Source organism: Clostridium sp. Marseille-P299 (assembly GCF_900078195.1).
In the GTDB taxonomy this organism is placed as follows: domain Bacteria; phylum Bacillota; class Clostridia; order Lachnospirales; family Lachnospiraceae; genus Lachnoclostridium.
The window spans coordinates 1903156-1960826 of record NZ_FJVE01000007.1 but is presented as its reverse complement, the minus strand read 5'-3'; the positions used below and the strand labels follow the sequence as shown (position 1 = coordinate 1960826).

43 protein-coding genes and 1 pseudogene (2 of these 44 only partly in view) are annotated in these 57671 nt (G+C 34.8%); 39 read left to right on the top strand and 5 right to left on the bottom strand.

Going from position 1 to position 57671, the window contains the following annotated elements:
• From BN4220_RS16425 to BN4220_RS16365, 14 genes and pseudogenes are all read left to right on the top strand, one after another.
• Positions 1 to 171 (top strand): annotated as a pseudogene (locus BN4220_RS16425) (N-6 DNA methylase) (its annotated part extends 759 nt beyond the left edge of the window); the annotation flags it as partial.
• Positions 172 to 249: 78 nt separating this feature from the next.
• Complete coding sequence (locus BN4220_RS16420) at positions 250 to 711, top strand: hypothetical protein (protein ID WP_066718935.1); 462 nt, start codon at positions 250 to 252, stop codon at positions 709 to 711.
• 231 nt (positions 712 to 942) lie between these two features.
• Positions 943 to 2118, top strand: a complete 1176-nt coding sequence (locus BN4220_RS20550) for a restriction endonuclease subunit S (protein WP_066718932.1) — start codon at positions 943 to 945, stop codon at positions 2116 to 2118.
• Between the two features lie 25 nt (positions 2119 to 2143).
• Positions 2144 to 2311: a hypothetical protein gene (locus tag BN4220_RS20145; RefSeq protein WP_156476425.1), complete on the top strand. Its 168-nt coding sequence runs from the start codon at positions 2144 to 2146 to the stop codon at positions 2309 to 2311.
• A 356-nt stretch (positions 2312 to 2667) separates the two neighbouring features.
• Complete coding sequence (xerA, locus tag BN4220_RS16410; protein WP_066718930.1) at positions 2668 to 3669, top strand: site-specific tyrosine recombinase/integron integrase; 1002 nt, start codon at positions 2668 to 2670, stop codon at positions 3667 to 3669.
• 66 nt (positions 3670 to 3735) lie between these two features.
• Complete coding sequence (locus tag BN4220_RS16405) at positions 3736 to 3930, top strand: hypothetical protein (RefSeq protein ID WP_066718928.1); 195 nt, start codon at positions 3736 to 3738, stop codon at positions 3928 to 3930.
• Between the two features lie 267 nt (positions 3931 to 4197).
• Positions 4198 to 4791 carry a restriction endonuclease subunit S gene (locus BN4220_RS16400; RefSeq protein ID WP_148401757.1) on the top strand — a complete coding sequence of 198 codons (594 nt, stop codon included), beginning with the start codon at positions 4198 to 4200 and terminating at the stop codon, positions 4789 to 4791.
• 155 nt (positions 4792 to 4946) lie between these two features.
• A complete protein-coding gene (locus BN4220_RS16395) occupies positions 4947 to 5180 on the top strand; it encodes an HTH-like domain-containing protein (protein ID WP_066718924.1) in 234 nt (77 codons plus the stop codon).
• 92 nt (positions 5181 to 5272) lie between these two features.
• A complete protein-coding gene (locus tag BN4220_RS16390) occupies positions 5273 to 5605 on the top strand; it encodes a hypothetical protein (protein WP_066718921.1) in 333 nt (110 codons plus the stop codon).
• A 29-nt stretch (positions 5606 to 5634) separates the two neighbouring features.
• A complete protein-coding gene (locus BN4220_RS16385) occupies positions 5635 to 8667 on the top strand; it encodes a type I restriction endonuclease subunit R (RefSeq protein ID WP_066718918.1) in 3033 nt (1010 codons plus the stop codon).
• 96 nt (positions 8668 to 8763) lie between these two features.
• A complete protein-coding gene (locus BN4220_RS16380; protein WP_066718915.1) occupies positions 8764 to 9816 on the top strand; it encodes a hypothetical protein in 1053 nt (350 codons plus the stop codon).
• A gap of 523 nt (positions 9817 to 10339) precedes the next feature.
• Positions 10340 to 10699, top strand: coding sequence for an NUDIX hydrolase (locus BN4220_RS16375; RefSeq protein ID WP_066718913.1), 360 nt, complete (start codon positions 10340 to 10342; stop codon positions 10697 to 10699).
• A gap of 387 nt (positions 10700 to 11086) precedes the next feature.
• On the top strand, positions 11087 to 12706 hold the full coding sequence (locus tag BN4220_RS16370) for a hypothetical protein (protein WP_066718910.1): 1620 nt from the start codon (positions 11087 to 11089) through the stop codon (positions 12704 to 12706).
• Complete coding sequence (locus tag BN4220_RS16365) at positions 12706 to 14208, top strand: hypothetical protein (RefSeq protein ID WP_066718908.1); 1503 nt, start codon at positions 12706 to 12708, stop codon at positions 14206 to 14208. The genes BN4220_RS16370 and BN4220_RS16365 overlap by 1 nt, the downstream gene beginning before the upstream one ends.
• A gap of 305 nt (positions 14209 to 14513) precedes the next feature.
• Here the strand turns inward: BN4220_RS16365 and BN4220_RS16360 are convergent, their stop codons facing one another.
• The 4 genes from BN4220_RS16360 to BN4220_RS16345 all read right to left on the bottom strand — a co-directional run bounded on the left by BN4220_RS16360 (position 14514) and on the right by BN4220_RS16345 (position 19895).
• Complete coding sequence (locus BN4220_RS16360) at positions 14514 to 15977, bottom strand: ABC transporter permease subunit (protein ID WP_066718905.1); 1464 nt, start codon at positions 15975 to 15977, stop codon at positions 14514 to 14516.
• Positions 15967 to 17070, bottom strand: a complete 1104-nt coding sequence (locus tag BN4220_RS16355) for an ABC transporter permease subunit (RefSeq protein WP_066718901.1) — start codon at positions 17068 to 17070, stop codon at positions 15967 to 15969. The genes BN4220_RS16360 and BN4220_RS16355 overlap by 11 nt, the downstream gene beginning before the upstream one ends.
• On the bottom strand, positions 17063 to 18664 hold the full coding sequence (locus tag BN4220_RS16350) for a sugar ABC transporter ATP-binding protein (RefSeq protein WP_066718894.1): 1602 nt from the start codon (positions 18662 to 18664) through the stop codon (positions 17063 to 17065). Before BN4220_RS16350 ends, BN4220_RS16355 begins: the two co-directional genes overlap by 8 nt.
• Positions 18665 to 18752: 88 nt before the next feature.
• Complete coding sequence (locus BN4220_RS16345) at positions 18753 to 19895, bottom strand: DUF3798 domain-containing protein (protein ID WP_066718891.1); 1143 nt, start codon at positions 19893 to 19895, stop codon at positions 18753 to 18755.
• A gap of 795 nt (positions 19896 to 20690) precedes the next feature.
• Here BN4220_RS16345 and BN4220_RS16340 point away from each other — a divergent pair.
• The 16 genes from BN4220_RS16340 to BN4220_RS16265 all read left to right on the top strand — a co-directional run bounded on the left by BN4220_RS16340 (position 20691) and on the right by BN4220_RS16265 (position 43743).
• Positions 20691 to 22310, top strand: a complete 1620-nt coding sequence (locus BN4220_RS16340; RefSeq protein WP_066718890.1) for a response regulator — start codon at positions 20691 to 20693, stop codon at positions 22308 to 22310.
• A complete protein-coding gene (locus tag BN4220_RS16335) occupies positions 22307 to 24136 on the top strand; it encodes a sensor histidine kinase (RefSeq protein WP_347477119.1) in 1830 nt (609 codons plus the stop codon). Before BN4220_RS16340 ends, BN4220_RS16335 begins: the two co-directional genes overlap by 4 nt.
• Positions 24137 to 25108: a sugar ABC transporter substrate-binding protein gene (locus BN4220_RS16330; protein ID WP_066718887.1), complete on the top strand. Its 972-nt coding sequence runs from the start codon at positions 24137 to 24139 to the stop codon at positions 25106 to 25108.
• Positions 25109 to 25121: 13 nt separating this feature from the next.
• Complete coding sequence (locus BN4220_RS16325) at positions 25122 to 26165, top strand: galactose ABC transporter substrate-binding protein (protein ID WP_066718881.1); 1044 nt, start codon at positions 25122 to 25124, stop codon at positions 26163 to 26165.
• A 422-nt stretch (positions 26166 to 26587) separates the two neighbouring features.
• Positions 26588 to 28504: a substrate-binding domain-containing protein gene (locus tag BN4220_RS20705; protein ID WP_082812354.1), complete on the top strand. Its 1917-nt coding sequence runs from the start codon at positions 26588 to 26590 to the stop codon at positions 28502 to 28504.
• Positions 28505 to 28568: 64 nt separating this feature from the next.
• Positions 28569 to 30080, top strand: coding sequence for a sugar ABC transporter ATP-binding protein (locus tag BN4220_RS16315; protein WP_066718872.1), 1512 nt, complete (start codon positions 28569 to 28571; stop codon positions 30078 to 30080).
• 11 nt (positions 30081 to 30091) lie between these two features.
• Entirely contained in the window at positions 30092 to 31096 is a 1005-nt protein-coding gene (locus BN4220_RS16310; RefSeq protein ID WP_066718870.1) for a galactose/methyl galactoside ABC transporter permease MglC, read from the top strand.
• Positions 31097 to 31710: 614 nt separating this feature from the next.
• Complete coding sequence (locus BN4220_RS16305) at positions 31711 to 32646, top strand: ABC transporter permease (protein ID WP_066718867.1); 936 nt, start codon at positions 31711 to 31713, stop codon at positions 32644 to 32646.
• An 11-nt stretch (positions 32647 to 32657) separates the two neighbouring features.
• Positions 32658 to 33578, top strand: a complete 921-nt coding sequence (locus BN4220_RS16300) for a carbohydrate ABC transporter permease (RefSeq protein ID WP_242867808.1) — start codon at positions 32658 to 32660, stop codon at positions 33576 to 33578.
• A 98-nt stretch (positions 33579 to 33676) separates the two neighbouring features.
• Entirely contained in the window at positions 33677 to 35248 is a 1572-nt protein-coding gene (locus BN4220_RS16295; protein WP_066718864.1) for an ABC transporter substrate-binding protein, read from the top strand.
• A 134-nt stretch (positions 35249 to 35382) separates the two neighbouring features.
• Positions 35383 to 36417, top strand: coding sequence for a LacI family DNA-binding transcriptional regulator (locus tag BN4220_RS16290; protein ID WP_347477144.1), 1035 nt, complete (start codon positions 35383 to 35385; stop codon positions 36415 to 36417).
• A 68-nt stretch (positions 36418 to 36485) separates the two neighbouring features.
• Positions 36486 to 38192 (top strand): glycosyl hydrolase 53 family protein, encoded by a 1707-nt coding sequence (locus BN4220_RS16285; protein WP_066718860.1) that lies wholly within the window; start codon positions 36486 to 36488, stop codon positions 38190 to 38192.
• A gap of 88 nt (positions 38193 to 38280) precedes the next feature.
• Positions 38281 to 40323 (top strand): beta-galactosidase, encoded by a 2043-nt coding sequence (locus tag BN4220_RS16280; RefSeq protein WP_066718859.1) that lies wholly within the window; start codon positions 38281 to 38283, stop codon positions 40321 to 40323.
• The gene (locus BN4220_RS20310) at positions 40310 to 40516 is read left to right on the top strand and encodes an RICIN domain-containing protein (protein WP_066718857.1); all 207 of its coding nucleotides are present in this window, start codon (positions 40310 to 40312) and stop codon (positions 40514 to 40516) included. Before BN4220_RS16280 ends, BN4220_RS20310 begins: the two co-directional genes overlap by 14 nt.
• A 29-nt stretch (positions 40517 to 40545) precedes the next feature.
• On the top strand, positions 40546 to 42615 hold the full coding sequence (locus BN4220_RS16270; protein ID WP_066718849.1) for a glycosyl hydrolase 53 family protein: 2070 nt from the start codon (positions 40546 to 40548) through the stop codon (positions 42613 to 42615).
• A gap of 312 nt (positions 42616 to 42927) precedes the next feature.
• On the top strand, positions 42928 to 43743 hold the full coding sequence (locus BN4220_RS16265) for an MBL fold metallo-hydrolase (RefSeq protein WP_066718846.1): 816 nt from the start codon (positions 42928 to 42930) through the stop codon (positions 43741 to 43743).
• Positions 43744 to 44111: 368 nt separating this feature from the next.
• Here the strand turns inward: BN4220_RS16265 and BN4220_RS16260 are convergent, their stop codons facing one another.
• Positions 44112 to 45893 (bottom strand): GMC family oxidoreductase, encoded by a 1782-nt coding sequence (locus BN4220_RS16260; RefSeq protein ID WP_082812352.1) that lies wholly within the window; start codon positions 45891 to 45893, stop codon positions 44112 to 44114.
• 452 nt (positions 45894 to 46345) lie between these two features.
• Between BN4220_RS16260 and BN4220_RS16255 the strand changes: the two genes are divergently transcribed.
• From BN4220_RS16255 to BN4220_RS16215, 9 genes are all read left to right on the top strand, one after another.
• Positions 46346 to 46954, top strand: a complete 609-nt coding sequence (locus BN4220_RS16255) for a histidine phosphatase family protein (RefSeq protein ID WP_066718843.1) — start codon at positions 46346 to 46348, stop codon at positions 46952 to 46954.
• Between the two features lie 83 nt (positions 46955 to 47037).
• Complete coding sequence (locus BN4220_RS16250) at positions 47038 to 48675, top strand: response regulator (RefSeq protein WP_066718840.1); 1638 nt, start codon at positions 47038 to 47040, stop codon at positions 48673 to 48675.
• Positions 48653 to 50461, top strand: coding sequence for a cache domain-containing sensor histidine kinase (locus tag BN4220_RS16245; RefSeq protein WP_066718838.1), 1809 nt, complete (start codon positions 48653 to 48655; stop codon positions 50459 to 50461). Before BN4220_RS16250 ends, BN4220_RS16245 begins: the two co-directional genes overlap by 23 nt.
• A 178-nt stretch (positions 50462 to 50639) precedes the next feature.
• A complete protein-coding gene (locus BN4220_RS16240) occupies positions 50640 to 52049 on the top strand; it encodes an ABC transporter substrate-binding protein (RefSeq protein WP_066718836.1) in 1410 nt (469 codons plus the stop codon).
• Positions 52050 to 52127: 78 nt separating this feature from the next.
• Positions 52128 to 53048 carry a carbohydrate ABC transporter permease gene (locus BN4220_RS16235; protein WP_066718834.1) on the top strand — a complete coding sequence of 307 codons (921 nt, stop codon included), beginning with the start codon at positions 52128 to 52130 and terminating at the stop codon, positions 53046 to 53048.
• A gap of 11 nt (positions 53049 to 53059) precedes the next feature.
• A complete protein-coding gene (locus BN4220_RS16230) occupies positions 53060 to 53926 on the top strand; it encodes a carbohydrate ABC transporter permease (RefSeq protein WP_066718831.1) in 867 nt (288 codons plus the stop codon).
• A gap of 4 nt (positions 53927 to 53930) precedes the next feature.
• A complete protein-coding gene (locus tag BN4220_RS16225) occupies positions 53931 to 56369 on the top strand; it encodes a hypothetical protein (protein ID WP_066718828.1) in 2439 nt (812 codons plus the stop codon).
• A 129-nt stretch (positions 56370 to 56498) separates the two neighbouring features.
• Positions 56499 to 56834: a cupin domain-containing protein gene (locus BN4220_RS16220; RefSeq protein ID WP_066718825.1), complete on the top strand. Its 336-nt coding sequence runs from the start codon at positions 56499 to 56501 to the stop codon at positions 56832 to 56834.
• Positions 56835 to 57491: 657 nt separating this feature from the next.
• Positions 57492 to 57671, top strand: partial view of a hypothetical protein gene (locus BN4220_RS16215; protein WP_066718822.1) — the 5' portion only. Its footprint extends 231 nt past the window's final position; 180 of the gene's 411 nt are visible here — the first part of the coding sequence; the start codon lies at positions 57492 to 57494; the stop codon falls past the right edge of the window.

Sequence of the window (57671 nt, the reverse complement as noted above, 5' to 3'; positions counted from 1 at the left end):
GTTTTAACTCCAGGCCGCTATGTAGGAATTGAAGAAGTAGAAGATGATGGTATTCCTTTTGAAGAAAAGATGGAGCAACTTACAAGTGAAATAAGTAAGCAGTTTAAAGAGTCACGTGAGTTAGAAGAAAAGATACGTAAAGCGTTGGCGAGTATTGGATTTGAGGTGTAAATTTAAGAATGTATGATAAGCAAATCATCATTATGCTAAATAAGAAAGTAGGAGAGAGAAATAGATAGAAGAGTTTTTATGTCAAAATGCTGGAAGTATTATCTTATGTTAGAAAGAAACTTTTTTGAGTATGAGAACTTTGTATCATTTGATGAGCATAACTTCAACACTTATTCAAATGAATTAGTAAAGCAGTTTCAAACAATTTGTTCTGAAATTGATGTACAATGTAAATTAATATGTGACTTCATAGGTAACCCTGTATCTAGAAGTAACATTCTTTGGTATGCAGAACGATTGATTCCTAGATGGGAAGGTTTCGTAGATGCTGAAATAAAGTTGAGAGATAACCATAATTTCAAGTTAGCTCCGTGGAAAGAATGGACTACTACTACTTCGCCGTCATGGTGGCGTTCATATAATAAAGTTAAGCACGCAAGACTTACAAATGATAATGAAAAGGAAGCAAATTTAGGTAATACGTTTAATGCTCTTGCAGCCTTATATATACTTGAAACCTATTTCTATAAAGAGATATAAGAGAGAATCCATCATTGGATCCGTTCAAACGTCCTGTAAATTCTAATTACTATTTTACTTTTTCGGGATGGGATGAAAATGTTACGATGGCTTATAACTTAATTTTAGAATACTAAAAAAGTAATGAATCTAAAATTAATGGAATCATTGGATGATTATATCAGAAAGAAATTAATGAGATTTTAGCTTACTAGAAATAAAGAAACATATATTAAATGGATAGGTGACAACATGCGAATGAAATTAAGTGATTTTTGCGAAATTAATCCTCGATTAACTTTAAAAAAAGGGCAATTAGCAAAGAAGATAGCTATGACGGATTTACCTATATTTGGTAAATCTATAAAAAGCTATTCAATTGAAAAATATAATGGTGGTACAAAGTTTCAAAATGGTGACACTTTAATGGCGCGTATAACACCATGTCTTGAAAATGGAAAAGGTGGGTACGTAGATATTTTAGATGAGGGAGAGGTCGGATTCGGATCAACCGAGTACATTGTATTTAGAGGTAAGTTAGGAGTCTCTGATTCACAGTTCCTTTATTATTTTATTAATACACATGAATTCAGAGATATTGCTATTAAATCAATGACTGGAACTAGTGGAAGACAAAGAGTTCAGACTGATCTAATTGCTAATATGGAGTTTGATTTTCCAGAGTTAGACGAACAAAGAAAAATTGCCACAATTCTTTGCTATATAGATGAAAAAATTAAGGTTAATAATAAGTTAAATGCGAATTTAGAAGAGATGGGCTTAGTTTTATATAAGAAGTTCTTTATTGATGAACATCAAGAAAGCTGGATAAAAGGAACAATAGTGGATCTTGGAGCTGTGGTGGGAGGAAGTACTCCTTCTAAGTCAAAAGATGAGTACTATTGTGAAAGTGGTATTCCATGGATCACCCCTAAGGATCTATCTAATAATAAAAATAAATTTATTGAACGCGGGGATATCGATATTACAGAATTAGGATTGCAAAAAAGTAGTGCAAAGGTGATGCCTGCTGGAACAGTTTTATTTAGTTCAAGAGCGCCTATAGGTTATATAGCAATAGCAAAAAACGAGGTAACAACAAATCAAGGGTTTAAGTCAGTTGTTCCAAATGAGAATATTGGTACTGCCTATATATATTACTTTTTGAAATATAATTTAGAAAAGATTGAGAATATGGCTTCTGGTTCCACATTTAAAGAAGTATCAGGGACAATTATGAAGAATATTGAAGCAATTATCCCAGATGAAATAGTATTAAAAGAATTTAATATGCTTTGTATGTCTTTATTTAAGCAGCAAGAGATACTAGAAGAGGAAAAACAGAGATTAATGGATCTGAGAGATATATTGTTGCCTAAACTTATGTCAGGTGACATTGATTTGTCAGAAGTAGAAGTATTCGTCTAATAAAAAAATAGGGAGAAGCTGTAGTATGAAATATCAAAGAAATGATGTAGTAGTTCTTACAAATGGAGAAACAGTATTAGTACAGGAGATAAATGAGCAAGCAAAGAAATATACGATAGTAGATATGGAAACATGTACTGTTTTCTCGATTGCTAGGGAAAGCGATATACTTTATAAGGCTATGACACTATAGTAAGTAAAATTGGGATTTAGGTTACAAGCAGACCTAAAAAATCTGTGTTTTCTCTTCGGTGACACTACGCGTTGAATTAAGATTAAATGTAAGGCTATTCAACTTAAGAATTATCTTTTTTCTTTTACATTGTAAAGTCTTATTGGTGATATTAAAAACAAATATTCTCGATATGTAAGAATTTGAGTTTCCATTAAATAAAGATATGTCAACTAGTTATCATATGCTATAGGATTGAGTTGGTTTAACTCGTGTTATTGGGTGGTTGAAAACTTAAACAATATACAATTCAACATTAGAATTAAGCAAATGTTTCATTGTCGATACTTTAAAGAAACGAAATGAGGTATTATTCAATGAAACAAGAGGTAATACAAAGTGTATGTAACCAACTAGACTCGGAACTATCCTTAAATCAACTTAAAAAATTAAACGATGTATTAAATGCAACATTATTTTATTATGATTTGATTCAGAAGAAGGATTATCAAAAGGTAGAAGGTAATGAGGACAATCTTAATAATAAGTACTTGGAAATGTACACATCTTCGAAAAAGATTGAAGGTTGCTCTACACAAACAATTATATATTATGAAGCGACCTTAAAACAGTTTTTTAAGTACAACCATAAATTAATATTGGATATCAATACAGAAGATATAAGGGCGTATCTAGCAAAGTATCAGAATGATAATAAGGTAAGTAAGGTAACATTAGATAATGTACGGAGAATTTTTTCTAGTTTCTTTACTTGGATGGAAAATGAAGATTATATAACGAAAAGCCCTGTTAGGCGGATTCATAAAGTGAAGGAAGATAAAATAATAAAAACTACTTTTACTGATGAAAACATAGAAATACTTCGTGATAAATGTGCTAATATTAGAGACTTAGCATTAGTTGATCTTTTAAATTCTACAGGAATGCGTGTTGGTGAGTTAGTAAAACTTAATATATCAGATATGGACTTTAATAATAGAGAATGCATTGTATTTGGCAAAGGGAATAAAGAAAGAGTAGTATATTTTGATGCAAAAACCAAAGTTCATTTATCCGATTATTTAAAAACTCGAACGGATGAGAATACGGCTTTATTTGTAAGTAATAAGTTCCCATACAATAGATTAAAAATTGGTGGAGTCCAATGTTGTTTGAGACGGTTGGGTGGTTCGTCTAGGGTAAAGGGCGTTCACCCACATAAATTTAGAAGAACATTAGCTACTTCTGCAATAGAGAAGGGAATGCCTATAGAGCAAGTACAGAAGTTATTAGGACATGCTAAAATAGATACTACAATGCATTATGCCATAGTAAATCAAAATAATGTAAAGTTGGCTCATAAAAAATATATCGGGTAGAATAAGTTCTATCCGAGTACATAAAAGAATGAATATAAAAGCGATATGAACATGTAGGGGTCTGGAATGGGAAAATCTACGGAGAACGGATACATCAATCGTAATAGTCAAAGAAATAATGGACGAACTGAAGAGAGAGGTACTGATTATGGCCAATGGTTCTATGAAATGCAATGTTTAAAATGTGATTTTAAATATAAAGCAAATGGTTCAGATATCTTTCAAAGAAAATGCCCAAGGTGCCAAGGGGGGAGGGCGTAGAGTTTAAGTAAGAGGAGAATTTTATTATGTTGTATGATGATAAATGCTCTGTTTGCTCTTAACGAAAAGGATATGTAGATACTGAGTTTGAAGAAGCAAAGAAGTTTTATCTTGACTACGGTTGCTCGTGGAAGTTTCGATGTGGAGCGTCATACTCAAAAGAGTATATGAATCGTTTGGGTGTGGAAATAATTTCGATTTCAGATTGTATGGATCAACAAGTAATTACATAAACTAAATGCGAATTTAGTCAAGCTTATTGAGGCGTTGTACGCCGAGCATTTTAGCAATGAAAACGGAAAATATATAAAGCTAAGCGAAATTACAGGGATTTCAACAAAGAGTATAATGCCTCAAGGTGAAACAGTATATGAGCATTATAGTATACCTGCCTTCGACCAGTGTAATTTCCCTACATTTAATGTTGGAGATGATATAAAAAGTAATAAGTATTTAGTAAGTAAGGGAGACATTTTATTATCTAAATTAAATCCAATGACTAAAAGATTATGGTATCCAGCAGTTTTAACCGATAATGCAGTTTGTTCAACAGAGTTTATGATTTATAAAACATCTGAAAGTCACAGAGGATATGTTTATGCCTTACTGAATAGCAATAGATTCATGGATTATATAGCGTCTATTGCTACGGGATCAACAAATAGTAGACAAAGATGTAAGCCTAAGGATACATTAGATTTTGAATTTGTATATGATGAAAATAAAGCCAACGAGTTTTCTGAGATTGTTAATCCAATGTTAGATAGTATGGTTTGTACTACGGTAAATAATAATAAGCTACAAATTCTGAGAGATACGTTGTTGCCTATGTTAATGAATGGTGAAACAGTATTAATTTAGTAGAAAAATGAGCAAGCAAAAAATATACCGTAGTAGATATAGAAACATGTAATGTTTTCTCGATTGTTAAGGAAAGCGATATAATTTATATGGTTATGACACTATAGTAAGTAAAATTGGGATACAAAATAATATGAATAGGAGGGATGATAGAGATGACGATTATTGAGTTGGGAAATGAATTGAGACAAATGTATGAATCTACTAATACAGAAAAAGTTGCAATGATTCATCTGTTTGGAATCAAGTATGCAAAAGAAATCAGAGGTAATGGATATACACCAAAAGAGATACTTAAAGTGGCGGATATGAATGAATCTTACTTTGCTGAGATTAATAAAGGAATAAAACTTGCTAAATATGTGGAAGTCAAAGAAGAGTATATGTAGTAAACAAAATTGGGATTTAGATTACCATAGACTCAAAAAAGCGTTGCTTTTTCTTCATTGATCTAACACGTTGAATATAAAGGAGAGGACTAATGAAATCAGTATTACCGTTGAGTGGGAATGGAAAGTTGATAACATATACTGTTTCTGAAGAGGAATGGATGATAGAGTGGGCTAAATTAAAATTCACCTTAGAGAAAAGTTGTATCCAAAGAATTTTAGATGGCTTTTTTATTAATATTGATGAATGGTATCCTCTTGGTGCAAGTATGGATAACCCTATGCCGAATGGATTAGGTATGTTTATACGAGATAATTTTAAAATGCTATCACCTCGACATGCATCTGCTATTGCTGCAATACTTGTAAATGAGAATATACTAACTTTTAAAGGTAAAAAGCCTATTTTACTAAAGAAGCTATAGATGAAAATAAATGATAAAGGGGTGATTTCATGGCATTTAATGAAAATACACTAGAACAAATAGTTATCGAGGAACTTCAAAACCTTGGTTATGATTATCAGTACGGTCCTGATTTAGAAAGGGATTATCATGAAGTATTAATCACTGAGTTGTTTGAAGAAGCGATGTTTCGTATTAATCCATCCATTACGCATGATATTGTTGAACAAGCATTTCAGATGATTAAGAATTTAGGTCTGGTTAAATTAGAAGAGTTAAATGCGACTTTTCATAAGTATTTAATTGAAGGCGTTCCAATTGCTTATCGTGATGGTGATGAAAACAAGACATATCAAGTAAAACTGATTGATTTTAATGAACCACTTAAAAATACTTTTACTGTGATCAACCAATTTACAGTAATTGAGCGAAAGCATAAACGGCCAGATTTAGTTGTATTTATTAATGGTATACCTACCGTACTTTTTGAATTAAAAAACATGGTAAATGAGGAAACCTCCATAGAGGATGCTTATAATCAAATTAAGAATTATCAACTCGATATCCCGAGTTTATTTCAATACAATGCTTTTAACATTATATCGGATGGTTTCGATGCTAGACTTGGTACGATAACATCAGATTTTACAAGATACATGGCATGGAAATCTATCAATGGGGAATCTCCAGTAAATGAACAGCTACATTACTTAGATGTTTTATTACATGGGGTGTTACCAAAAGAACGTTTGTTGGATATCATTCGTAATTTCATTGTTTTTCAAGAAATCAATGGTAAGACGGTAAAGATACTTTCTGGATATCATCAGTATTTTGCAGTACGTAAGGCAGCGTTAAGAACGCAGCAAGCCATTGAGAAAAATGATAAAAAGGTCGGTGTTGTTTGGCATACGCAAGGGAGTGGAAAGAGTCTTTCCATGGTGTTTTATGCAGGATTATTTGTAACGAATCCACAGTTTTCAAATCCAACGATTGTTGTTTTGACCGACCGAAATGATTTAGATAGTCAGCTCTTTGGTACGTTTTGTGCTAGTTCAAAATTATTATTACGTCAAGAACCAAAACAGGCACAAAGTAGAGAACATTTAAAAGAATTGTTGAAAGTAAAAGCTGGTGGAATTATATTTACAACAATTCAGAAATTTGAAGAAGGCACGGAAGTTTTAACAGAACGTAGTAATGTTATATTCATGGCAGATGAGGCACATCGTTCGCAGTATGGATTGGAAGGAACGCTAGATCGTACAACCGGTAAATGGAAGTATGGAATGGCAAAGTATATGAGAGATGCACTTCCTAACGCAACGTTTATTGGATTTACTGGAACCCCAATTAATTTTGATGACAAATCTACAACAGAAGTGTTTGGTGAATATATCGATGTTTATGATATGACTCAGGCAGTAGAAGATGGTGCAACGGTTCCTATTTATTATGAAAATCGAACGGCTAAACTAAAGATTGATGAGAATATTTTAAAACAGATTGATAAGGAATATGAATTACTACGAGAAGAAACCAATTATGTTGCAATTGAAAAATCAAAGCAGGATCTTTCTACTATTGAATCCATTATCGGCTCCAAAGAACGTCTTACGATGCTTGCAGATGATATCATAGCGCATTATGAGGATCGTCAGTATGTTTTAACTGGAAAAGCTATGATTGTCTGTATGACAAGACGAATTGCAATTGATCTTTATCGAATCATTTTAGAGAAACGGCCAAATTGGGATGATAAAATAAAAGTAGTTCTTACGGATAGTAATAAGGATGAAGAGGACTGGAATGATTTAACTGGCACAAAAGAATATCGAAAACAATTGGGTTACGATTTTAAAGACATTAATAGCCCGTTTAAAATAGCAATTGTTGTCGATATGTGGTTAACCGGTTTTGATGTTCCATCCATGGCTACGATGTACATAGATAAGCCCATGAAGGGCCACAATTTAATGCAAGCGATTGCAAGAGTTAATCGCGTTTATAAAGATAAAGAAGCTGGATTGATTGTTGATTATATCGGAATGGCAGCGGATTTAAAGAATGCACTGAATCAATATACAAAGCGAGATCAGGATAAGATACCGGACTTAAGTCAAGCGTATGGGATTGCTCTAGAGAAATTAGAAATCATGCGTGATTGTTTCTATGGTTTTGATTATACAAGATTTTTTGGAACATCAGACCGCGAACGTTATCAAACTTTAACCAATGGTTTGGAATTTGCCTTTGCATTTGAAGAGGAAGAAAAGAAAATCTATATCCGTGAAGCAACTGCATTAAGTCAGGCTGAAACTTTATGTAGAAGTATGTTAACAGCGCAATTAAAACAAGAAATTGAATTCTTTAAGAGTATTAAAGCGGGACTATGCAAAGTTGCAGGGAATGGAAAGATTACAACCAATGAAATTAATTCAAGAATTACTAATTTATTAGAGCAGGCTATCACAGAGGATGGCATGTATAATATTTTTGCAGAGGCTGGTAAGAAAAATCCCGAAATATCCATATTATCTGATGAATATATGGAACAGATACGACGTATGAAGCATAAGAACATTGCTGCTGAATTACTACGCAAATTATTAGAAGATAATATTAAGGTAATTGCAAGAACTGGTGTTGTTAAGTCAAAATTATTTTCTGAGAAGATGCAAGAACTGATGAAAAAGTATAACAATCGTTTAATTACAAGTGTTGAGGTCATTGAGGAGCTCTTAAAACTATCCCAAGAAATGTCGGAATCCTATCATGCGGGTGATGCAAAAGGATTGACCTTAGAGGAAGTTGCATTTTATGATGCATTGGCTGCAGATCCTAAAGTTCTTGAGAATATGGAAGATCAAGTGCTTGTGGAAATGGCACAGGAGTTAACTGAATTGATACGAAAAAATAGGACAGTTGATTGGGATAAGAAAGAGTCTGCAAGAGCTTATATGAGAACACAAGTCAAGAGATTGCTTAGGAAATATAAATATCCTCCAGAACAAGCGGCTGGAGCACTTGATATTGTGATTAAGCAGGCAGAGCTGATGAGTCAAAGTATGTGTGTAAGCTAGGAAAATCAGATGTAATAAACATTAAATTAACTGATACAAACTGATATACTAGCGAAATGGGTGTAAAGAAACTATATGATGAAAGAGGGTAGTTGTATGCAGTTGATTGGAAATGGTGTTATACATAAAGTATTTGGTATTGGTGAAGTTATCGATCAAAGCGATGATAATATTAAGATTAAGTTTAACAATATTTATGGTATAAAAATGTTTCAATACCCAGCAGCTTTTGAAAATTATCTAGTTCTTCAAAACTCCTCTTTACAAGTTACGCTTAATGAAGAAATTAAGGTATTTAAGGAGAATCTTCAAAAAGATAAACAAGAAAAACTAAATAGTATTTATGTACAAGAGATAGATAAGATGAAGGTCAAAGTAACTGCTAAAAGACACTTGGATAGAAATAATATTGCAATTAAATGTAATTACTGTAATGGTGGAGAAACCGACACATTACTTGGATATCGTAAACCTTGCTCAGATAAACTTATCCAATATAATATAGAACGCGCTAAACGAGATTGGTGTAGTCAAGAAGAATGTCCATGCAAACAATATTATTCTGGAAAAATCACAAGAAAAGAATTAGATGAACAATGTGATGGGGAGGGGTATGTTTGCTACGAATCTCAAATGATGCGTAACTGGGTTGTAATGGCTGGTTTTAATAATAATGGTGTAAGGAAGGGTGAATCGAGAAAATTCCGAGAAATTTCAAGAAATATGGTAGCCATTCTAACAACTAGAACCAAGGATATGAGAGAAGAGGATCGAATTATTTTTGCTGTATTTCTTGTTAGTAATGCTTATGAAGGTGATGAGGAACAAGAGGGCACACTAACTGCAGATCCTTATTATCGTATTGAGTTATCAAAGGATGAAGCAGAGAAAATGATGTTCTGGAAGTATTATTATAACCCCAAAAAACCAGATGTGATAAGAATGGGAAGTGGTTTATATCGATATTTAAAAGACGAACAAGCATTACAAATATTAATTGATATTTACAATATAAAGAGTGAACAGAGTGAAAAAGAGTTTGTGAAAAATATGATTGATCATATATGTAATGTAAAAAATATAAACATAGATAGTGTATCTTTACCTAACGGGGCACTTGTTAGGATAAATAATAAATTTAGTGAATGAAATAAGAGATAGAAATAGATAAAAGTTGTAATGGAATTCCAAATAAAGATGAAAAACACTTTCGAAGAGCTGAGAAAATCCATCATAATTGTAAGAGTTGATAGTGAATAGCAATTGCCATTCAGCATTTATATAAGATGTTTTTCTTCCAGCACTCATACCACCAATACTTCGAAGTAAGTATATTTTACACCTGTAAAGACAAGTACAAAGGATAGTCTAAATGAAAAGCTTGCATATTATCTGATGAGTATAATTGTGCGGGCTTTTGGATTATTATCATGTATAATGCATTATATAAAAAAGCAAACAAAAACAATAATGGAGTTGAATGTAATTGAATTGTTTGATAGATGGATAAATCCGAGAAGTAAGAAATGAAATTAATCAAATCATTAACAGATAAATGCTTCATCGTCTCTGATATAATATCAGAATCAAAGCCTCGTCGTACCGTACGTACGATATTAAAAAATGAGGAAGATAAAATAGCATTAATGTCTAGGCGAAGTACAATATATATATGTTCCCTGGTGGCGGCATAGAAGATGGAGAAGGTCTTGAGGAGGCATTAAGAAGAGAAATACTAGAGGAAACAGGGTGTTCTTGTAGGATTATCAAAGAATTGGGTTACATATATGAAAACAGGGGAGCCCTTGATTATACACAGGAATCTTTTTATTATGTCACAGAAAAAATAGGTGAGCAGGCAGAGGTAATGTTGACGGAAGATGAAGAAGAGAATATGACAAGCTACAACTGGTATAGTATTGAAGAAGCTCACGAACGCTTACTTAATTCGTTACATGAAACATTACAACAAAAATTCCTGCAAGCAAGGGATTTAGCAGTCCTTGATGAATATGGAAAACTTGTAGTTTAAATCTAAAAGGGTATAGGTGTGGAGCTATGTAATACAAACTTCTAGCGTAATGGATGAATATGATGAAGTTACTGAATATCTAAAACTTCTTTAAATAGGGGTATTGTTAAAACCGTACTTCTAATAATCTTACAGAATTACTCCAGTATTCCTCAAATTTATAAAAAAATCATTTAATGTAGTATTAGCAGACAGAGGCATCCATTTTCAAACTCCTAAAGATAGAATTACTCATTTATGCTGCTTTAAATTTTTAATGTTTTTAGGAGATAAGGTTTTGTATATGATTTTATAATAGTTGTAAAGAATTTCATATGATGATACAATTTGTTTAGAAAATTTATACCAAATAATAGAAGAATTATTGTGTATTAGCGGAGGAAGAGAATGTCAGATTTTTCATTTATTAATGAATTATCATGTGATGGTATACAGATGCAAAAATGCCTACAAGAATTCTATGAATGTGCGATAACTGCAGAAAAATATTATAACAGTAAACCAGAACTTGCAGTTGCAAGTATAAGAGAGGGTGCTGAATTGGCATGTAGTATATATGCATTGAACAAGAATATGATAATTAACATAGAGGGTTTACATAATTGTTTACACAACGATACAAGATTTGTCCAGAGCATGGATAATACTATTTTGTATAAATTACGGTATATTGAAGCAAACGCTGTCTATCAGACAGCTATAAAAGGAGAGATAAAAAAATTATTGGAGACCTTTTTCGATATTGCTAAGGATCTATATATAACATTGGGAGGTACCAATTCTTCAGAAAAAGCACTTCAGATTCCACAAGCAACAAAGATAAACAATACTGAGGGATTGAACACGTCAGTTCCGTTTAGTCAGATTGTTGCAGATGCATTCAAGCTTACAAATAACCAACTTCAGAAAAGAAAGACTGGTGATGAAGAATATATCAAAATTAGTACTTCGTCATGGAATGGTATGCAGAAAATCATTGAAGGAATGAAACAGGATCTCAATACAGTAAAAGAACAGCTACAGTGCAAAGATACATTTTTAAAAACGATTGATCAGGTCACAAATAATTACAAACAGAAAATAGAGTATGGACAGAAGGATATTAATAAAAATCTAGCTGAGATGATGGAAAGTTTTAAAAAACTAGAAATGGGTAGTCATGAAAAAAACATGAAGTTGGAGGATATCTATTCGAAGATTCTTCTTACAAATGAACGATTGGATCGTATTGATCAAAAGCAGTCGAACCAGCAAAAATTTATATACCAATATACCTATAGTATAGACAAAACATTAAATCGCTTTGTTGAGATTAATGAGAAAAACATGGAAAGGTTGAATGAAAGCACTAGACATGTATTGGAGAAAGTCAAGGCAGCAGGACAAGAATCTATGAAAATCGCACAAGATTTTTCAAAGCAAGTAAAAGAAATATCTGCGAAGATCCAGTATTCACAGAATAAAGAGCCAAGCACATTGCATTCTAGACAGGGAAGTAAGAAACAAAATAAAATCATTACAGGAATGGTGTCTAGGTTAAGAATGATTTCATTGGGGAGAAAAAATTACTATTACCGGCTTATATTTGTTTCTCTGATGATTAGTTACCCTCTATGGGGAGGTTTGTCTTATCTGCTACTAAATCGTAACCTAGGTAGTGGATATTCCATTCTATGGAAGGCTGCAGGTCTGACATGGTACTTCATTAGCTGGATTTCGATGTATATCGCTAAAGTAGGAATTGTATTTGCTATTATTCGGTCTTTAGCGACTCTAATAGTGAATCTGGTAGAGCATAAGAAGCTTTCAAAAAATTGTATGGTATCTATTATCAGAACAATGATGTATGTAATCATTGCATACCTATTAGGAAGATATCTGTTTACTGAGTTTTACATGTATGCAAGAGTTAATATTGGGTGGAAGAATATACTTATGAGTTCGGATATACAAGAGATGAAATATTATATCAGAGCAGTCTTTGACCATTGGAGGAGAGTATATTAATGGAACAAAAGATTAAGAAAGAAAGATTGGAACAGGAATTAATTGAGAGCCTTAGAAAGAGTTGGTATAGGCTGGGGTATTATGCAGAGATTATCATTACGAAAAAGGTAGATGCAAGTCTCAATAATAATGAAATTGAGTTCTACCATGAACTAATGACCACCTTGGATAACTCAGAGTTTTGGCGTCAGATTCATTCTTTATCGATGGAGAATGAGATTGAAGATTCTATCGGATTTGAAAAAGTATTACGAAATATCATAATTGAGTTTACAAATCGACAGACCACTCAGTTATATATAGACAAAATTGAATTTTCCTTTGTACACAGAGGTGGGAATGACGTCAAGAATGAAATGCTCAAAGGATTTGAACATATCAATGAGAGAATTGATAAAATAGAAGAAGGGGTTATAGACAATCATCAAAAAATTGTAAAGGTGCAATCGCAGATTCAGAAATTGGATGAGAAATTTGCAAAAGAGTTTTCGAAGTTGAAAGCGATTGATCATAAAGTTGCGGAGCTTTCGAAAAATCTGAATGAAAAGACGGATCAGCTAATTGACAAATTGACTACTGAAAATTCAGTTACTTTGATAAATATTGAGGAGTTATTTCTAGAAAAGACAAAAAAACTAAAAGAGATAATACCGAATAACAATATGATTTATATACCTGACAATATGTGGTATACGCTTGCATTGCTAAAAACAGAAGAAATTAGAGACATTATTGGCAATGTCTTTCAAGAGTTAGAGAATAAAATGAAAGCAGTAGATCTAGAAAATAAGGTAGCGTTTGAGAACAAAATCAAACAGGTAGAGCAAAAGAAAATGATTGAGTACATTGATACAGATATCGGGGCTTTTGTATTTTTAAAGAGAACTGTGAATGAAAAATATAGACTGATTAGCATTGAACTAAATGAAGAATATCAAAAGAAGGCACCTATGTGTAAAGTACTAGCAGGGCAAAGTAAAGTGAATCAAATTTATTACAAAGAGAGCATTAGCAATCAGTTTCGCTATATGATCCGAAGTGCTAAAAAAGAATTGTACATAATGAGTCCATGGGCAAATGAGTATGTATTTAATTTCTACAAAGAGGAATTTTTAAATGCCATGAATCGTGGAGTGAAGATATCAATTGCGTATGGATATGAATACGATGGAAGTAAAAGCCGTTCTGGTGGTAAAATAGATTCTGAAAATCGGACTGAAGAAACAATCGAAGAATATAAAAAACTTGCAGTAAGTGTTGCAACTAACAGGAATAGTAATACAATCAATCAGTATCTACAGCTCAAGAAGGGGGATTCACATATTAAAGGGGTTATTGCTGACGAGAATCTCATGATGATCGGTAGTTGCAATCTATTATCTTATGTGCCGGGGACACAAGATAATAGTACCTTCAAAAATCACGGGTATGATCATGGAGAAATCATGATGACAACAATTGATAAAGAGGCAATCCGTGAAGTAATTCGATGCTGTTTCTAATACAAGTTAAAGTATAGATGGCAAACCATTCATTTGTATCAATTTTGCCCAATCCGCCATATTTTATCGTTGAACTTTGTTGATTAGTTTGAATGACAGACAGAGAGAAAAAGTTAAGGTAAATATAATATATTCTAGTGAATAAGAAACCATTTCAGAGGATTAAGAATTAGAGATTCCAAAATGAAGGAAGTTAATAAGACTTTTGAAATAAAAATAAGAATGTCCCCAAAAGATTAACATTACTCGAATGTTTTCAAATCTTGAAGGGACATTTTATTTATGTAGAAATTTAATATTTTAACCTAAGCCTTTACTCTTTGAGGTTTTTTCACAGATTTCCATGCATGCATTGCTAGAGATAGAGCAATAACACCGTAACAAATGAATACACGGAAATACTCACCAATTAATGAACTACCAAATAAATTACTAGCAGATAAAGGTGCAACTACAAATAATGTATGGAATAAAATAACACCCAGTAGCGCTTGTTTGTTATTTGCGGCTTGCACACTGGCACCGCCCACAAGTAAAGCTGCAATCGCATATTGCCCTACCATAGAATGGGCTCCATAGGTGGAAAAAGTTCCAAGGTTTTGTAGATAGATTAATTGTCCCCAACTTGCTAAAACCGTGGATATACACATCGCTATAATACGAGTCTTATTTACATTAATTCCAGCTGAATTAGCAACCGTCCTACTTTGACCGACGGTACGCATATTTTGACCGAGTTTGGTACTTAATAACCAACGATTAAAACCACAAATAAATAGGATCGCCCCATAGGTACAAACAGGGAGTGATATGCTAAGGGTAATACTATATATGGTTGGTACATAAGTGAGAGCGTAAACTAAAATGGCTACAATCATCATTGCGATGAATCGATTAATTTTAGAGTTACCATGCTTTAAAATGATTTTTATTGTGAAAATTTCAACTAATGCATAAACAATTACAACAATGCATGCTATGGTTATTGCATCTAACAATATTAGACGGTCGGTACCTAGAAAATCACTGATTATTGGGATAAAAGTAATTCCAAATATAAAAGGTATACAAATAATTTTACCAAGGAGTAATTTAACATCTGAAGTAATTCCTTTTTTTCTTCGAAGGAGAACATTCCCAATGCATATCAAAAAATAAAGAGTTAGAAGAATTCTAAGGAGCAACAGCATGCTTACATTATCCAAGGAATACTTTAGAATGCCATTTAAATCAATTGTATTCTTAACACCTACGCCACCAGCAATCATTAGTGAGGTGTTATAAATTGGAATTACTCCTCCAAGTACAAACAAGAATAAAAACTGATATATTCCATCTGCAAAGTAAGCAAGTACCATACCAGTAATCATTTCAGCTCCCTTGGTTTTATTGTAAAGTAAGCCCACCAGTAAACCAAAGAATATGGCAATCGGTGTACTTATTACAAAACAGAGCAGTAGTCCACCAATTCCAGAAAAGCCCCAGTACACTACAAAGAAAATTGCAATTTGTGCTGCCATTGCACCAACTACAATACCAAAATTTAGTCCTAGACCGGCTAATACGGGAATGATTAAAGCAAGAACTAGGAAGGTATTACGTCCAAATCTAGTAAAAACTTCAGTGACAGTATAGTTTAAAGGTTTTCCTGTTGTTAATATTCCAAAAACACAAAGAATGAGGAACATGAGAACTACTTTATTGGAATATAAGTTTTTGAATACAGATTGTATTTGCTTTTTAGAATATGATAAAAAACTATTCTTCATTAGCTGCACCTCCTTTGGCTTTTGTAAGTGCATAAAGAATAATACCGTTTGATATAATCATTCGGATGATATCCGAAAGGTCAGTTCCAGTTAATGCTTTATTTGCAACTGGAAGAGCAATAACTAGGATACCTTGAAATAAAAATGTACCAATAATAACATGAGTAATCTTTGCTCTTGTAGTACTAGCTCCGCCAATTAATATAGCAGCAACACAGGAAAATCCCATCATTAAAGGTGCGTTATACATTTGCAAAAATCCAAAAGCCTGAGCATAGGTAATAATTCCAACGGCACCAAGTGCAGTAGAGAGTGCAGTACCGATCATCCTACTTTTATTCACATTGATACCACTGGCTTTTGCAAAGATAGGATTTACACCAGCCGCGCTCATTGCAATTCCTGTTTTACTTTTCATAAAAAGGAAGATTAAGAAACATAGTAAAAAGAAAAATAATAGTAAGCCTGTTGGTACCACGATACCTTTTTCTTTATTACCAATGGTAAAAGAAGCGGTTCGATTCATAATTTCGCTAAAACTATGCTCTAAACTAATGGTATTTCGCGCGCCTTCTCCTCCAATCGGCCATTTAATATCTCCATTTTGAAATGGAAGAGTGACCCATAATATGTTCATAAAGGCTATAATAGAAAATCCAACATAGGTGGATACCGTCATTTCAGAACCTTTTACACGATTGAGTAAGATTCCATAACCAATACCAACTACCCAAGCAATACCTGCAGACAAAACCATGGCAAAAAGAAGAGAAACCCAAGCGCCCAAGGTTTTATTTGTACTAAATATAGAGAGATTTGCAATGTTAAGTTCAAGTGCCACTAAAGATCCAAATAATCCGCAAACAATGCCAAGACTTACACCGAAGTTTGGGCCGATACCACATTGAATGGCTGGTACCATTGCTAACACAAGTATTCCATACATTCCCCACCTGCGAAGCACATTACTTAGTAAGGAGAATATATCCATCTGATAAAATCCAGCCGCAAATAATACAACGATGAAAAAGGTAAAAATTATTAATCTTGGTAGGCCGATTGACTGATACATATTATGGAATCGTTTACTCATAGGAAGTCACCTCCTGTAAGATACCTGACATTGCAAGACCGAACGCAGCGTCAGTATCATCTGGTTTCATTACACGAACTACCTTTCCTTCAGAAACAATAGCAATTCTGTCACAAAGACTGCGAAGTTCGTTTAGCTCCGAACTCACTATTAGTATAGTTAGGCCTTGTTCTCGATTTAATTTAACCAGAAGATCAATCACTAATTTTTTAGCACCAATGTCGATACCTCTCGTTGGTTCTGACACAATAAGCAGTTTTGGTGATAGGGTTAGTGCCCGAGCAATACAAACTTTTTGCTGGTTACCGCCAGATAATCTACCAACGGCTTGATTAGAGCCAGTGCATCGGATATCCAGAGTCTGAATCATTTGATTTGTATGTTTTTTTGCTTCTTTACCGTTATATAACTTAGCGAATCCTAAATTATGTAGAAACTTACCCTGAACCTGTAAAGCAGTAAAGGTAATGTTTTCTTCTATGGAATTATTCAACAATAGACCAACACCGCGACGATCTTCAGATAGAAAAGCGATTCCTTTTTTTAATGCATCTCCAAGGACCTTGGTTTTAATTTCATCGCCATCAAAGCGAATCAAGCCTTCGGATTCATACAATCCCATAATCCCGTTTGGAATACCAAGCTTCCCTTGACCTGCAAGGCCACCAATACCAAGAATTTCACCACGCCTTACGGATAAATCGATATGTCTAACTTTTTCACCAGGCATATTCACTGAATAGTTTTTTAGTTCTAATAGGATATCTTCGTCGTTTAAAATCCGTGTATCAACTGAATCCTCTAAGAGCTTCTCAACCTTCCTTCCGATCATCATTTCTGCAATTTTTGTAGCGTTAGTTTCCTTTGTTAAGACTCTGTTTATGAAGGAACCATCTCTTAATATGGTCATGCTATCGGTAACTTGCATTACTTCATCAATGCGATGAGTGATAAAAATGATTGCTATTCCTCTTGAAGAAAGTAGCTGCATTGTTTCAATTAGACGATCTGCTTCGCTTTCTGTTAAAACTGCAGTAGGTTCATCGAATATAAGAAGTTTAATACCAGTTTTATCAATTTCTCTAGCAATTTCAATAAATTGCATATAACCAACTGGAAGTCCTTTTACCTTTACATATTCTTCAATCGATAGTCCTATCGAGTCCAAAGCTTTTCTCGCATCTTTTGCCATAGCATTTTGATTTAGTTTTTCAAGGGATTTGCTCAAAATTCGACTTATAAATGTTGGAGTTGTAATTTCACGACCTATTTTAATATTTTCTGTAATAGTGAATCCTGGTAGTAGCATAAATTCTTGATGTACCATACCAATACCAAGTTCCATAGCTTTTTGTGGATTCTCAATTGTAACTGAGTTACCATCAATTACTATTGTTCCGTCAAAACCTCCAGTATTATGTATTACTGGCATACCGAATAAAATATTCATTAAGGTAGATTTGCCAGCCCCATTTTCCCCCATAAGTGCATGTATTTCACCAGGAGCTATGCTTATGTTAATATTTTTAAGTACTTGGTTTCCATAGTATTCTTTCGAAATATTATCCATTTTAAGAGCATATTTCGTTTCCATACAATACCTCCTTCAATACGAAACAACGGTTCCCAGCGATGTTTCAATTTTTGTGGGAACCGATGTCAATGCTATATGTACTTAATATTTAAAAATCATAAAAAGGACAAAGGAGAAGATAGAAATTTTCTAAGGTACCCTTTGTTTCATCTTTATAGTTAGAAACGATAACTTCCTGTCCACCAGCTACTTCATTAAAAATTTTGAATAGTACATCCTCGTCTACGGTACCATTGGTACGACCTTCACAAAATAAAATAGCATACTTTACACCAGACTCTACCATTAACATATTAACTGGCACACTCCAAGTGGACATTCTACCAGCATTATCATACTCTGAAACTTTAGAAGTAATGGAGTCTAACATGTATTTTACATCCCCTTCATGACCAGTAACATCGATACCCATTGCTGCTGGATATCCATGATAAGGGGATGGACAGCACTGCTGAGGGAAAATGGCTTTTTGCTCAGCGATTGTACGAATTAGCGGTTCTTGCATAGAGCAGTTCGTACTAAAGAATGCGGTATCTTTACCATATTGTTTTACATATTCAGGGATATTCTCAATAATCCACTGTTGCGCGCCAGAAACACCAGCATCACCTGTTGGGTCTGGAGCAGTAGCTTCAACATACTCAATTCCTAATTTATCACAAGTAGACTCAAATAATTCGCGACGAGCAGCGATTGTAGCATAGGAAAGGTGACGGGCAAAGGAAACATGAACGAAGGTTTTTGCTCCTTGTTTTGCAGCCTGATCAATGACAGTTGTACCCATTGAAATTTCATCTACTAAAAGAGCAATATCTGCTTTACTAGCTATAGTAGCAGGGTCTTCTGCAACAACACCAGCAATGAATAACATATCAGGACGTGTTTCTCGAACTTTATCAATTGCTGCTGCCGCACCAGGAACTGCTTGCACAAACACGATTGCTTTAACTTTTTCATCACTTGCAAGACCTACTACTTGCGCAATCGTTGCTTCTGTTTCCGTTGAAAAATTATCTGGGTAGGTTGCAGTTACAATTTTATCTGCACCATATGTAGCAATCATATTCTGTGCTGCCTGATATTCCTCTTCCCCTTGTGAAACGGTACCCGTGATTATACCAATCTTGTAATTGGAATCTTCGGGGGTACTGGTTGTTGCCTTGTTGCTTCTGCATCCAACTGTCATAATAACAATAAGAGTTGTTAGCAATAAACCAATTTTTCTTTTCATAAACACCCTCCTTATTTGGAATAAGCAGCTGCTATGGAAATGAAACGTTATGCTGGTATCAAATGTTGCTCCACTTGTGCAACTGAATAGTTTTATATTACCAAATATTTACATATGATACAAGTGTAAATTTTGTTAATTTAATGCGTAACGGTTTAGTGTAATAAAGCTGGAATGGAAGTATTGATTCGTTGATTCTGCGTGATATTTCTTGAAATGAGATTTATGGTTTGAAATCTTTGATTATGAATTGTGCAATATGCACAGTTCGGCTATTGAGGAACTGCTTGAAGCCTTTGTTGATTATCAAGAAACTTATGGTGGATTAGGAAGTTGTATATAGATTTATCGGATAAACATTAGAGTTGTAGAGTCATTCCGTATTATTGCAAGTAAGGAGTATAAAGCAGTTTGTAAGTAAAGATGATTTGTTTATTTTTTAGGTGATGTTATTTTTAGTACATCTTTAGAGTTAGAGTTAAAAACGAAAGATACCGTAGGCCGTATGAATGGAGAAAAAATTTTGATTCTTGGAAATCATGATTTTCACAATAGCAAAAAGATTGCATGAATATGGAAAGGGAAAAAGCTTTCTCACAATATTATTAGTAACTTCTATTTTTCACCTTTCCCAGTTCCCAATATAACACCGATATGGTAAAATAAGGTTATCAAAAGAGGCACTTATATAAAGTTTCACCTTTCTCACCCGTGAATCTGTAAAAGAGCACTACACAAGAATTCCTAAACTTTATTCAAAAACACCATCTATACAAAAACCAAGGAGGAGCACATATGGGGTTATACCGAATTATGCTAGTAGACGATGAAGAGGAAGTCCGTAGGAGCATGATAAAGACAATGAAATGGGAAGAAGCAGGATTTATCGTAGTTGGAGATGCTGAAAATGGAAAAGATGCGTTAGAAAAAATAGAAATCTATGAACCAGATGTAATCCTTACAGATATTAAAATGCCATATATGGATGGTTTGGAGCTCGCAAGACAGGTAAAAGAGAATTATCCCTCCACTCGCATAGTAGTCTTTTCAGGTTTTGATGATTTTGAATATGCAAAACAAGCAATACAGTGCAATGTAACAGAATATATATTAAAGCCGCTCAATGGGGAAGAGCTGACAACCATTCTTATGCGAATACGTGATATTTTGAACAAGGAGATGGAAGAAAAAAGAAGCATAGAAACCTTAAGAGAGAGCTATAAAAAGAATTTACCCTTGTTAAAGGAGCATTTTTTTCTAGACTTGGTTCATGGTAAACTGGACGCAGACACAATAGTATTAAAATTACAGGAATATAAATTACAGAATTTAATAGGAAACAGCCTGGTAGTTGCGTGCACAGAGATATCCTTAGGACAGGAAAAAATAAATATATCAAATCAATATAAAAAAGAAGTTTACCATACGCTATCGGTAGAACGTTGCTTCGAGGAAAAATTAAGTGGTATCTATGAATATGCCTTGTTTCACTCTGGGAGTAGGATACATATGATACTTGCATTAAAAGAGTCTCAGAGTCTCTCTCACCTTATAGTATTGCTAAATCATGTTTGCAAGGAATGTAAGAGAATTCATGATCTTGATGTGACCATAGGATTAGGAGAAGCTTATCCACACTTAGAACAAGTAAAGAAGTCCTATAAGGAAGCAAAGGCTGCCCTAGGATATCAAAAGATTATGGGAAAAGGTATTACCATTTATATAAAAGATATGGAGCCTTTGAATCATCGAAAACCAATGGAATTCCTAGAGGGAAATGAATTAATTGCGGCAATAAAATTTGGTAGTAAAGAGAATATACTTGGGTGCATTCAACAAACTTTTGATAAAATGCAGGAATTAAAGCTTCATACCATAGAGTATCAACTATACATTTTAAGTTTTGTACATATGATTGTTAAACTATTAAATGACACAGGAATTGATACCTTAACCATATTTGATAATACTGTTGATTTAAACGAATTGATTGCTTCACTACAAGACAGCAATGACTTAAAAAATTGGTTACTACAGACTTGTAATAAAATCTCTGATCATATTGGTACAGACCGTGAAAATGCAACCCAGAACGTGATAAATTCTGCAAAGTTATTAATCGAAAAGCTTTATTCGGATCCTTTACTTTCAGTTGAAGTGTTATGTCAGCACTTACATATCACACCTACTTACTTTTCTACAATCTTTAAAAAGGAAACTGGGCAAAGCTATGTAAGTTATTTAACTAGATTAAGAATGGAGAAGGCAAAAGAATTCATAGAATTATCCGATGACAAAACCTATGTAATTGCAAGAAAAGTTGGATATGAGGACCCCAATTATTTTAGCTATGTGTTTAAAAAACAATTCGGGGTATCTCCTAGTAGATACCGTGGGAAAAGGGAGAATGCATGAATACTTTAACTACGATAGGAAAAAGGATTGAAGTCCTGGCTAAGCGCTTTTGGAAAATGATAAAACGGTCCCTTGAGAATCGAAGTATACGGTATACGATATTTCTCTCATTTACTATAAGTGCCGCAGTAGCTATCCTTTCTATTACAGTTTCTTTATATACTAGGTTTTCCAACCAAGTAAAACTGGTGATACAGGAAGAAAATCAAAACTTGATTGAGCAAGTGAATAAAACCTTAGACTCTAACTTAAGAAACTTAATGAAGATATCAGATTCCCTGTACTATCAGGTAATAAAATATAAAGATTTGTCCACAGAATCCATTAATGAAAAACTTTTACTCATCTATGATACAAACAAGGATTACATACAAAATATTGCCTTATTCTTAGCAGACGGGGAGCTGATTGAAACTGCTCCAGCAGCGATGTTAAAGGATGGAGTTTCTGTGGTAAATAACACTTGGTTTCAATATGCATTAAATAAAACGGAAAACATACATTTTACTACACCTTATGTTCAAAATCTGTTCGTAGATAGTGACTACCAATACCAATGGGTGATTTCTATCAGCCGAGCTGCCGAGATAACCATGGAAAAAACCATTCAGCAAGGGGTGCTGTTAATCGATATCAGATATGATGCAATTGCACATTTATTTGAAAACATATCTCTTGGAAGCGATGGTTATACCTATCTTATGGACAGTGAAGGAGTCATCATTTATCATCCGAAACAGCAATTGATACATGCCAAAGTTTTGCAGGAAAACAATTTGTTAGCAGCTACTTATAAGGATGGGAATCATGAGGAAACTTTTATGGGAGAGGAACGGGTTGTTACAGTAAAATCCGTTGGATATACCGGCTGGAAGATTGTTGGAGTAACTCCCCAAAAAGGCTTAACCTTAAACAATATTAAAAATAGAATTTTTATCATTTTTATCTTACTAATCTTTGTATGCATACTTACTATGATCAATTCACTTATCACATCTAAAATAACTAACCCAATTAATGAACTTGAAAAATCAGTAAATCAATTAGAAATGGGAGCCCTTAACATACCGATCTATGAGGGAGGGACCTATGAAATACAGCACCTTGGAAAATCCATTAAGAAAATGGCAGACCAGATTCAAAATCTAATGAATGATATGGTAGAGGAGCATGAATCCAAACGTAAGAATGAGCTAAATACCTTACAAGCTCAGATTAATCCTCACTTTTTATATAATACCTTAGACATTATTGTGTGGATGATTGAGGATAAGCGCCAGGAAGAAGCAGTTAAAGTAGTAACCGCTTTGGCAAGATTTTTCCGTATCAGTTTAAGCAAAGGAAAAACTATCATTACAGTAGCGGATGAATTAGAGCATGTTCGTAACTATTTGATGATTCAGAACATGAGATACAAAAATAGATTTGAATATAAAATCATTGCGGGTCCAGAAGTCATGGGGTTAGCAACCATTAAACTGGTGCTACAGCCATTAGTAGAGAATGCAATCTACCACGGCATGGAATTTATGGATGGAGACGGTGAGATAATAATTAAAGCGTATTTAGAAGAAGAGGAGCTTTATTTATCTGTCTCAGACAATGGGCTAGGAATGACAGAAGAGATGATAGAACGTTTACTAAAAGGTGATGTGAGTTCCAAGCGTGGTACAGGCATTGGGGTAAAGAATGTGAATGAACGCATTCGTGTATATTTTGGTTTGGAATATGGATTACGTATCCATTCAGAGCCGGACGAAGGCACCACCATTATCATTCATTTACCTAAAATAGCTTATGATGAATATATGGGGATGGATGCGTAGATGGAAAAATTTCAAAAATATGGTTTTATTTTTATGTTAGCACTAATTTTTATCTTGTACTTGGTATCCTCAACGGAGCTTATTTTTTCAGATGATGCAGATCACGAGATCTATAATGTATCAGTTATTATTGATGATACCACTGATAGCACCTGGCAGAATTATAAAAAGGGTATGGAGCAGGCTGCAATGGATTACAATGTGGATGTGAGTTTTATCACCTTATATAGTGAGCAAAATGCTAGCGAACAGCTGGATTTTATAAAACGTGAAGCACAAGCGGATGCAGAAGCTATCGTTTTGGCAGCAGTTGATAGTATGGAGATTTCTAGTGGACTTAAGACCTTTAACACACTTCCTAATCTAGTAATTATTGGAACCGAGCTAGAGTCTGAGAAAGTGAATGTTTCAATTTTATCAAACGGTAGAGACTTAGGTGAAAAACTAGGAAATCTGATTGTAGAGGATCTGAAGAAAGAAGAAACTAGAGTACCTATTTACATATTTCCAGGCAATATAAAGCAAACAAGTACAAACGAGAGGTTACAAGGTTTAATTCAAATGTTGGAATCAAACGAATGCGAATTTTACATAAAGGATATAAATTCAGAAGAGATAAAGGCGGCAATGATAGAGGCTAGTAATAAGACCCCAAAGTGTGTATTTATTGGTTTAGATTCTAACCTTTTGTTAGAGATGGCTGAATATAAACTTAACACAAAAGATGAGAAATATCCAAAAGTTTATGGAGTAGGATATACCAACTTCATATTAAGCTCCCTAGAAAAAGAGCAATTATCAGGGATAATTGTTGAAAATGATTATTTGAAAGGTTATTTAAGTATTGAAGCGGCAGTTTCTTTAATCAACCATAAACAAGTAGAACCTGAAGTGATTTTAGATACCTTTGTTATTACTTCGGATACCGTTCATGATCAGGAATATGAAGTATTGCTTTATCCAATCTCGTAAAGTGGAGGTGCTTATGAGCGTTCGTTTCTATAAAAAGTTAATTTTTATCATTCTATTTATTGCTTGTGTAATCGTGGGTATTTATCAATTCACTCACATGATTCAAAATAATAACAAAGATAAGGATAATAAAACTATTCGAATTGGTGTTGCAATCTACCGTGGGGATGATACTTTTATCTCCACCATGATGGGGGATTTGGATGATTACGCTAAAATGATAGAACAGGAAAAGGGAATTAAGATTAAAATCGATATTGCAGATGCCAATGAAAATCAAAGCATACAAAATGATCAAATTAATAAGTTTATTTCACTTAAATATGATGTCCTATGCGTTAACATGGTGGATCGAACGGAAGCTTCAACAATTATAGATAAAGCAATGGAGGCCAATATACCAATTGTATTTTTTAATCGTGAGCCAGTAGAGGAGGACATGAATCGTTGGGAGAAGATGTATTATGTAGGCTCTGATGCAAAAAAGCAAGCCGTATTACAAGGAGAATTAGTAATAGATGCTTACAAAGCAGATCCAGGGAGTATTGATATCAATGGGGATGGAACGATTCAATACGTGATGCTAGAAGGAGAAATAAGGCATCAGGATTCTATGGTTAGAACCGAGTGGTCAGTACTAACCTTAAAGAATAGTGGTTTGGAATTGGAAAAGTTGGTGGGTGGAATTGCAAACTGGGAGCGTACACAAGCTTCTGCTCTTATGGAAACGTGGCATAAGTTATATGGAGACCAAATTGAATTGATTATTTGTAATAATGATGATATGGCTCTGGGTGTAGTAGATGCCCTAGATCGTGCAAATTATAGTTTTCATAATATTGTAGGAATTGATGGAACGCCTCAAGGGATTAATGCTGTTAAGGAAGGAAAAATCCTCGGAACAGTAATGAGTGATACCACTCTTCATGCGAAAGCAATTTTTGATATTGCCTATGCTTTAACCACTGGAGGGGATGTCTCTGAGGTGGTTACTTTGGAGGATAACAAATATGTTCGAATAGAGCAGAAAAAGCTTACATTGAAAGAAGTGGAGTAGTGGAGTTGGATAGAAGAAAGAGTGTTAAATTACATTAACTTTTTTTCGTTGATTATACTAACAAACTAGATGCTTTATTGATTTAGGAAGTATTTGTGGCATATTAAATACAAATATAAGTCTGTAACATGTCCTTTAATTTTAGGAAAGTTATGGACTTTTCCAATTTAAAGTAGTGGGGGATGTTTGTAGAGAATTAGAATAGGTCAGTTCCATACAAACGAATAGTTTTAGCGATTTTGTATAGAAAATATATTCAAATTGAAGAAAATTCGTCTATAATCATAGAATATTCTATGGAAAATCTTCCCTGTAAAATTTATTATATAGTTGTAATAAATATTTCAGATTTTAGATAAGGAATCTGTATATTTTTAACAACATAATAATGCTTGTAAGCATTGGAAGCGTGGAGGGATGATATGAAAAGAATTTTTGTATTGTTACTAACCTTACTAATGGTGGTATCTATGGCCGGATGTAAAAAGGAAACAGAAACGGTTAAGAACACTGGGGATCAACTGGAGGTTGGAATTTGTATTTACAAATTTGATGACAACTTTATGACTCTTTACCGAGAAGAATTACAAAGTTATTTGGAAACTACTTATAATGCGAAGGTTACTGTCATGGACGGTAAGGGGGACCAAGCAGAGCAGACCAATCAAATCCAAAACTTTATTACCCAAGGTGTTGATGTATTGATATTAAATTTAGTGCAGTCTTCATCTACCGAAGTAATTGCTGATATGTGTGCAGAAGCAGGTATCCCAGTTGTATTTATTAACCGTGAGCCTAGTGAAAGTGAAATTACTCGTTGGAGTGATAAGGATATAAAGGCTACTTATGTTGGAGCAGATGCAAGACAATCTGGAACCTTCCAAGGTGAAATTATCTTAGAACAATCGGATAAAGGGGATATCAATGGGGATGGAAAAGTTAGCTATGCTATGATTGTTGGAGATCCTGAGAATGTCGATGCACAATATAGAACAGAGTATTCGATTAAAGCATTAACAGATGCTGGTATGGGAGTAGAAAATTTATTTGAACAAAGAGGTGATTGGGACCAAGCAAAGGGTCAAGAATTGGCAGCGAACGCTTTGACACAGTTTGGTGATCAAGTAGAAGTAATCTTCTGCAATAATGATGCAATGGCAAATGGTGCGAAAGTTGCGATTGAAGCAGCTGGTAGAATTGTTGGGAAGGATATCTATCTAGTTGGTGTAGATGCACTTGATGAAACCGTTGCCTATGTAAAAGAAGGAACCGTAACCGGTACTGTATTAAATGATCATGTAGGTCAGTCTCATACTGCAGCAGATGTGGCTGTGAAGATGGCAAAAGGTGAAAAGGCAGAGCACAAGTATACAGTAGATTATGTAAAGGTTACGTCCGATGGAAACTTAGCTACAGAAACAAGTAAAGAAACAGGGAAAGAAACCAGTGAAACAGCAAAAGATTTTACGGTTGGCATCTGTATTTATAAATTTGATGATAACTTTATGACACTTTATAGAGAAGAATTACAAAGCTATCTTGAGGCTACCTACAACGCAAAAGTTACAGTGATGGACGGAAAAGGAGATCAAGCAGAGCAAACGAACCAGATACAAAACTTTATTACTCAAGGAGTAGATCTGCTTATACTTAATCTTGTGCAAGCTTCTTCTACCGAAGTAATTGCTGATATGTGTGCAGAAGCAGGTATTCCAGCAGTATTTATTAACCGTGAGCCTAGCGAGGATGAATTAAATCGTTGGAAAGAGAATGAAATAAATGCAACTTATGTAGGAGCAGATGCAAGACAATCAGGAACCTTCCAAGGTGAAATTATTTTAGAGCAAAAAGATAAAGGAGACATCAACGGGGACGGCATTATAAGTTATGTAATGATTATCGGTGACCCAGAAAATGTAGACGCTAAATATAGAACTGAATTTTCAGTAAAAGCTCTTACGGATGCGGGCATGCAGGTAAAAGAATTGTTTGCACAACGTGGTGATTGGGATCAAGCAAAAGGGCAAGAATTAGCAGCGAATGCATTGACTCAGTTTGGAAATGAAGTTGAAGTAATCTTCTGTAATAATGATGCTATGGCAAATGGAGCTAAAGTTGCCATTGAATCCGCAGGTAGAACAGTAGGTAAAGACATTTATTTAGTAGGTGTAGACGCACTTGATGAAACTGTACAATACGTAAAAGAAGGATCCGTTACAGGAACTGTATTAAATGATCATGTTGGCCAGTCTCATACTGCAGCAGATGTTGGTGCACAAATGGTAGGTGGTACTAAGGTAGAAGCAAAATATACCGTTGACTATGTAAAAGTAAAATAATAGAAAAGCAAAGGGCTGTAGCAAAGTTTTGCATACAGCTCTTTGCAAAGGGAGGTGTAGGCACATGGCTGAGTATAGATTAGAGATGACCGATATCAGCAAAAGCTTTCCTGGAGTTCAGGCCTTGGATCAAGTCACCCTAAAGGTACGTCCTGGAACGGTTCATGCTCTTATGGGAGAAAACGGCGCTGGCAAATCAACCTTAATGAAATGTCTCTTTGGAATCTACAAAATGGACACGGGTGAGATTAAGCTAGATGGTGAAAAGGTTACAATCCTCAATGCGGACGATGCATTAAAAAAAGGAATTGCCATGGTACATCAAGAGCTACAGCCAATTCCTGAGCGTAGTATTGGTGAAAATATCTTTTGCGGTAGATATCCTACAAAGAAGCTATTGTGGGTTCTTCCTATAATTGACCATGATAAAATGTATGAGGAATCGGAACGTTTACTAAAGGAAGTTCGTATGGACTTTGATCCTAAAGAAAAACTGGGATCGCTCTCTGTTTCACAAATGCAGTCGGTTGAAATTGCAAAAGCTGTTTCTATGAATGCCAAAGTCGTAATTATGGATGAACCTACCTCTTCCTTAACCTCCAATGAGGTGGAGGCATTATTTACGATAATTAATGATTTACGAAAAAAAGGAGTATCCATTATATATATATCGCATAAAATGGACGAAATCCTTCAAATATCCGATGATGTTACAATCATGCGAGATGGTAAATACATTGGTACTTGGGAAGCGAAAGATTTAACTACAGATCTGATTATTACGAAGATGGTGGGACGTGAGTTAACAAATATATACCCACCTAGAGAAAATGCTCCTGGAGAAGTTATTTTAGAAGTGAAGAACTTCACAAGTATCCATAAGAAATCCTTTAAAAATTGTAGTTTTCAATTAAGAAAAGGAGAAATCTTAGGCTTGGGCGGTTTAGTAGGAGCTCAACGAACCGAACTCGTGGAAGCCATATTTGGTATCCGCAATATCGTAGAAGGTGAAATTATATACAAAGGGGAAAAAATAAAAGCTCGGAAGCCGAAAGATGTCATTGATAAAGGCATTGCTTTATTAACTGAGGATCGCCGGGGTTCCGGCATCTTTGGAGTGTTATCCGTAAAAGACAACGTATCAATTGCTTCACTTAAGCAATACGTAGATTATAAAATTATTTTAAATCATAAGAAAATAAATAAACTTGTGGTAGAAAACATAGCAAAACTAAGCATAAAAACGCCTAGTAATAAAACCCTAATTCAATCGTTATCTGGTGGTAATCAGCAAAAGGTTATTATCTCAAGGTGGTTAGCCAATAGCCCAGACGTATTAATACTTGATGAACCTACAAGAGGAATTGATGTTGGAGCGAAGTATGAAATCTATACGATAATGGCTGAACTTGCGAAGCAAGGAAAAAGCATTCTGATGATTTCCTCTGAAATGTCTGAACTAATGGGGATGTCCGATCGAATTATCGTAATGTGTGATGGTAGAATTACAGGAGAACTACCAAGTGAAAAAGCAAGCCAGGAAGCAATTATGAACCTTGCCACACAGTTTAAATAGGGGGAATTCCAATGAATAAAGAGAGCATTAATAAAAAATCAGTTTTGAATTTGTTATTTAACAATACAATTATTGTAATTTTAGTTATTATGGTAATCTACGTTGGAATAACCAAAGACAACTTCATTTCATTGACTAATTTTAAAAATATCTCAATGAACACAGCAATCAGGTTTTTAGTTGCACTGGGTGTAAGTGGATGTTTAATTACAAAGGGGACCGACCTATCGGCTGGTAGAATTGTAGGATTGGGTGCTTGTATTGCAGCAACACTGCTACAAAGAACAGATGCGTCTGGCAAGTTCTTTCCTCACTTAGGGAATGTTCCTATATTAGGAGTTTTATTATTGACGGTAATCATCTGTTGTATGATTGGCTTAATGAATGGTCTGATTATCACTTATCTAAAGGTTCCACCGTTTATTACTACTTTAGGTACTCAAACTGCGGTATATGGTATTTGTCTTGTGTATACAAAAGCAACACCTCTTGGAAGTTTTCGTAAGGAATTTATCAGAATTGCAGGTGGGGATTTTTTAAAGATTAAAAATTTATCCAACTTACTTGTAATTGCCGTTGTGGTAGGAGCACTTATGTGGTTTCTATATAATAAAACGAAACACGGAAAATATATGTATGCTATTGGTGGCAACGAAGTAGCCGCTGAAGTATCCGGTGTTAATGTAACAAGATCTAAGATTATTATTTATACGTTAGCAGCAGGATTATATGCGATTGCGGGATTTTTGTTAGCTTCGAAATCAGGAGGAGCAACGGTAAATTATGGTCAAGGCTATGAATTAGAAGCAATCGCTGCTTGTACCATCGGTGGTGTTTCTACCAATGGTGGCGTTGGTAAAATCTCTGGTATATTAGTGGGTGTGCTGGTTTTCGAATTATTAAAGTCTTCGTTGCAATTCTTAGGCGTTCCATCGGATTATACGTATATTGTTCAAGGTATTGTGATTGTTTTTGCAGTTGCGCTAGATATTCGGAAGTATATTGCGAAGAAGTAGGGAATTCTTCATTCGAATTTAGAACAGTTAATAATAGCTGTCGCAGTAAGTAATTAATCGTGTTAATATTTTAATATTCAACTGTTTCCGTTCTTATTTGGACTATCTTATTATGTGTTTACATTTTAAGGTAGTCTTTTTTTAATTAATAGGAGAGTTCTTCGAACTTTCCTATTAATTAAAAGCCTCCGGCGGATGCACACGACTAGGTAAGGAATGATGTCACAAAAAAGTTGCGACACCCGGTGGTTGCGTGAACAAAGTGTGCTTATGCAGATTTTTGCTCACGAGAGTGTGTGGAGCACACTTTGTTTTTGTAGTGTTTTTACTTGACTTTTGCTTAGTCACTCTAAGGATAAATGATGTGGATCGATAATTAACTCACCATATTATCTTCAAGCCGTTTGTAAGAATTTTCAAACTACCGATGTGCGCAATAAAAAAATGTAAAAGTTGTGCAATAATGGAAAAATTTAGAACTTATGCACAATATGCACAAAAAAAAATTGGAAATTATGTGCATTGGAAAAAAATGACGAAAAAGTATAATATAATTATAGACAAAAATATATTTGAGCAACAAATAAACGTTGCGCATTAAGGGAAGGAGAATTATGAAAACGAAAAAAAGTGGATGGAGAGGTTTTCTAAAAAAACTCTACAAATACAGAGTATTTCTACTCATGCTTGCTCCAGCAGTGATTTATACACTGATTTTTGCTTACTATCCAATGACGGGAATTGTAATGGCATTTAAGAAGTACAATTACGCAGGCGGAATTTGGGGAAGCCCATGGAACGGTCTTGAGAATTTCAAATTCTTTTTCAAATCAGGGCAGGCAGGGTTAGTAACCAGAAATACAGTATTATATAACGTTATGTTTATTGTAGTTAATACAATTGCACAGATTGCAGCGGCTATCCTGCTGACAGAGATTCATAATAAATACTACCGTAAGATTACACAGTCTGTAATGTTTTTACCATACTTTATTTCATGGGTTATTGTAGGTGTTATGGCATTTAACATTTTTAGTTCGGATTACGGATTCTTAAATCGCTTGATTACCTACTTTGGTGGAGAAAAGATTTCTTTCTATACAACACCACAGGTATGGCCATTTATTCTTTTGTTCTTTAGTGTATGGAAAGGAATTGGATACGGTTCCGTAATGTATTTAGCCGCAATCATGGGAATTGATACATCAATTTATGAAGCAGCAAAAATTGACGGAGCAAATGTTTTTCAGAGAATTTTTAGAGTAACAATACCGTCGATTATGCCAACAACAATTATCTTATTTTTATTATCAGTCGGTGGTATTTTTAAAGGAAACTTTGATATGTTCTACAACCTGGTTGGATATAATGGCTTGTTATATAACTACACAGACGTAATTGATACCCTGACCTTCCGTGCTTTAATCAGTAGTAATGACTTTGGAATGTCAGCAGCAATTGGACTATATCAGTCAGTTCTTTGCTTTGTTACAATTCTGATTGTAAATAAATTAGTAAGTTTATACGAAAAAGATTATACATTATTTTAGGAGGTGAAAGAGTGGTATCTTCCAAGCATTCAAATAAAATAAAAAAAGGTTCCGATGTTATTGTACTGAACATTATTGCATACGCATTTTTAGGGCTGATCGCATTAATATGCCTGGTTCCATTTATCATGATTGTATCTGGCTCTTTATCTTCCGAAGAAGCAATAATTAAAAACGGTTTTAGCATTCTTCCTCAGGATTTCAGCTTAGAAGCATACAAGACAGTATTCAAAGATCCATTCGTTGTAGTTAGAGCTTATGCAACAACAATTGGGTTAACGGTTATAGGAACTGTTGTTGGTCTATTACTTCAGACTATGACTGCCTATGTTTTATCTAGAAAAGATTTTGAATGGAGAAGGATATTTTCGCTTTTCTTTTACTTTACTACATTGTTTTCAGGTGGACTTGTTCCATATTACATATTAATTACACAGAAATTAAATCTACGTGACAGTTACCTTGCTTTATTACTTCCAATGATCTTCAGTGTTTACAATCTGCTAATAATGAAAAGTTATATTTTGGGAATTCCAGATTCTCTTATTGAAGCGGCAAAAATTGATGGCTGTGGAGAGTTCCGTACATTATTCAAGGTTGTTTTCCCACTGATTAAACCTGCACTTGCAACCGTTGGACTTTTCATTGCACTTGCATACTGGAATGACTGGTACAATGCAATGCTTTACATAAAGAGCCCGGATAAATATCCATTACAGTACTTCCTGTATCAGCAGATAAATAATATCGAAGCATACAAGAAACTGCTTAACACTGTAGGGGCAAGTAGCATAGCTAGTGCGGTAACACTTCCAACTCAGACTTTAAAGATGGCACTTACCATCGTTGTAACTGGACCAATCGTTTTAGCATATCCAATTGTTCAAAAATACTTTGTTCAGGGTATTACAATTGGATCAGTAAAGGGCTAAGCCCAATCAAATTCATGCATTAGGGAGCATTTCCCAGTGAATAAAATTCATTTTAGTAATGCAGGTTAAGTAGATTTAATTATTTCAAGGAGGATGTTATGAAAAAAAGAACGAAAAAAGTATTATCAGTTTTACTGGCAACTGCAATGACAGTAGGAATGCTTGTAGGTTGCACTTCTAAGACTGAAAAAACTCCAGACACTACAAGTACATCTACTGGCAGTCAGGGAAGCACAACAGCTGTTGATACATCGGAGCATGTAGATCTAACCATGTATCTGATTGGGGACAGAACACCAGATTTTGACGAGGTCTATGGAAAAATTAATGAAATTCTTGAAGAAAAATTAAATTGCTCATTGAATGTAGAATTCTTATCTTGGGGCGATCATGGTACAAAGTATTCACTTCTATTCTCTTCACAGGAAGATTTCGATTTAATCTTTACAGCATCAAGCTGGTGTCATTATGAACAGACGGTTGCTTTAGGTGGATTTGCGCCTCTGTCAGAAGAGTTTATACAGACTTATGCACCTGATATCTGGGATGTTGTACCAAAAATGGCATGGGATCAAGCAAAAATTGATGGACAGATGTACATGGTTCCAAACTATTCAAACGAATTTGGACAGGATGTTATGGCGGTTCGTGGTGATTTAATGAAAAAATATGGTTTTGATAATATTACAAGTTGGGATGAATTGATTCGTTTCTATAAAGCTAGTGCTGCAGACGGTATATATGCAAGCCAAGGTGGTCCATGGTTTCAGTATTTCCAGATACAGGGATATACAATTACAGGTGGAGCACCACAAGGCGGAGAGCTTGTTCTTTATAACACACAGAATCCAGAAAATTTAGAGTTCACATTAACTACGAAATGGGATGGTTTCCGTGATTACTGTCTCCAGATGAAAGAACTTGCCGATGCTGGAGCTTGGTCAAGTGATGTACTAAACTCAAGTGATGAAAGGCAGACAGGTCTACTTACAGGAAGAACGGCAGCAATGATCTGGAACATTGGAAGTTGTATGACTTATGCAAAACAGGCAAACACAGAAAATCCAGACTGGAATGTTACAATCGTAGATCCAGTCGCTTCACAGCCAAAAAAAGTCAACTCATACATTAACAATGGTGTTGCAATCAATGCAAGTAGTAAGAACAAGGAAAGAGCTATGATGGTATTAAATGAGTTCTATACGAACCCAGATGTCTATGATCTTGCAATGCTTGGTATTGAAGGTAAACATTGGGAAGCAGTAGGCGATGACCAGTATAAAGTAATCGATGAGAGTGGCTATGGTGTCAGCAGCAACTGTAACTGGGGATGGAACAATGCAAGCATCCAGAGAACAGAATATATTGTAGACAGAACACCATTACATGATACGCACGATGCATTACAGGAAGCATTTGTGAGCAATATCAAAGCAGATCATATATATGATGGATTTAACTTTGACTCAACAACTGTTAGTACACAGTTTGCAGCAGTAGAAGCAGCACTTGGTACTTACTTTGATCCATTGAAAAATGGACTTGTAAAAGATGTTGATAAATCAATTGAAGAATTGAATGCAGCGCTAGAAAGTGCTGGAATTCAAGCTGTATTAGATGAACTTAACCGTCAGGCAGCTGAATATGTAGCATCGAAGCAGGCGAATTAATTTATTGTAATCTAAAATTAAGAAGTTACTGATTTGACAATTGACAGTTACAATTATTTAACAAATAAAAAAGCATAAGGGTGGGAGGGCTACTACAGAAATCGTAGCAGCCCTTCTTAAATTCTTAGACGTAGATTGAAATAGAAAGCCTTCATTCTAGTATAAGAATTAAAAAAGGTAGGGGAGCAGGAATGACTTTAGATGAAATCGCGCGTGAATTAGGCTTTTCAAAAAGTACCATTTCTAGAGCACTGTCTGGAAAAGGTAGAATCGGGAAAGAAACCGTGGAGCTAGTGCAGAACTTTGTAAGGAATATTGAACATGAGGCGGAAGAAAAAGAAATAGCGAAAAACAGTACCCATAATATCGGGGTAGTACTTCCAGCAGATATTTATTATGGATGTGGTAATTATTTTCAGAACTGCTTGCTTGGAATCTGTGAATCTGCAACCATGTTCGGATATAATGTTCTACTTACAATAGGAAAGCAGCATGATATTTCAGAACTACAGTTTCTTGTTGAAAATAAAAAAATAGATGGGATTGTTCTGACTAGAAGCCTTGAAGATGACAAGGCACTTAAGTATCTAACAGATATGAATTTTCCGACTGCAATCACAGGAAGCTGTCAGTATGAGAATGTGATTCAGGTTGATACAGATAATGAAGAGGCAGCAGAAAAAATGACTTCCATGCTGATAGGAAGAGGCTTTAAAAAGTTTGCTCTTTTACTAAAGGATATGACTTTTATTGTAGATAAAAAGCGGCATGAGGGATTCTGTAAGGCGTTGTATAAAAATGGAATTCCAAAGCAGAAACAGCTGTTCTATAATGGTACAGTAAAAATGGAGTTTTTGGATTCTATCATTGGTAATCTCATAGCACAAAAAGTAGAATGTGTTATATGTGGAGATGACGAAGTCTGCACCATGATTATGTCAAGACTTCATGCAGAAGGCTATCGGATTCCAATGGATATTGCAGTCGCATCCTTTTATAACAGCCCCAATTTAGAGTGTTATTCTCCTGCGGTTACCTCAGTGAATGTAGCAGCAAGTCAGATGGGAAATATGGCAGGTAAACAGTTGATTCAGTGTCTTTTGGGGAGACCATACGAAACCAGAACAATGATAGACTATGATATTTTGTTCCGTAAATCGACAAATTAAACTACTAAGTATGTGTATTTATTGCACAGTTACTATGAGTCGTTACACAAGAATGGAGAAGAAGTTTCATGCAGGAATTTAAAAAAGGAATGGATATTTCATTTCTACCAGAGCTGGAAGATAAGGGAATGAAAATCAAAGATTTTGATGGGAATGAAATGGATGGGTTTGATCTTGCAAAAAAATACGGAGTGAATGCAATTCGTCTCAGACTCTGGAATAATCCAGAAAATGTGGAGGAATCAAATGGTTACTGTAATCTTTCAGATACCATTGCGATGGCAAAAAGAATCAAAGCACATCAGATGAGCTTTATGCTAAATTTTCATTATTCAGATTTCTGGGCGGACCCGGGAAAGCAGAGAAAGCCAAAAGACTGGGAAAATTTAGAGTTTTCAGAATTAAAAGAAGCAGTATTTACCTATACAAGAGATACCCTGCTGACTTTAAAGGGAGAAGGAGTTCTTCCAGAAATCGTGCAGATTGGAAATGAGATTCGAAGTGGTCTGCTTTTTCCCGAAGGTGAGCTTCCTAATTATACAGGAATGGTTGAGCTGGTGAATGCAGGAATCCAAGGTGCCAGAGCAGTTGCAGATTCGGATACTATGAAAATTATGATTCATTTGGACCAGGGGGGACGTTATTTTTACATAAAAGAGTGGTTCGACAAAGCTTTTGAGGCAGGTTTAGAGGATTTTGACCTGATAGGACTGTCTTACTATCCGTTTTGGCATGGAACCTTCATGGATTTAAAAGAGACTTTAAGTAAGCTGGTTTTGGATTATCAGAAGCCAATTATGATTGTGGAGACAGCTCATGCCTGGAGAAAGAGTGCGCATGGATTTATCGATGAAAGTCAGGAAAAGATTGCTGGAGTTCTAGCCACACCGGAAGGGCAGAAAAAGGTACTGGACTTAGTTATGAATATTACAGCTTCCCTTCCGAATCAGATGGGGTGTGGTGTATACTATTGGGAACCTCTTTGTATGCCACAGCCAGGGGAAGGTGGATGGGCTGAAAACATGGGACTTCTCGATGAAAACGGACAGGTATTAGAAGGAATTCATTCTTTTGAGTTTAGCAGAGAAAAGTTTCGTAGCAAGGAGACAGCGAAAGTATATGAACCACCACTTCTTCAAATTCAGGAAGGCAAATACCCAGTACTTCCAGAACAGCTTTCCGTACTGTATTATGATGGTACATTAGAAAAGAAATCGGTAATTTGGGAAACAGATTTGCCAGAATGGGTGGAAGGAACATATTCCATTCAAGGAAAGATAGAAGGCGTAAAAGAACCCGTTAGCTGTAGAGTTCAGGTATTCAAAGAGATGCCTGTCAGAAAGAATTTGCTTTCAGATACAAACTGGGATAACGGGCTGACTCAGTGGGATTTGGAAAAATCAGAAGAGCAGGTTGTTGTACAGCTTTTTCCGGAATTTGAAGATCCTTTTCCAGCACCGCCACTGAATGCCATTCGTGTGGAGTCTCCAAAGAACTTTACCTTTTGTGTCAGTCAGCAGGTGGACATTACCAAAGAAGATTACTATAATCTGCAGGTGGAATATAAAGGAACAGATACCACGAATGTTGAGATACGTTTATTTATAAAGACATCAGAAGAGATATGTGAGACGATGATTCATCCCACCGAGCATGAATGGGGAATCTATGAAGTGAAACATGTCTTATGTAAACCTGGAAAAATAACAGTTGGAATAAAAATAAAATCACCGCCAGTGTATGGGCTAATACGAAAATTTCAACTCTTTTCATAATCTTTATATTTACAAGAAGATAAATCGTGTCATTGGTATGTGCAGTTTATGCACATACCATAAAAAATAAAAATGGAGAGATGATGTTATGAAGCAGAAAGGATTTATATACGGTGGGGATTATAATCCAGAGCAATGGCTGGATACACCAGAAATTTTAAAACAAGATATTGAATACATGAAGGCAGCCCATATTAATGAAGTAACACTTGGTATGTTTTCCTGGTCAACATTAGAGCCACGGGAGGGTTTCTATGAATTCGACTGGTTAAAGCAGATTCTGGATGATCTTTACGAAAATGGAATTTCTGTCATTTTATCAACACCATCTGGAGCCAGACCAAAATGGCTGGCAGACGCTTATTCAGAGGTCCTTCGGGTAAATGCAGATCGTACCAAAAATCTGTTTGGTGGAAGACATAATCACTGCTATACCTCTTTAGTGTACCGTGAAGCAATTTATAAGATTGACCGAAAACTTAGTGAGCAGTTTGGTAATCACCCGGCTGTGACCATCTGGCATATTTCCAACGAACTCGGTGGAGATTGTCATTGTCCTTTGTGCCAGAAAGCTTTTAGGCAGTGGCTTGAAAAAAAATATGGAACGATTGAAGCTTTGAATAAAGCTTGGAATACGACCTTCTGGAGTCACACTTACCAGAACTTTGCACAAGTGGAAAGCCCGTCACCAAAGGGAGAACAGATGCTTCATGGATTGAATCTGGACTGGAAACGATTTGTAACAGACCAGACAGCAGATTTTGTTTCATGGGAGAAAAAAGCCATTCGGGATGGTGGTTCAGAACTTCCTGTTACAATCAATATGATGTATGATTTTAAAGGCCTAAATTATCATAAGTTCAAGGAACTGATAGAAATTGCCTCCTGGGATAACTATCCAACCTGGCATAAAGAGGAGGAGAAAAAAACGGCGCTCGATACAGCTTTTCAACATGATTTTATGAGAAGTCTTTTGAAAAAACCATTCCTTTTGATGGAGTCCTGCCCGTCCGCCACGAACTGGCAGAGTGTTAGCAAGTTAAAACGTCCCGGAATGTTAAGTGCTGCTTCCTTACAGGCTATTGCCCATGGATCAGACAGTGTTCAGTATTTTCAAATTCGCCAGAGCCGTGGTGCCAGTGAGAAATTCCACGGTGCAGTCATTGATCATTATGGCGGTATGGATACCAGAGTGTTTAAAGAGGTCACAGAAGTAGGAAGTCAGCTGACCCAGCTTTCAGAAATTGTGGGAAGCAAAACAAAAGCAAGAGTTGCAATTCTGCATGACTGTGAAAGCCGTTGGGCGATGGAGGATTCCCAGGGACCAAGAAACAGGGACCTCCACTATAAGGATACTCTGAAAAAAATGTATCATGGTTTACGAAAGCTTGGATTAAATGTAGATATTCTGGATATGGAAGAAGAGTTAAAAGACTATGACTTAGTATTTGCACCAATGCTTTATATGTTCCGCAGTGATATTGAAAGAAAAATTCGTAATTTCATAGCTGCAGGTGGAACTTTTGTTATGACTTATTGGTCAGGAATAGTAAATGAAAGTGATCTGTGTCATTTAGGCGGAACACCACATCAGCTTATGGACGTTTTTGGACTACGAAGCACCGAACTGGATGCTCTTTACGATGATGATCGTAACTGTGGTAAATCAACAGGAAAATTCTTTGAAGAGGAAAAGCAATATGAATGTAAGAATTTCTGTGATCTGATTAGGACAGATTCTGCAGAGACACTTCTTACTTATGAATCTGATTTTTATGCAGGCTCTCCAGCATTCGTGCGGAATTCGTATGAAAAAGGCACAGCTTACTATATTTGTGCAGATTTCGAAGAAAGCTTCTATGATGATTTATGTCAGAAACTAGCAGAGGAAAAACAGCTGCTTCCGGTGCCTTTTACTATACCGGAAGGAGTATCGGTGACTTCAAGAGAGAATGATACGAAAATATTCCTGTTTATACAAAATTTCAATGAAGAAGCATTCTATGTCAGCTTGGAGGATACAGAATGGAAGCTTCTTATGGGCTCCGATACTGGAGTTATTGGACAGTATGGGACAGCCGTTTATTGGAAGGAAAATAACGAAGAGCAATCGTCTAATGAAGGTGGTTAACACAAGCCCTACAAACCAGAAATTTGAAATTGTAGAAATACAAGAGGGCATTTACGCAATAAAAACGAGGGTTACTAACAGTGCTTCTTGTCTTGATGTGTACAATAGGAGTACAGAATCTGGTGGAAATATTGCTCAGTGGACCTATTGGGGCGGTGCATGCCAGCGTTGGTATTTGGAAAAAGCAGAATAATGTGTCACTTTACAATTGGGAGGATATATATGAGGCAATCTCACATAAAATTAATGGCTTTCTGCATCATTGTTAGTCTTTATTCCACAGTTTTGTCAGGTTGTGGAGCAAGCAGTACTGAGTCTGGCGCAAAAACACAGGTATCAACACAAACAGAGTCGGACAAAGAAACACAAGCATTAACACAAAAAGAGTCAGATATTGAAGTAGTCATATTTCCACTTCCAGATGGTCCTGAAGAATCTGATATATATGTTGAACCGATTGAAACTATTTCTGATGACTTTATAAGAGGTATGGATGCGTCTTCTGTACTTGTGCTCGAAAACAGTGGCGTTACCTATTATAACTATGAAGGTGAAGAGCAGGATGTCTTCATGACATTAGCACAGTCCGGTGTAAACTACATACGTCTGCGTGTATGGAATGATCCATACGATGAAAACGGCAACGGATATGGTGGAGGAAATAATGATGTTGCTACTGCTATCGAACTTGGAAAGCGAGCAACCAAGTATGGTATGAAGGTTTGCATTGATTTCCACTATTCTGACTTCTGGGCTGATCCTAAAAGACAGCATGTACCAAAGGCATGGAAAGGCATGAGTAATGATGAAAAATGCGATGCACTCTATGAATTTACAATAGAAAGTCTTACAGAAATGCTTGACGCAGGTGTAAATGTGGGAATGGTGCAGATTGGTAATGAAATCAATAAAGGTATGTCCGGTGAAATAGGTATGCCTAAGGTAATGAATCTTTTGCAATCAGGAAGTCGTGCAGTTCGTGAAATATCAAAGACTTACGAAAAAGAGATTCAGATTGCCGTACATTATACGAATATTGTGAATAGTCATGAAATAAATAAAATAGCTTCAAGTCTGTCAGAATTTGGACTTGATTATGATATCTTTGGGTTGTCTTATTATCCATTCTGGGATGGTACAAATGAAAATATGCAGACGGTTGCTAAAAATATCATAGATAATTACGGTAAAAAAGTTATGATTGCAGAAACCTCTTATTGTTATACTTCCGAAGATGGGGATGGCAGTGGGAATAGCTTCAACGGCATAGATGACCTAGTGGATGGTTATGCTGCAACCGTACAGGGGCAAGCTAGTATGATTCGTGATATCTGTGCAGCGGCAAATGAAGTCGGTGTACTCGGTGTATTCTATTGGGAGGGAACATGGATTCCAGTTGGTAAAGCTTCAGAAGATAATTCTCCTATTTGGGAAGAGTTTGGAAGCGGTTGGGCAAGTAGCTATGCGGCTGATTATGACCCGACAGAAGCGGGATTGTTTTACGGTGGCTGTTCATGGGACAATCAGGCAATGTTTGATTTTGATGGCTATCCACTTGCATCCTTAAATGTATTCAAGTACTTACAATATGGTTCAAACGCATCTTTAGCAATTGATAATATTCCTAAGGTTTATATTTCTTGCAATGTAGGTGAGAAAATTGAACTTCCTGAAGCGGTTGATATTATTTACAATGAACGTTCATCAAATAAAAAGTCTGCTGTTGTTTGGGATGAGACACAGCTTGCTGTTATGGACACAAACATTGCTGGTACCTATGAGGTTACGGGGACTACTACGGATGGTTTGACTGTTACCTGCCAGGTAGAGGTTAAGATGATTAACCTTGTTAAAAATCCAAGTTTTGAGGATTCCGATACTTCCATGTGGAAGATTACTTATGCAGGTGAATATAATCCAACGGATTATCAGGAAAATGCAAAGGATGCGTATACTGGTGATATTGCTTACCATTTTTGGTCAGAAGATTCGGATATGGAATTTTCTATTGAGCAGGAATTAGGCGACTTGGAACCTGGGATGTATCAGCTTTCTGTTTATTCTCAGGGTGGTGACATTTCTCCAGATTCTGTTATGGAGTTATATGCGATTACGAACGGAGAAGAACAAAACGTTTCCTTTATGGTAACCACTTATGGAGATTGGAAGAATCCTACCATACCTGAAATAAAGGTTACGGATGGTATTCTTAAAATTGGTGTGAGGATAAAGTGTAATGCTAAGAGCTGGGGAACTGTGGATGACTTTACGTTAAATAGAATTTCTGATTGATAATAATTTATGGTGGTAATCAGCAACGGTAAACTATGGTCAAGGATATGGATATTCGGGATTGTATTGCGAATAAGTATGGGGATTTTATCTGCTACTCACTTTGTTTTAAAAAGATCATCTTATGATGTGTAAACATTATAGGGTGATCTTTTTTGTTGCTTAAAGTGTTTTTAATTTGATTAAGAAGAAGCGTGTGTTGTATTTATCTTCTTTTATTTAAATAAAAATGATATAATTAAATTATTATAAGATTAGTTTGGAGCAAATAATTATTCTAGGAAAGAATATTTTAAAGGAAAAGGTAGGCATATGAAAACAGGATCAGAATTAATAAATGATATAAATGAATGTAAGGTAGGTTATGGTGAATTTGCTTTTTGGTGGCTTGGTCAGATGGGATATGCTATAAAGATAGGAGAGACAATTCTCTATATTGACGCATATTTAGAAGATAGCAAAAGAAGGAGTATTCCTACATTATTAAATCCAAGTGTGGTAAGGAATGCAGATATTATATTAGGTACTCATGACCACTCTGATCATATTGATCGATCATCATGGAATCAAATGTCTAAAAGTTCTCCAAATGCTAAATTTATTACTCCAAGTCTAGTCCTTCCCTCTTTACCTAAGGATTTAGAGATAGAAGAAGATCGATTTATTGGTATGGATGATGGAGTATGTGTTAAATTATGTGGAATATCTATTGCTGGAATTGCCTCAGCTCATGAATTATTAAATCAAGATAAAAGGACGGGTGAATATCCTTGTCTAGGATATATAATTGAGGGAAATGGGGTTAAAATCTATCATGCGGGCGATACCTGTATTTATCCAGAGTTATATGAAAAACTGAAAGCTAACGGTCATTTTAATGCTATCTTTTTACCTATTAACGGTAGGGATGCAAAACGATTAGAAAGCAATATCATTGGAAATATGACCTATCAGGAAGCTGTTGATTTGGCGGGTTATATAGAACCGGATTTGGTAGTACCAGGACATTATGAGATGTTTCCAGGGAATAGTGAGAATCCAGAATTATTTACAAGTTATCTTAAGGTTAAATATCCACATCTTAAGGCTTGGGTTGGAGAACACGGAGAAAGAGTTCTGTTAGCGTAAAATTAGCTTAGAACAAATAGATAATATTTATATTTAATTGTATTGGCTTTAAATCTTAGATACCTTGTGCTATTTGAAAAGCATGTGCGAAGATTGAAAAAGTAGCTTGCTAATTATCAGCTTGTGACTAATATATTAACTTTGATGTTTGACGAATATTAGTTTGAGTATCACTAGATTTTAAAGATAGAATTTTCAAAAAAGTTTGAATAATAATTATTTTTAATCATTGTAAATATAGAAAGATAGGAAAATAAAATTTCTATCTTTTTTTATTTGTTTCGTAATGAAAATTTACCACCAGCTAAGCCGGTGGTATTAATTAAAGTAATACTCTCATCAATCATTTGGTGAAATACATTATTCGGTTATTTTCTTAGGGAGCCGATAGTTTTAAAAAATTGAACAATTCTTTCCTCAAGAGATGAACTCTGATTAAAGTTTCTAAGTTCACTATTAGTAAAATTGTAAGCTGTTGAATTTTCTCTAATAAAACGAACCGCATTTAAGCCAATCATCTGTGCTGGGATGGAAGTATTGCCATCTGGTAAAATAGGTGCAATAGAAAGATCAGCAACTTTAAGGTTTTTAGTTCCAAATACATTTAAGTTGCCATCAACAACGCCTTCTTGAATAGTTCTACCCATTCTACACTGACCACCATAATGCTCGAAATTCGCATAGGAAGCCATTGCAAATTCGGCGAGTTGTCTACGTTTTTCAGCAACATCAGTTAATTTGAAGATTTCTTCATTCGGGTATACAACCTTATAGATACCTTGTGGATCTAGTTCTCTGGCCTTTAGCATAATTTTATAAGCCTCAATATATTGATCTACGATATAATCTAAATCTTCAGAATTTTCTAAAGGATGAAAATCAATGGATGGATATGCTTCAGGATCACTGTGAGCTACGGTAATGGTACCTTTACTTTTCGGGTTAAGATTGACAGATCCTAAACTCATGACATTTGTAAGTTTGGTTGGATCAAATTTCCATTGGTTGACAATGACATCCTGAATAGGAACAAAGAAAGGAACGGGTACCCCTACTAACTGAAGACGTCGGCCAGGTTCTGTATCTCCTTTGAATGCACCAAGGATAAGCGGCATGTTAGGGTCAGCACCCAATATTGGTAGTAGTCGGTCTGTTTTAACCTCGATACCCATCCCGACAGTATAATGGGATTGAAGATTGTGGCCGACATTCGGGCTTTCTATTAATGTTGATATTCCTGCTTGTGTCAATTCTTCTTTTATTCCAATACCTGAACGTTGTAAGATAACGGATGAAAAGCTACCAGCAGAGAGTATAATTCCTTTACGGGCAAAGGATCTTTTTGATATTCCATTTTTAGAATAATCTACCCCATAAGCTACGTCCTCACTATTGATCCGTTTAAATAGAATTTTATTTACTGTAGTTTTCGCATAAATGTCTAATTTTCTTCCGCAGACTCCATGCTCATCCGGGTCAGATGGATTTCCTTGTGTTACGATAGTGTCATTTAGATAACCAGTTGCCGTAGAAGAGCGGACGAATGTCCCATCAACCTTCCTTTGAATAAATTGTGATTTAGTAAACGTACAATCTCGAATTCCAGTATTATAATCTTCAACAATTGGAATATCAAATACACAAGAGGTTGCTTCTGCTAGAGTGTTAATTAATCCATCTGGTGGTGTTATCTGCTGTCTTATAAATATCGGACCTCTAGTTCCACGAGAATGAGGTTTTTGTGTTTCACCAGTATAGGATTCATTTTCAATAAATAAGGATTGTACATCTTTGTAGCTCCATTGATTGTTCGTAAGTTCTGCCCATTCGTCATAAAGATTTTTGCTTCCACGAACTGCATACATATCATTGTGTTCTGAACTTCCGCCGATAGCTCTGCCTCCTGACAATCGCAGTTGACGGCCTATATTGAGCTCATTTTTTGAAAGTAAATTAAATGAATACTTATTATCAGTAGCTAAATTAAGGGCGGTTTCTAATGAAGGGCTACTTAATTCTTCTGTCATATTGGTTCCTGCTTCTAATACAAGTACAGAGATTCTTTTATCATCCGTCAATTCCTTTGCGATAACTCCACCAGCTGTCCCGGCACCAATTATGATATAATCATAAATTTCTTTCTTTGACATGATAGTTTTCCTTTCTCTAAAATTTAATGGTTTTAGTATGAAGATTTAAGAGGTATCACCTTAATACTACTTGTGTCAGATGGACGTCAGATGGACTTGTTATAGCTTGGTTTCCAGTTTTGACGATGTCGGAGCCATAATACATAAGTAGTATACTTATAGTTTATGCTTTTCGACATAATATGTGCTTTTATTACTAAAAATACGATTAGTTATTGCAAAGTGGAATGTTTTATATGTCTTCGAATCCCACTGTTACCCTATAGAAAGATTACTTATGATGTAAAAACATTATGAGGTAGTCTTTTTTTGTTATATTTGGTAAAATTGTAAATATGTTAATAATCCTTGAATGAATTAGATGTCTTGGTCATATTACCAAAGGAAGCCTTGACGGAAGCTTTGAATGAAAGAATACGATGCTAAATTAAACTAAATTAAGGAGAAATTTTATGAGAATTTTACTGATACGACATGGGGAATCGGAAGCAGATATTTTAAATGTTCACGAAGGAAGAGCAGATTTTTCGCTGACACCAAAAGGAAGAGAGCAGGCGAAGGCAATGGCTGCTTGGATACATAGTAATTATCAACTCAATAAAATCTATTCCAGTACATTAAAAAGGGCAAGAGAAACAGCAGAATATTTGGCGAAAGAATTTCATCAAGGGATGATAGAAGATGAGTTGTTGATGGAATTTAATAATGGAGATATCGCAGGGCTATCCCGTGAAGAAGCCAGCGTACGTTTTCCAGAGATAAAAAACTTGCCAATTCATGAAACGGTCTATCACCAAGAATCGAAATTGGACTTTCGTTATCGTGCAGATGTGATGCTGTCAAAGCTTCTATCTTCTCATCAAGAGGATGAAACTATTGCCGTTGTAACTCATGGTGGAATGATTAATCAGCTCTATCATTCCTTTTTGCGATTGCCAGTAGAGAGTTCTATTGCATTTCCTACGGGAGACACTGGCATTCATGAATGGAGAGTAACAAATGAGAGACGCATTGTTTACTATGCTAACAGGTGTGAACATTTGATTAATTCAGCAGAGTAAAGATTGAGACAATCATTGTTTGGCATTGATAACCAATTAATATAATGATAAAATAATGGAAATAAGCATTTTGGGAGGAAGAAATGGACGTAAATAAGAACATAACGCTTTTGATCGCTGATGATGAAGCTTCCATTCGAAACGGACTTTCCACTGTTGTACCATGGGACCAGTTTGGGGTAATGATAGTTGGTACAGTACAAAATGGGGAAGAAGCTTATGATATTATCAAAAAATGTCATCCTGATATAGTGATTACCGATATTCGAATGCCTGGTATGAGTGGCCTAGAACTGATGGAAAAAGTAAAACAAGAAAACATACATACAAATTTTATTATTCTTAGTGGATATGGAGATTTTGAATATGCCCAAAAAGCAATTCAATTGGGAGCTAAAAACTATTTTTTAAAACCTATAAAAATTGATGAATTGGTGACTGAGATACGGCATCTAAAAGAAACTATTCTTAAATCGAATCATATCAATTCATTTACAGAATATCTCAATATAAAGTCTGATCCAAAAGAAAAATTTATGAAACAACTTATAAAAAATGAGTTTCATTCTTATGAGCAAATTAAAAATGAGATACAACGTTTAAGTCTAAGATTAGAGGATGCACCTTTTCGAGTGATGGTGTTTTCTATCATAGAGGATGATGAAATTGAACCGGAAGAAGAGTTTCAGCAGATAAAATATTTAAAGGATATGGTAGAGGAAGAATTGTCAAGAACCAAACACGAGGTTCTCATATCAAAATCAACAGAATTGCTAGCTATTATACATATAAAACAGCAGGATGGTGTATTTGTTGATTATCGTTTACTGGCAAGCAGGTGCTTAAAGCGCGTAAAGAAAGATTCAATGATACAATTACTTGTTGGAATTGGTAGTGTAAATCAACAGCTAACGGACTGTTCTAACTCTTATAAGAATGCTTTATTAGGATTATCTTATAGTTTTTATCAGATTGAGACAGATATATTTGATGAAAGCGTTATTTGTATGAAACAGCCTCCAAAAGCAGCAAATAATTTAGATTACAATCAATTATTTTATAGTATCTCCATGAATCAGGAAGAACAGATCGAAGAATTTTGTAAGGAGTATTTCGCAAATCTTCTTTATGATCAAATGCCTCCACCAAATTATATTCGTGGTATGTGTATTTATTTTATAACAGCTGTTATGAAAGAATTTCGTAATGATCAGGATGAAAATATAGAATTTATACAAGCAGAGATTGTGACTCGGATTAATCAAATAAAAAGTTTTGACGTTTTAAAATCATTTATAGAAGATTTTCTGAAAGACTATGGTAAAAGACAGGTATCTAGTGTGAACTCATCTGTAAATCCAGTGATTCAAGCAGCAGAATATTTTATTAAGTCTCATATGGGTGAAAAGATTCTAGCCAAAGATGTTGCCAGTCATGTGAATCTTAGTGACGTCTATTTTACAAGTTATTTTAAAATAAAAACAGGAATTAATTTTAGAGATTATGTAATTCAAAAAAAGATGGAATACGCAATTAATTTAATGGAGAAGGAGCCACTGATGCCAATAGCAGAGGTTGGTGCAACTGTTGGCTATGATGACTATCGTTCATTTTATCGGGTATTTAAACAATATACAGGAGTGAATCCTTCCAATTATAATAGGAAAAGTATGGGGACAAATGATAAGGACAAAATATATGTCAAAGAAGCTAGGGAATAAGTTATTAAAAATTGTTGGTGATATGAAAATCTCTGCAAAGATACGTTTGTGTATGTTTAGCGTTATTATCATATTGACTATTTTTTTATGTTTATTTACAAGGAATTATTTTAATAAGCTATATTTTGAAGAAGTTGAAATACAGATGCAGGATTCTATGAATGTAATTTCTAATTCATTGAATAATATATATGAATCTATTTTAAAGAATGTAATAAACTTTGCATCTTCTCCACCTATACAAAAAGTGGTAGTCAATGCGCGAAATGATGAGGATAATATGAATCCCGAAGGGGTACAAGTGCAGTTAATTAATCTGATTAACAGCAATAATTTGATAGAATCCGTATTTCTTATTAACAAGGATGGGACATGCTATACAATTTATTCTTATGGAGTACGCAAAGAAAATGATCTTTCTTATTTTCTAGATTCGTATGATAAGATAAGAGGTATTACATGGCTACAATATTGTCAGAGTCCATTTTTACAACAGCAGGATGTAATTCCAATCGTGGTTCCATTATCAATCTTATCACCTGGTGATAATGTTGTGATTGCACATGAGTCTCAAGAACCAGTAACGAATTTGGTTATATTATTGAATCTTCAAAAGTTTCAAAACAGTCTTTCTTTGTCAAGTACCAAACACTTTGACCGAGATTATTTTGTAGTGAATGCTGAGGGAGAAAGTATAAGTCTAAAGCCGAATGGGGATATGGGGGATATTTTAAGTGATCCGATATTTAAAGATGGTGTAAAGAATAATTTTGGAGATTATCAGATACATCAGATATCAGATTTACAGAATCATATTGTCTATTCTCAAAAGCTTCCATTTTCTAACCTGCATTTAATCAGTATTCTTTCTAAGGAGTTCTTAACTCAGAAGATAAATGATATGAATCGTTTTATTTTACTACTTGGTGTTGTAGGAATTGTACTATCGGCTTTGTTTTCTAATATTTTTACAAAATATGTTACATTGCCATTAAATCATCTTATGAAAAGTATAAAAGGTATTCAAGAAAATCGGGGATATATACCATTTGAAAGTAAATATGAGGATGAAATTGGTCAACTAAATCATGCGATAAAATCTATGTACAACACGATTCAGATGCAGTTTAAGCAGATGAAGGAGGATGAACGGGAAAAGTACCAATTAGAAATACAGCTTTTGGCAGAACAGATCAATCCTCATTTACTTTATAATACCTTAGAAGGAATTAATCTTGAGGTGTTAAATAATCATACTTTGATTGCATCTTCTATGATAAATAAACTTGCTACGTTTATGCGGATTGGTTTAAATTATGGCGAGGAACTGATTAAGGTGAAAGATGAAATTTCTCATGTAGAAGCATATGTAAGTATTATGAATCACAGAATTAGCAAAAGTATTATTTTTAATGTAGATATTGAGGATGATTTAAGTGATAAACTCATTTTAAAGTTAATTTTACAACCTCTTGTTGAGAATTCCATTAAGCATGGATTTAAAGATGAAATGACAATGGAGGCTATTTACATTCCAACCATTGATGTGCGGTTTTATCGTAACGAAGATAAAATATGTATTGAAGTAATTGACAATGGCTGCGGTATTGATGTAGAGAAAGCAAAGAAAGCGGTTTACGATAAGAATGAAACAGAAAAACGCCATATTGGGCTTCATAATATTTATGATAGACTAAATATCTATTATGGCCAAGTGGAAATGGATTTTCAGACAATTCCTTATTATAGAAATAGTATTATTATCACTATTCCAGATAATAAGTAAAATTAAACAAGAGAAATTAATGCTGTAGATTATTTCTACAGCATTTTTACTTGAAAAATACAAAAAAAGATACAAAATATTAAAAAATGTTACAATTAGATTGAGAAATGTCATGTTGATTTTGTCGAAAATAAGGTAGAATTGATGACATCAAGGGAGAAGTTGAAAGGAGAAACTTATGAAGAAAAGAATGTTAAGTCTACTATTGGTGGGAGCCATGTCAGTCACATTACTTTCTGGGTGTGCAAGCAAATCTACAGGAGGAACGGGGCAGAGTTCTACGAATGGATCACAAAATACGGGTGATAAATCGGTTGTTACGGTATGGACAAATGACCGTCATGATTCTGAATATGTAGATCAGAAAATCAAAGAGTTCAATGAATCCAATGATAAAGGGATTAAAATCGAATTGACAGTTGTCACAGATGATTATGCAAACATGTTATCTATGGCTTATTCTTCTGGTACAGCACCTGATATTGCTGGTGTTAGTGCAGGACTTAGTGGATTTGATTTAAAAACCTTTGCAGATGCAAAAATATTAGAGCCACTAAATGATAGAATTACAGATGCTGATTTTCAAAAAGTAACAGAAGCAGAAAATCATAAGTATGAAGGAATTAATATGATTGATGGAAATGTATATTGGATTCCAACTGGTATGAGAAGTGGTGTAAGAATAGAATACAACAAAGATCTTGTTGAGGCAGCAGGTTACTCTGAATTTCCAAATACACTAGATGGTGTTATTGACCTTGCAAAGAAAGTTACAGATAACGGTGCAGGAGTAACATACGGTGTTGGCTTCACGTCAGCGAATCCATTTATCCGATGGATTGAAGGAACCTGTGAAACCAGTGGAATTTATAGATATGATTACAAAAATGGTGTGTTTAATTTTGATGGATATAAAGAGATTATCGAAAAATGTAATCAATTCTTTAAAGATAACAGCGTACTTCCAGGTTCTACATCCCAAGGTGTTGATGCCATGAGAGCACAGTTTACTGAGGGAACCTTTGCAATATGGGGAAATGCATCCCAAGAAGCTGGTGTATTTACTTCTCAGTTCCCAATAACAAAGTTTGATTGGGGTGTTTCAACGGTTCCAACCTTAGATGGAGAAGTAAAGGGTGCTTTATCAATTCTTCCTCAGAAGGGCTACATGATGCTTTCTTCAAGCAAAAATAAAGATGCTGCTTGGGAAGTTATTAAATTCTTCTCTAGTGAAGATTACTTAAAGGGATATTTAGAAGGTGGGTATTGCCTTCCTATTTCAGAGTACATGAATGGCATCATCGATACATCTAAAACCGGTAGACTTGCAGATTTTAAATTGCAAGAGTATGAAAGTGTTTATCCAGCAGTACCAACGGTAGCAATTCAAGGAGATGATTATGTTGCTACGATCTGGAATGCAATTATGGGAAATGTAAGTGCGGATAATGCGATTGCGGATCTTAATAAGAGATACAATGAAGCATTGGACAATGATGTAAGTATGGGAAAAATTAAAAGACTTGTAATTAAAGATTTTGATCCGATGCATCCAAATGAAGGAACAATTGAGTATTTAGAACAATAAATATGTGCTCGAAACTTATGGGATGTTTTTAGATAACTAAAAACATCCCTTGTTTTAAAGAAAGGGGTAACGCTTTTTATGAAAAAGAAATTGAGTTTTAGAGAACGAATGAAGCGAGCAAATAGCAGAGGCGATTTTGCGGCTATATTGATGCTATTGCCAGCAGTGTTTTTACTTGCAGTTATTTCTATCTATCCTTTTTTCTGGCTACTTCGATATGTATGTTATGATTACAACGGATTTACAGCTTATTTTATAGGTGCTAAAAATTTTACAAGAATGTTCCATGATGCGGTATTTTGGCGTAGTGTACTCCATACCTTTGAATATGCAATTATGAAGTTGGTTATTATCATTCCATTATCTTTACTTTTAGCAGTTTTGCTAAATCAAAAAATTAAGGGTAGCGGTCTTTTTAGAGGAATCTATTTCATGCCTACAGTAATTAGTGCAGCCGTATACAGCCTTATCTTCGGTTTTATATTTGCGGTTTACAATGGTGTATTAAATGCATATTTAAATAAATTAGGAATGATACATTCTCCAATTGACTGGCTTGGCAGTACTTCCATAGTTATGATTTCTATTATTATCGTTGCAGTATGGGGTGGATTTGGTAACTATATGATTCTTTTTATGTCTGGTATTTCCAGTATTTCTGAGGATGTTTATGAAAGCTGTAAAATAGATGGGGCAAATGGTGTACAATCTTTCTTTCATATTACACTTCCAATGTTAAGCCCAGTTTTAAAAGTAATTTTAATGCTAGCGATTACGACTGCATTAAAAGATTATGAATCTATTTTAGTATTAACCAATGGTGGACCAAACAGTAGATCAGAAGTTATGTTTAGCTATATATATAAATTAATCTTTGGATCCCAGACAACACCTCAAATTGGTTATGCGACTGTTTTAAGTCTCATGGCAGCTTTGATCATCGGAGTTATTACAGCAATTTATATGTTTTTGGCAAGAAAGTTAGATAATGTAGTCTAAAGGAGGCATATATGGAAAAGTCACATGTAGTCTATTCGAGAAGGACAAAAGTATTAAGAGCTTTGCTCTTTCTTATCCTTCTTGTAATTGCATTGGTTACTCTGTACCCTGTTATTTATATTATTCTTGGTTCTTTTAAGGAAAATAACGAATTGTTATTAGGTGGAACTAATTTATTACCAAAGAAATTCATTTTTGATAACTATAAACAGGCGTGGGAAAAGGCAAACTTCGCTAATTATACTGTAAATAGTTTAATTATAAGTCTTGGAGTTATGTTTCTTTCCATTACTGTCACAACGATGGCAGGATATGTATTTGCAAGAAAGAATTTTAAAGGGAAAGAATTATTATATAGTCTATTCGTTGCGTTTATGTTTGTTAATGTAGGTAGTGTTAGTCTTAGACCTCTTTTTGAACTTGCAGTTAAAGTAAAAATGAACCAATCCTTGATTAGTATTATTCTTATTTCTGCCGGAATGGGACAAGCAACCTATATTTTCTTAGTTCGTGGGTATATGAATACCTTATCGAAAGAAATAGATGAAGCAGCTAAAATTGATGGATGTACTTTTTTTCAGATTTATTATAAAATCATTTTTCCATTACTTAAACCAGTAATTGCCACAATCGGACTTTTATCTTTCCGTACGGGTTGGAATGAATACATAATGCCATTGGTATTTACTATGTCAAATGATAAACTTCGTCCTTTAACAGTAGGCGTTGTTATGTTAAAGAACAGTGGCGATGGTACTGCTGCATGGAACTTAATGTTTGCGGGATCTACCATTTCAATTATTCCAATTATTGTTCTTTATATGTTTACAAGCCGTTACTTTATGAGTGGATTAACTGCAGGAGCTGTGAAAGGATAAGAAGATGGAGAGATTAAAGTTAAATAAAGCAGGTTTTATCACCAATTATTTGGTTTCAGGACCTAAGGAGACGGATTTTTTAAATAATGAGACAGATGATAACCAGTTACGTTATGAGCAGTATTTAAGAACCATTGTAGCAGATCAAAATGTGTGTTTGTCCGAAGGAGAAATTCAATTAGGAAAAGACAGTAGTTTGGGAATGCCCTGGAGATATTATTACCATTATGGAAATTGGTTTGTAGATGAAAGCACATTTTACTCTACGTTACAAAAAGTGGAACTAGATGCCGTTACACGAATAGATGTTGTTCAGGATTTAAAAGTAGAAGCTATCATTTGGTCATATGCTGCGATTGATGTATGGTGTAATCAAGCACGTATCTGTAATATGCATTCTCCTGTATATAAACCAATACAAAAGGTAAAAACAGTATTGGATTTAAAAAAGGGAAGTAATCAGATATATATTAAGCTTCAAACTCTTGGAGTTCGTGATACAAGAACATTATTTGGAATTCAGATTCTTAATCATCAGAATCAGATACAGATTTCTCTACCAGACCAGAAACATACCGATGAATTGATTCATGCAGAACAATGGTTAAATTCTATTCAGATAAAGGATTCAACTATGACTTTTCATAATAAAGCACCCCAGGGAGCATGGCTTGCTTATGATAGTCAAAGTCCTGATTTTGCTCAGGTGAATACAAGAAAAGAATGGATAGAGATTAGTGGACAAGATAAGATTACGCTTGATGAAAATAAGCCTGGAGTGATTTTAGTACGTATAACCATAGGAGATACTGTATTAACTAGAAAAGTTGAAAATATTCTTGCTCAAAAACCGGTATATGGAAGCATTGGTTCTTATGAAGAAAATAGGATAGAAATACTAAAGCGAATTGCGAAGGCAGAGAGCTTATCTAGGGGTGATAAGTTTGGATTTTCCATATCCAATATACTTGCGAGAAAGTATCTTGGAATGGATACAAAAAAGGATAGAGATCTATTGTTGGAAACTCTAAATCAGATTGAAAGCCGATTCGATTGTTCTGACTTTTTGGTGTGTGGTCTCGTGCGTTATCTAAAGAATTACGAGGTGGATGATGAACTTTATAAGAGGGCAAAGGATGTATTGTTAAACTGGAGATATTGGATGAATCAAAATGGTTCTGACGCTATGTGTTTCTGGAGTGAAAATCATTCTTTAATGTTTTATGCTTGTGCAATGCAAGTGGGTGAAATGTTCCCTCAAGATTATTTTAAAAGAGCAAATATGACTGGATTACAGCTAAGTCAGTTTGGAAGAGAAAAGGTTTTGGCTTGGCTAGATGATGTGGAAACCAATGGATTTGAAGAGTTTTTAAGTACGGTTTATATGTGCGTAACCTTTGCTGCTTTATTAAATGTAATCGATTATTCGGATTTAGAAATATCCAATCGAGCTACTAAAGTAACTGACCGATTACTTGAAATGTTATGCCAACATACTTATGATGGCTGCGTGATTGCACCTATGGGACGAGTATATCGCGAAGTGATTCATCCTTTTGCGCAGGGAGCCCAGGCACTTATGAACCTAATTAATCCAGAGGTACCTTATACTTTTGGTGAAGGTTGGCTTGGTTTTTATGCAAGTAGCAAATATAAGATTCCAGAGAGACTTATTAGTCTTATGGATCAGCCTTTAGAAATTACTTATACGACTGGAAATGCGCTTATCCACTTAAATAAATCGGAAGATTATTGTTTAACTTCAGTACAGTCACCTGTTTTGGATGAAAACTTCAAACGTTGGGAGAACCTGACCTTGAATCCAGATGCAGATCCAACCACCTGTGAATACACAAAATCTCTCAATGAGAGATTCCATGGAACTACCTGTTTTGAGCCAGGAGTATATGGATATCAACAGCACATGTGGTATGCGGCTTTAGATAAGGAAACGGATGTTTTCACAAATCATCCTGGTGGAACCTGTGATTCTAGCTCTATGAGACCTGGTTTTTGGTTTGGTAATGGAGTAATGCCGGCAATCATGCAAAACCATAATAAAATAGGTATTGTCTATCATATCCCAGAAGAACACCCGATTCATTTCACCCATGTATATTTTCCAACTCCTAAATTTGAAGAAATAAAAATTGAAGAACATTGGTTATTTGGTAAAAAGAAACATGGATATGTAGCGATTTGGTGTAATCAAACCATGGAGTCTGAAAATGATCAGGTATTCGGATGTGAATATAGAACCTATGGTGATGACATTGCTTATTTCTGTATTTGTGGAAGTGATAAAGATTTTGCAACAATGGAAGAATTTAAAATCTATGCAAAAGAACAAAATCCAAAGTTTGATGTAGTTGGTAGGAGACTAAAAGCAGAAGATGTAGAAGTAACATTTATAAAAAGTAATGACAGAACACAGTATATATAAGAGTGTTCAATAAAAGTAATGCTTGCTATTTTATAGAATTTTATGTAAAGTATATGTTTATGAAGAAGTTGCTTTGTGCAGTGAAACATAATGTAACATAAAATAATTCATAGGATTGGAGGAAAGAATATGTTAGATCAAAGATGGGTATTTCATGATGATGTTGAAGAACAAAATGTGGGTGAAGGAGTTATTCGCCGTGTACTTGCGTACAGTAAAGATTTAATGTGTGTAGAAAATTCATTTGCTACAGGAGCAGTAGGAGCATTGCATCACCATCCACATACTCAGATTACTTATGTGATTTCTGGGGAATTTGAGTTTGAAATTGATGGAGAGAAAAAGATTGTAAAAGCTGGAGATACTATGCTTAAGCTTAATGGTGTAGTTCATGGCTGTGTATGTCTAAAAGAAGGAATTCTCCTTGATATCTTTAATCCAATGAGAGAAGACTTTGTTTCATAAGAAGATAGTAGGGAACAATACATAGATGTTTATTTTTATTAGTAAATAATAGTAGTTGATTTTGTACTATCTTAGTTTTAATACTATCTTATTTATAAAAGTGCCTGATATTAAGAGATAGAGCCGATAATTTGTGGAGATAACTCACGGATTATTGGCTCATTTTTTTTATTTAACTAAGATACGAGAAATGCTTAGATAGCGTCTATAATTTGCATGGTAACTCCTTATATAAATTGATTATATACGTCATTCTATAGTAGACGATGAGAATATAGTACAGATGAGAATATAGTACAAGATGAGAGATTAATAATTAAAAATAGACTTGTTGAAGGTGCAAAGGACTTACATAGTAATATAGATACTCGAAACCTAGTATTAAACCAGGCGGCTGTTAACTATTAAGTACAAAGAGAGGTTGTTTATTGACATTATATTGACAAAATAAGGAGTTAAAGTTTTGTTATGGCAACAACAAAATTGGTAACAAATAAAAGCATTTCAAACAGACCTACCATTTCTTGTCTAGATATTTGATATTCAATTAATAACATAGTGTAATGTGGGTTATGAAAGCACGAGAGGCAGAAAAAGGATCATTATAATCTTTTACATCCCATCGAACTACAGAATTAATGATAAGGAGGAGTTAAAATGAAGAAAAAGATACTTATTCTTTGTATTGTGGTAGCTGTCATTATATCAATTTTTATTATTAAGTCTAGTTTTGGAACAAAACTATTCAAAAGCTTAACAACGGATGAAATCAAAGAAGTTACAGTAGAATTGCTACCCCCAGATGTTACAATAAGCCTTAATGAACAAGATATTTCT

Bases quoted from the DNA above. Each gene is read 5' to 3' on its own strand.
- BN4220_RS16420 (WP_066718935.1), top strand. From the start codon at position 250: ATGTCAAAATGCTGGAAGTATTATCTTATGTTAGAAAGAAACTTTTTT.
- BN4220_RS20550 (WP_066718932.1), top strand. From the start codon at position 943: ATGCGAATGAAATTAAGTGATTTTTGCGAAATTAATCCTCGATTAACT.
- BN4220_RS20145 (WP_156476425.1), top strand. From the start codon at position 2,144: ATGAAATATCAAAGAAATGATGTAGTAGTTCTTACAAATGGAGAAACA.
- xerA (WP_066718930.1), top strand. From the start codon at position 2,668: ATGAAACAAGAGGTAATACAAAGTGTATGTAACCAACTAGACTCGGAA.
- BN4220_RS16405 (WP_066718928.1), top strand. From the start codon at position 3,736: ATGGGAAAATCTACGGAGAACGGATACATCAATCGTAATAGTCAAAGA.
- BN4220_RS16395 (WP_066718924.1), top strand. From the start codon at position 4,947: ATGACGATTATTGAGTTGGGAAATGAATTGAGACAAATGTATGAATCT.
- BN4220_RS16390 (WP_066718921.1), top strand. From the start codon at position 5,273: ATGAAATCAGTATTACCGTTGAGTGGGAATGGAAAGTTGATAACATAT.
- BN4220_RS16385 (WP_066718918.1), top strand. From the start codon at position 5,635: ATGGCATTTAATGAAAATACACTAGAACAAATAGTTATCGAGGAACTT.
- BN4220_RS16380 (WP_066718915.1), top strand. From the start codon at position 8,764: ATGCAGTTGATTGGAAATGGTGTTATACATAAAGTATTTGGTATTGGT.
- BN4220_RS16375 (WP_066718913.1), top strand. From the start codon at position 10,340: ATGTTCCCTGGTGGCGGCATAGAAGATGGAGAAGGTCTTGAGGAGGCA.
- BN4220_RS16370 (WP_066718910.1), top strand. From the start codon at position 11,087: ATGTCAGATTTTTCATTTATTAATGAATTATCATGTGATGGTATACAG.
- BN4220_RS16365 (WP_066718908.1), top strand. From the start codon at position 12,706: ATGGAACAAAAGATTAAGAAAGAAAGATTGGAACAGGAATTAATTGAG.
- BN4220_RS16360 (WP_066718905.1), bottom strand. From the start codon at position 15,977: ATGAAGAATAGTTTTTTATCATATTCTAAAAAGCAAATACAATCTGTA.
- BN4220_RS16355 (WP_066718901.1), bottom strand. From the start codon at position 17,070: ATGAGTAAACGATTCCATAATATGTATCAGTCAATCGGCCTACCAAGA.
- BN4220_RS16350 (WP_066718894.1), bottom strand. From the start codon at position 18,664: ATGGAAACGAAATATGCTCTTAAAATGGATAATATTTCGAAAGAATAC.
- BN4220_RS16345 (WP_066718891.1), bottom strand. From the start codon at position 19,895: ATGAAAAGAAAAATTGGTTTATTGCTAACAACTCTTATTGTTATTATG.
- BN4220_RS16340 (WP_066718890.1), top strand. From the start codon at position 20,691: ATGGGGTTATACCGAATTATGCTAGTAGACGATGAAGAGGAAGTCCGT.
- BN4220_RS16335 (WP_347477119.1), top strand. From the start codon at position 22,307: ATGAATACTTTAACTACGATAGGAAAAAGGATTGAAGTCCTGGCTAAG.
- BN4220_RS16330 (WP_066718887.1), top strand. From the start codon at position 24,137: ATGGAAAAATTTCAAAAATATGGTTTTATTTTTATGTTAGCACTAATT.
- BN4220_RS16325 (WP_066718881.1), top strand. From the start codon at position 25,122: ATGAGCGTTCGTTTCTATAAAAAGTTAATTTTTATCATTCTATTTATT.
- BN4220_RS20705 (WP_082812354.1), top strand. From the start codon at position 26,588: ATGAAAAGAATTTTTGTATTGTTACTAACCTTACTAATGGTGGTATCT.
- BN4220_RS16315 (WP_066718872.1), top strand. From the start codon at position 28,569: ATGGCTGAGTATAGATTAGAGATGACCGATATCAGCAAAAGCTTTCCT.
- BN4220_RS16310 (WP_066718870.1), top strand. From the start codon at position 30,092: ATGAATAAAGAGAGCATTAATAAAAAATCAGTTTTGAATTTGTTATTT.
- BN4220_RS16305 (WP_066718867.1), top strand. From the start codon at position 31,711: ATGAAAACGAAAAAAAGTGGATGGAGAGGTTTTCTAAAAAAACTCTAC.
- BN4220_RS16295 (WP_066718864.1), top strand. From the start codon at position 33,677: ATGAAAAAAAGAACGAAAAAAGTATTATCAGTTTTACTGGCAACTGCA.
- BN4220_RS16285 (WP_066718860.1), top strand. From the start codon at position 36,486: ATGCAGGAATTTAAAAAAGGAATGGATATTTCATTTCTACCAGAGCTG.
- BN4220_RS16280 (WP_066718859.1), top strand. From the start codon at position 38,281: ATGAAGCAGAAAGGATTTATATACGGTGGGGATTATAATCCAGAGCAA.
- BN4220_RS20310 (WP_066718857.1), top strand. From the start codon at position 40,310: ATGAAGGTGGTTAACACAAGCCCTACAAACCAGAAATTTGAAATTGTA.
- BN4220_RS16270 (WP_066718849.1), top strand. From the start codon at position 40,546: ATGAGGCAATCTCACATAAAATTAATGGCTTTCTGCATCATTGTTAGT.
- BN4220_RS16265 (WP_066718846.1), top strand. From the start codon at position 42,928: ATGAAAACAGGATCAGAATTAATAAATGATATAAATGAATGTAAGGTA.
- BN4220_RS16260 (WP_082812352.1), bottom strand. From the start codon at position 45,893: ATGTCAAAGAAAGAAATTTATGATTATATCATAATTGGTGCCGGGACA.
- BN4220_RS16255 (WP_066718843.1), top strand. From the start codon at position 46,346: ATGAGAATTTTACTGATACGACATGGGGAATCGGAAGCAGATATTTTA.
- BN4220_RS16250 (WP_066718840.1), top strand. From the start codon at position 47,038: ATGGACGTAAATAAGAACATAACGCTTTTGATCGCTGATGATGAAGCT.
- BN4220_RS16245 (WP_066718838.1), top strand. From the start codon at position 48,653: ATGTCAAAGAAGCTAGGGAATAAGTTATTAAAAATTGTTGGTGATATG.
- BN4220_RS16240 (WP_066718836.1), top strand. From the start codon at position 50,640: ATGAAGAAAAGAATGTTAAGTCTACTATTGGTGGGAGCCATGTCAGTC.
- BN4220_RS16235 (WP_066718834.1), top strand. From the start codon at position 52,128: ATGAAAAAGAAATTGAGTTTTAGAGAACGAATGAAGCGAGCAAATAGC.
- BN4220_RS16230 (WP_066718831.1), top strand. From the start codon at position 53,060: ATGGAAAAGTCACATGTAGTCTATTCGAGAAGGACAAAAGTATTAAGA.
- BN4220_RS16225 (WP_066718828.1), top strand. From the start codon at position 53,931: ATGGAGAGATTAAAGTTAAATAAAGCAGGTTTTATCACCAATTATTTG.
- BN4220_RS16220 (WP_066718825.1), top strand. From the start codon at position 56,499: ATGTTAGATCAAAGATGGGTATTTCATGATGATGTTGAAGAACAAAAT.